We start from the raw sequence: 55706 nt of genomic DNA on the forward strand, positions 1-55706 counted from the left end.
TCCAGTGCTGGGTGCCCCGTTCGAAGCCGCCGTTCGCTGTGAGCGGCGCGGGCGACGGCCGAACATTTTGCGGGCCGTGGAGAAGGCCCCGCGCGTGGAGAAAGCCGTCCACCTGCCGCATTGTCTCGTAGTAGTAGCGGTTGTAGGTGTCCTGGTAGTTGTAGAAGCCGTGTTGCTGCCCGTCGTAGGAGATCAGGGTGGCGTCGTTGCCGAACGACCGCGCGGCGTTCGTGAAGCGGAGGGAGTCCTCGAATGCGACTGTCGTGTCCCCGGTGCCGTGCATGAGCAGCATGGGTGGCGCGTTCCGGCCCAGGTGGTGGAGTGGCGAGTGCGCCCTGGCCTGCTTGCCGGTGAGGAACAGCGCACGGACGGCGCCGCGGGTGGTGTCGGTGACGGGATTCCACAGCACCAGCGCCGCCGGGAGGTGGGGGTGTGCGCCGACCTGCCGATCGAGCAGAGCTGTAGCCAGCGCGAGTTGGCCGCCGGCTGAGCCGCCTGCGGCCACGATCCTGTCCGGGTGGATCCCCAGAGCGGAGGCGTGCTCGACCACGTAGCCCATCGCGTCCACGGCGTCCTGGGTGGCGTTCACGGGCCCACTGGTGCGGTACTCGACCGAGATCGTCACCATGCCCCGGGCGGCGAAGTACTCTGCCTGCTCCTGTAGTTGTTCCCATTTGCCGAGGAGCCACCCGCCTCCGTGGTAGAGGACGAGGGCGGGAAGGGCGCCGCCTTCCCGGCCCGCCGCGTCTCTCCCGTTCCCTCCGGCTGTCGGCCGCCAGACCTGCAAGTGGAGCCGCTTGGCCAGTACCCGCTTGTAGACCACGGCCTCCGGGCCACTGACGCCGGCGAACGCTCCTGTTCCGAAGGGGTGGCTCGTGGTCGCCGCAAGGGCTTGGGGCCCGGTCGCAGCAACCGCTCCCGCCGCGATCAGCCATGTGAGTACCGCACGTCGGGTGTGCCCCTGGGACACAGGTGTTGGGACGCTCACGTTTCTCTCCAGATCTGTGAGGACGGTTTCAGGTGTCAGCTGCGCGCCAAGTCCGCCTCGCGGGCGGCCACATCACGTACGTAGGGCCGGTACAGGAGGGTGAGGAGGAGGCCGTTGACGGCAACCAGGACGACGCCCACCCACAGCAGCGCGGCCCGCAGGCCCAGCGCCTCCCCGAGCCAGCCGACCAGTAGGGTCATCAGCGCCCACCCCGCCGCCTCGGCGGACAGCATCAGTGCGAAGGCCGCGCTGCGCAGATCCGGTGGTGTGACGGCCATCAGCACCGGCCGGTTGATTCCGGGATTGAAGCCTTGGAACACGCCCATCAGGCCGAAGAAGACAGCGAAGACGGCGAGCGAGGACCAGGCCGGCTGTGTGGCGAGGAAGGCGGAGGCGGCGTAGGCGAGAGTGGCTGCCTGGAGCACGGTGATCCGGCCGGTGCGCGGGAAGCGTCGCCGGACCCGGTCGGTCACGTAGCCGCCGAGAACATTTCCGAGGAAGTAGGCGAGGGCGGCCGGCGGAATCACCAGGGAAGCCTCGGCGTTGCTGAACCCGCCCACGTCCACCAGGAAGACGACGGTGAAGCTCATCATCACCAACTGGCCGTTCAGTATGCGCTGCACCAGCACCATGACGACGCTGCGGATGCGGAGCAGTTCGCCCGCCCGTCGCAAGGTCAAGGGCCGCGTGCGTGCCCTCAGCGCCGTGTCGTCGAGCTCGGAGAGCTGCGGTTCGGCCGCGCCGACGCCGGGGTCGTCGAAGAAGCGCAGGACGAGCACACCAAGGACGATGTTGGACGCACCGGCAGCGAAGAACCCGTACCGCCAGCCGTCCTCGACCTGCGAGAGCTGCCCGAGCAACGGTCCGGCGACCGCCGTGACCAGCGCTATCAACCCGTACATGTATCCGGCGGCGCGACCGCGCGCGGAGTCGTCGAAGAGGTCGGCGAGGATCCCGTTGATGAGCGGGCCGCCGCCGGCGAAGCCCCCGGCGGCGATGGTGAAGAGGATCAGCAGCTGCGAGAAGTTCTGTGCGAGGCCGACCGTGATCGTCCATATTCCCCACAGGCCGGAGCAGAGAGCCAGCACTCGCTTGCGGCTGTAGCGCTGGGCGAGCAGGACCCAGAGAGGCCCGGTGACCACACCCACCAGTTTGGATACGGCCATCAGGATGCTGAGCGCCGACAGCGGCAGGGCCAGCGCGCTGCGCAGGGCGGGGAACATCACCGATACAACGCTCTGCTCGGTGTTGTCCATGCTGTTGGCGGCGCTGAGCAGCGCGAGTTGCCGCCACCGGCGGCCCTGTCCCTGTGCGCCGCCCCTTCCGTCCATGGCCTGTTTCCCGCCTTCGGTGGGCCTGTCCCGAGCCGGGGCGTCCGGTGTGCCGGTGTCCGGTCCCGCTGGCCGGATCGCGTCGTGCGACATGTCGGCGCCTCCTCACGGATCGCATTACTCGTAGGTGGGGCAGCTTGACGCCGTAGCCGATGTACCGGCCGGGCCCCTCCATCCAGCGGCGGAGGTCGTAGCCCGAGAAGCGGCCGACCGCGAGCAGCCGAGAATGTCCTGACCGAGTTGCATGGCGGCTCACTATATTCGCAGGTATATACGAGGGGTGCCGCTTAGAGTGCGACCGGTGCTGGTCGGCTGTCAAGGTCAAGCGCAGCGGAACCCGGTGTTGCCACCCGATGTGTCGGCATCATTCGCGGTGCGGGGCGCCACTCGGCAGCGAGTGCAGTACGAGCGGTCGCCGGACCGACCAGCACGCTTACCGGGGGTGATCCCGGTACGCCCGGCAGTGGTGTGATGAGGAAAGGGGTCGGTGTACGGGGATGCTCGGTGCGCCGGGGCGCACGGCGGGCGGGCGGGACCCGCCATCGGTGCCGGACGAGTGCCGGGGTTCTGCTCGCGCGGAGCCGACGAGAGCGATGCTATGTGCGAGCGTACATAACCTCGGGGAAGTGGTACGACGAGATCATCCACACTCCGCTTTTCGTGCGGGACCCGTGCAGCCCGGACACGTGCGGCGAGCGGAAGCGCCGAACTGTCACGGTCCCACGAACCCGGGCGTCACTGACCGGCCGGGCACGTCTGCGCAAGCGGCGAGGGCCCCGTCCGCTCCACCAGAAGTGGTGGCGGGACGGGGCCCTCGCAGTCGTACGGAAGAACGGCCCGCGTCAGTGGCAGCCACTGCACTGGCACGGAGCACCGGACTGGCAACCACAGCCGCAGCCCGGACCGCAGCCGCAGGCGCCGAGAACGCGCAGATGGTGCACTTCGACGGGGGCTTGCTGCTGGGGGTCGGTGACGGGGGAATCGGCCATGATTTCCTCCTGCTCGGCATGCGAGGACGTACTGCCTCCGGCCATCCCATACCCACCCCGGTGGGGCGCATCAACGGCGCATACGCGCAAGCGCGCCGTTCACGCCCCCTCGACCTGCGCCGGAGCGGACTGAATCTCGTCGGCGTGCTCGCCCGTCACCAGATAGACCACGCGCTTGGCCACCGACACCGCGTGGTCGGCGAACCGCTCGTAGTAGCGGCCGAGGAGCGTCACGTCGACCGCCGTCTCGATGCCGTGCTTCCACCGGTCGTCCATCAGGTGCTGGAAGAGCGTCCGGTGCAGCAGGTCCATCTCGTCGTCGTCCGTCTCCAGCTGGAGCGCCAGGTCGACGTCCATCGTGATGATGACCTCCGCCGCCTTCGCCATCAGCCGCTGCGCGAGCTGCCCCATTTCCAGGATCGTGGCGTGCAGATCGTGCGGAACGGCCCGGTCCGGGTAACGGAGCCGGGTGAGCTTCGCGACGTGCTGGGCCAGGTCGCCCGAGCGCTCCAGGTCGGCGCTCATCCGCAGCGAGGTGACCACGATGCGCAGATCGGTGGCGACGGGCTGCTGCCTGGCCAGCAGGGCGATGGCCCGTGCTTCGAGGTCGTGCTGGAGGTCGTCGACCTTCTGATCGGCGGCGATCACGCTCTCGGCGAGCTTCAGATCGGCGTCCAGCATGGCGGTCGTGGCCCGGCCGATCGCCGAACCGACGAGCCGGGCCATCTCGACCAGGCCCTCGCCGATCGAGTCCAGTTCCTCGTGGTACGCGTCCCGCATGGGAGTCCCTCTCTTGTACGGCTGATCTTGTGCGGCAGGTCTTGTGCGCGCAGGTCTTGTGCGCGCAGGTCTGTGCGGCAGGTCTTGTGCGGCCGGTCGTGTACGGCTGATCTTGTGCTGCCGGTCCTGTCGCGGTCGGCCTTGTCGCAACCGGCACAGCGGCACGGCCCGGAGGTGCCCGACAGGTGTCCACCTCCACGCTTCCACGGTCGGTGCGCCACGCGTCCGTTTCCGTCATCCCAAGTGAACCGGCCCTATCCCCTCGGTGAACTCTGGGCGACGAACGTTCGAGCGGGCACCCGTATGGCTGGGGATGTGTCGGTGGAGCCGCATAACCTGGACACATGGACGTGAACGCGGCGGTCGCCGCAGCAAGCGCGATCGCCGGGCTGTGCACCGGCGTCATCGGCGTGCTGGCGTTCCGCTGGAGCGAGCGCGAGCTGGCACGCCCCACCCGGACCTCCCTGCACACCGGCGACGTGCTGCCGCCCGGCGTGGACACCGTCCTCTCCGTGCTCAGCTCCTCGGCCGTGGTGCTCGACGAGAGCGACTCGGTGGTCAAAGCCAGCTCGGCTGCGTACGCCCTGGGCCTGGTCAGGGGCGGGAAGCTGGCCGTCGAGCCCATGCTGCACATGGCCCGGGACACCCGGCGCGACGGGGAGATACGACAGGTCGAGCTCGACCTTCCCCGCCGGGGCACCGGCCGTGGCGAGGCACTCGCGGTCTCGGCCCGGGTGGCACCGCTCGGCTCCCGACTGGTGCTGCTGCTGGTCGAGGACCTCACGGAGGCCCGGCGTATCGAAGCCGTACGACGAGACTTCGTCGCCAACGTCAGCCATGAGCTGAAGACCCCGGTCGGAGCGCTCTCGCTGCTCTCCGAGGCGGTCACGGGAGCGTCGGACGACCCGGAGGCGGTCACCCGTTTCGCGGGCCGGATGCAGATAGAGGCGACCCGGCTCACCAATCTGGTCCAGGAGCTCATCGATCTCTCCCGGGTCCAGAACGACGACCCGCTCGAAGACGCCGAGCCGGTCCGGGTCGACGTCCTGGTCGCCGAGGCCATCGACCGCTGCCGCCACCAGGCGGGCACCAAGCAGATCACCATGGCGGCCGGCGGCACGGCCGACCTCCACGTCTGGGGCAACCGCTCCCAGCTCGCCGCCGCGCTGGGAAACCTTGTGGAGAACGCGGTGAACTACTCACCGGCCCGCACCCGGGTCGGTATCGCCGCCCGCCGCACCTCCGCCCCCGGCGGAGGGGGCACCTCCCAGGCTTTCGGCTCTGGGGGACTCATCGAGATCGCCGTCACCGACCAGGGGCTCGGTATCACCGAGAAGGACCGCGAGCGGATCTTCGAGCGCTTCTACCGTGTCGACCCGGCCCGCTCGCGCGCCACCGGTGGCACGGGGCTGGGCCTCGCCATCGTCAAACATGTGGCCGCCTCGCACGGCGGGGAGGTCACGGTGTGGAGCTCGGAGGGCCAGGGCTCCACCTTCACCCTGCGGCTGCCGGAAGCCGGTTCCGTACGCAATCGCCGCGGCCGCACGGATCCGGCGGCCGACCCCGCACAGCACCACACCGGCTACGCCGAGCCCGCAGATCCCACTGACGCTGTCGACGATGACGACGACCAGCCCTTCGCGAACTTCCTGTCCTCTGAACCAATTCCTGCCCCGGAGGTCCTTCCGTGACCCGAGTGCTTGTCGTCGAGGATGAGGAATCCTTCAGCGACGCCCTGTCCTACATGCTCCGCAAGGAAGGCTTCGAGGTCGCCATCGCGGCCACGGGCCCCGACGGCCTCGACGAATTCGAGCGCAACGGCGCCGACCTCGTACTGCTCGACCTGATGCTGCCGGGACTGCCCGGCACCGAGGTGTGCCGCCAGCTGCGCGGCCGCTCCAACGTCCCGGTGATCATGGTGACCGCCAAGGACAGCGAGATCGACAAGGTGGTCGGCCTGGAAATAGGAGCAGACGACTACGTCACCAAGCCCTTCTCCTCACGGGAGCTCGTCGCCCGTATCCGCGCGGTGCTGCGCCGCCGCGGTGAGCCCGAGGAGGTCTCCCCGGCGGCACTGGAGGCCGGACCGGTCCGGATGGACGTGGACCGCCATGTCGTGACGGTCTCCGGCGCCAAGGTCGACCTGCCGCTCAAGGAGTTCGACCTGCTGGAGATGCTGCTCAGGAACGCGGGCCGGGTGCTGACCCGGATGCAGCTGATCGACCGGGTCTGGGGCGCGGACTACGTCGGGGACACCAAGACCCTCGACGTCCACGTGAAGCGGCTGCGCGCCAAGATCGAGCCTGACCCGGGCGCCCCCCGGTATCTGGTGACGGTCCGGGGGCTGGGCTACAAGTTCGAGCCGTAAGCCGCGAGTACGACGCGCGCGAGTCGCGGTACGACCCGCGCGCGAGCCGCGTACGAAAAGGAGGTGCCCCCGCCGGAATCGGACTTCCGGCGGGGGCACCCCCGTATGCGCTCTGCTGCGCTCTACGCGCTGTCTGCGCTCGGTGCGCTCGGCGCGCCCGTGCGGTTCAGCTGCTCGGCGAGCCCGTGACGGAACCGGCCGGCGTCTTGTTGGCGCCCGGCGTGGTCTTGCCGCCCGGAGTCGCCTTGCCCGAAGCGCCCGGGGTGGCCTTGCCCGACGCGCCCGGCGTGGACTTGCCCGAGGCCGGTACCGAAGGAGAGGGCGTCACGGGCAGGCTGCTCGGGCCGAAGCCGTGGAAGTAGCTGGTGGCCGGGACGACGAGCGCGGCCAGCGCCACCCGACCGGTCTCGCTGAACTGGAAGACCAGGTTCTGCGTGGAGCCGTCGGCGGCTGCGGCGCGGCCGTCGGCGAGCACGGCGGCGGCGTTGTTCTTGCCGCCGATGGTGATCGAACCGTGCGCGGGCACCGAGATCGGACCCTTGCCCGTGGCCGGGGTGAGCTTCACGGCGGAGCTGGAGCCCGCGAGCTTGACGTCCTGGAGCGTCTGGTTCGTGTCGCCGTTGTTGAAGAGGGTCGCCGAGATGACGGCGGGGCCCTTGACTGTGGCCTTCGGCTGGGTGATCACCGTCGCGTTCTGGACCTTGATGACACCGACCGACGTAGCGGCGTTGTCCGGCTTGACCTCGATCGTCGCCGCGTTGTTGCCCGCGCCACAGGCGGACAGGGCGGCGATCGAGACCACGATGGCAGAAGCGGCGAGGACGCCGCGTCGAAGGCTGCTGCTCACGGCGGCGGCTTCTCCTAGGACGTACGGACAGGACGGACAGGGGGCGGGAGGGGGGTAAAGCCTCCCTAAGGGTGTGTCAGCGGCCTCAGGTTACCGAGCCGTGCTCACGGCCCCGCACCCGACCCGCCCCGCGGCCGGTACCGGTACCTGAGGGGTGCCCGGGGGCCGTCCGATCTCGTGGCGCCGTACGCATCGCTTCGTACGCCGTTCACATATCGCGAGTGATCAATTCTCTCTGCCGCTCTCCACCGCCACGTATTCCTTACGGAAAACCCTCTTCCGGCGCACAGTGATCAATTCCCGAATGCGGCCGTATGGGTGATCGACATCCGAACTGGGGTCGCGAAGTTCACCGTTTCGAATGCCGCAAATCGGGACGTTAGCCGCCTGTGGGAAGCCTTCGGAACCGTGTGGCGCCTGCGTTTCTCTCCGTACGCACAGCCGCTCCGACCTGCGAATACCGCCCCGGGGGGGCCGTCCGCAGCACGTTCGTGTTGCTGTTGTCAAGCCCTGAGATATGCCCTGACCTGCGAAAACGTCATTCAGAACAAGCGGTTCTCGTGTTAGACTGGATAGCCACGGAAGGGGTACCTGTCACATGACGTTCAAGGTTGGCGACACCGTGGTCTATCCCCATCACGGGGCCGCGCTGATCGAGGCTATCGAAACTCGCCAGATCAAAGGCGTGGACAAGACCTACTTGGTGCTCAAGGTCGCTCAGGGCGACTTGACTGTTCGTGTGCCGGCGGACAATGCGGAGTTCGTAGGCGTGCGTGACGTGGTTGGTCAGGAAGGGCTGGACCGGGTCTTCGAGGTGCTTCGTGCACCGTATGCCGAAGAGCCCACGAACTGGTCCCGTCGCTACAAGGCGAATCTTGAGAAACTCGCCTCCGGCGACGTCATCAAGGTGGCCGAAGTAGTCCGTGACCTGTGGCGTCGTGAGCGTGAGCGCGGACTTTCCGCTGGTGAGAAGCGCATGCTCGCCAAGGCCCGCCAGATCCTGGTGAGTGAGCTCGCTCTCGCGGAGAACACCAACGAAGACAAGGCCGAGGCTCTGCTCGACGAGGTTCTCGCGTCCTGAACCGCTTGACCCGTTTCATCTGCTCGACGCTTTGAATGCCGTGGTGCCCGCTGACCACATGGACTGTCCGTATGGATCAGTCGCCATGTGTCGCCGGGCGCTACGGCATGCTGTTTTCTCCCACAGCTCTTCCCGGTCTTTCGCGTTCTATCCCGGGCTCTATCCCCGTTTTTCCGCCACGGCCTCATGTGTCTCACATGATCCCTGCCGGCGGGGCCGAGTCTGCTGTGCGTCTGTTTTTCATGGAGCGATGCTGCGTGAGCGGTACCTTGACCGGTACGTGGTGTGCCGGGCCCGGGATGCCGACTCGACCAGTCGTCACGGAAGGGGCCGGTCAGGGCGTCGCGCCCGGCACTCCCCCAACCTACGGTCGGGGGCACCCCCAGGCCATACCCATGTCGGCTGAGGACACAAACCCTGAACGCGCAACCGATGTCAGACGAGCCCGGGACCCCGTCCCGTACCGGCTCCACCGCCGGATCCCCTGCCGCCGCTGCGGCCGGATCCAGCCACACCACCGCCGCGGTGATTCCCGCCGCCGGCCGCGGTGTCCGGCTCGGCCCCGGAGCCCCCAAGGCGCTCCGCACCCTCAACGGGACCCCCATGCTGGTCCACGCCGTACGGGCGATGGCCGGATCACGTGCCGTCTCGCTCGTGGTCGTCGTGGCCCCGCCGGACGGTGCCGCCGAGGTCGAGGCCCTGCTGGCCGAGCACTCCTGGCCGCCGGGCACCGAGCTCCTGGTCGTACCCGGCGGTGACACCCGTCAGGAGTCCGTCCGGCTCGGGATCGGCGTACTCCCCGAGAGCGTCACCGCGGTGCTGGTGCACGACGCGGCCCGCCCGCTCGTGCCCGTCGACACCGTGGACGCGGTGATCGCCGCAGTACGGAACGGTGCCCCCGCGGTCGTCCCCGCCCTGCCGCTGGCCGACACCGTCAAACAGGTCGAGCCGCAGAGCGGCGGAGGCCCCGAGCCGGTCGTCGCCACTCCGGAACGGGCTCTGCTGCGCGCCGTGCAGACCCCGCAGGGCTTCGACCGTGCGCTGCTCGCCCGCGCGCACGCCACGGTCACCCATGACGTCACCGACGACGCGAGCATGGTCGAGCAGCTCGGGGTGCGGGTCGTGGTGGTGCCGGGACACGAAGAGGCGTTCAAGGTGACCAGGCCGCTGGACCTGGTCCTGGCCGAGGCGGTTCTCGCCCGCAGGAGGATCAACGATGGCTTCTGAGCATGATGAGCATGAGCAGTCCGATGACGAGCGGTCCGAGTACGAGCAGTCCGCGCACCGGCAGTCCGGGCGTGCACAGCCTGTGGACGAGCAGCCCGTGCGGCCGTCCGTGCCGGTGATGCCGCAGGTCGGTATCGGGACCGACATCCACGCCTTCGAGGAGGGCCGCGAACTCTGGTGCGCCGGGCTCCGCTGGGAGGGCGAGGGCCCCGGGCTCGCCGGGCACTCCGATGCGGACGTCGTCGCCCATGCCGCCTGCAACGCGCTCTTCTCGGCCGCCGGGATCGGCGACCTCGGCGCCCACTTCGGCACCGGCCGCCCCGAGTGGTCCGGGGCCTCCGGGCTCACCCTGCTCACCGAGGCCGCCAGGATCGTCCGCGCCGAGGGGTTCGCCATCGGCAACGTGGCCGTCCAGGTGGTCGGCAGCCGGCCGAAGATCGGCAAGCGCAGGGACGAGGCGCAACGGGTCCTCTCGGGCGCTGTCGGCGCACCCGTCTCGGTCTCCGCGGCCACCAGCGACGGGCTCGGCTTCACCGGCCGGGGCGAAGGGCTGGCGGCCATCGCGACGGCCCTGGTGGTACGTACGTAACGACGGCCCTGGTGGTGCGTACGTAACGACCGTCCTGGTGGTGCGTACGTAACGACCGGCCCTGGTCCGTGGATCCGCGCGGCGCGGGCGGGAAGCCGGGACAGGGCCGCGCTGTTTGGGGTAGGGATGGGGGCGCAAGCTCTTCCGCACGCCCTCTTCCGCACCCTGTTCAGCGAACCGGAGGCCAAGCCCGTGTCTGCCGTACTCAGCGACAAGCTCAAGGAACTCCTCGACAGCCCCGTCTTCGTCAACATCGCCACCATCCAGCCCGACGGCAGCCCCCAGGTGAGCCCGGTCTGGGTGAAGCGGGACGGTGACGATGTCCTGATCTCGACCACGGTCGACCGCCGCAAGGAGAAGAATCTCCGCCGCGACCCCCGGGTCACGGTGCTGGTGCAGCCCGCCGACGCCCCCTACTCGTACGCCGAGATCCGGGGCACCGCGACGCTCACCACCGAAGGCGGCCAGGACCTGATCGACGAGCTGTCGCTGAAGTACCAGGGCAAGCCGTACGCCGAGTTCAACCCGGACTCCGCCAACGACGCCCCTCGGGTCGTCGTCAGGATCACCCCGCGCAAGGTCGTCGGCCGCATCTGACGCCCGGGTCCCGGGGGAGAAGGGCCTGATTCCCGGGGAAGTGCCCGCCCGAGCGCCCGTTCAGCGGCTGTTCACCGGCTGCCGGACGGGCGCTCCGGGGCACTGTTGCGTCACACTTCCCTGCCCCGTCGGCCAAAGGGTCGCGGGGCACTGGTATGGGGCCACTACCCTGGTGCAGTGACTATTCGTCTGTACGACACCAGCGCCCGGCAGATCCGCGACTTCGTCCCGCTCACCGCGGGCTGTGTCTCGATCTACCTCTGCGGCGCCACGGTGCAGGCGGCCCCGCACATCGGGCACATCAGGTCCGGGCTGAATTTCGACATCATGCGCCGCTGGTTCGCGTACCGCGGCTATGACGTCACGTTCATCCGGAACGTCACGGACATCGACGACAAGATCATCAAGAAGGCGGCGGAGCAGAACCGCCCCTGGTGGTCGATCGGCTACGAGAACGAGCGCGCGTTCAACACCGGGTACGACGTGCTCGGCTGCCTGCCGGTCACCTACGAGCCGCGTGCCACCGGTCACGTGACCGAGATGATCGAGATGATGCGCGTCCTCATCGAGCGCGGCCACGCCTACGAGGCCGACGGCAACGTCTACTTCGACGTGCGCTCGTACGACGGCTATCTCCAGCTCTCCAACCAGGACCTGGACGGGCTGCGCCAGCCCGCCGAGGACGGTGTGACCGGCAAGCGCGACCCGCGTGACTTCGCCATGTGGAAGGCCGTCAAGCCCGGCGAGCCCTCCTGGGAGACCCCGTGGGGTCCCGGCCGGCCCGGCTGGCACCTGGAGTGCTCCGCTATGGCGCACAAGTACCTGGGCCGCGCCTTCGACATCCACGGCGGCGGGATCGACCTGATCTTCCCGCACCACGAGAACGAGATCGCGCAGTCCAAGGCGTACGGCGACGACTTCGCCGCGTACTGGATGCACAACGCCTGGGTCACCATGAGCGGCGAGAAGATGTCCAAGTCGCTGGGCAACTCCGTGCTGGTCAGCGAGATGGTCAAGCAGTGGCGCCCCATCGTCCTGCGCTACTACCTGGGAACCCCGCACTACCGGTCGATGATCGAGTACAGCGAGGAGGCACTGCGGGAGGCCGAGTCGGCCTTCGCCCGTATCGAGGGATTCGTCCAGCGGGTCATCGAGAAGGCCGGCGGTCCGGTCGCCCCGGCCGCCGAGGTGCCGCTCGCCTTCGCCGAGGCGATGGACGACGACATGGGTGTGCCGCAGGCGCTCGCGATCGTGCACACCACGGTCCGCCAGGGCAACTCCGCGCTGGCCGCCGACGACAAGGAAGCCGCCGTCGCCAGACTGGCCGAGGTACGGGCGATGCTCGGTGTCCTCGGTCTCGACCCGCTCGACGAGCAGTGGGCGGGCGAGGGGGACCGCGGCGAGGACCTGCACGGGGCGGTGGACACGCTCGTCCGGCTCGTGCTCGAACAGCGGGAGGCCGCCAGGTCCCGCAAGGACTGGGCCACCGCGGACTCGATCCGCGACCAGCTCCAGCAGTCCGGCCTGGTCATCGAGGACGGGCAGAACGGTCCCCGGTGGACTCTCGGCCCGCGGTGATGCCCGCCGTGACGCCCGCGGTGAGCGCCGCGCCGCCGTTCGCGGCACACTTTCCTATACGTAGTACGTACTGAGCAGCAGAGAAACAGGTAGGTCATGGCCGGGAACAGCCAGCGCAGGAACCGCCGCACGTCCAACAAGAAGGGCGCGCAGGTCGGCAGCGGGGGCCAGCGACGCCGCGGCCTGGAGGGGAAGGGGCCGACGCCGCCCGCGTCCGAACGCAAGGGGCACAAGAAGAACCGCATCGCCGGCGCCCAGGCGCGGCAGGCCGCGGCCCGCCGCCCGGCGCCGCGCCGGGGCGGGGTCAAGGGCACGTCCGAGATGGTCGTCGGCCGCAACCCGGTCTTCGAGGCGCTGCGCGACGGCGTCCCGGCGGTGACCCTGTACGTACAGCAGTACATCGACAACGACGAGCGGGTGCGTGAGGCGCTCCAGCTCGCCGGGCAGCGCGGCAACATCAACCTGATGGAGGCCCCGCGCCCGGAGCTGGACCGGATGACGAACGGCCTGAACCACCAGGGCCTCGTCCTCCAGGTCCCGCCGTACGAGTACGCGCACCCCGAGGACCTCACATCCGCCGCGTACGACGCCAACGAGGACCCGCTGATCGTCGCCCTCGACGGGGTGACCGACCCGCGGAACCTGGGCGCGATCGTCCGTTCGGTCTCGGCGTTCGGCGGCCACGGCGTGGTCGTCCCGGAGCGCCGGGCGGCCGGGATGACGGCGGGCGCCTGGAAGTCGTCCGCGGGCACGGCCGCGCGTACGCCGGTCTCCCGGGTCACCAACCTGACGCGGGCGCTGGAGGGCTACCAGAAGGCCGGCATCACGGTCGTCGGCCTCGCGGCGGACGGCGAGCACGAGGTGCAGGACCTGGAGGCGCTGGGCGGCCCGGTCGTCATCGTCATCGGCAGCGAGGGCAAGGGCCTCGGCCGGCTCGTCGGCGAGACCTGCGACTACCGGGTGCGGATCCCGATGCCGGGCGGCGCGGAGTCGCTGAACGCGGGTGTGGCAGCGGGCATCGTCCTGTACGAGGCGGCGCGCCGCCGGGCCTGATCCGGGACCGGAAGCGGGACCGGAACCGCAAGCGGAACCGCAAGCGGGGAAGAGCCAGAACGCGGCCCGGTGCGCATCGTCCGTCACGACGGACGGTGCGCACCGGGCCGTTGTGGCTGCCGCCGCTGTTGTCGCCGCTGTTGTCCCGGGTGGGCTGCCCGGGTGGGCTGCTGTCGGGAGGGGGCTGCTGTTGCGGCTGGTGGGGGCTCCGTACCTGAGTGCAGGGGCGGTCCGCCGGGCGCTCGGCCGGGTGGCGCTTCGCCTTACGGGTAACGCCTGTTGACGGGTCGCGGACAGATCCGGAGTGTCAAGGCAGTGTCCTAAACCTGTGTCACTCGGTTAGATGAGCGTGGACACCAGAACACCCGGGTTCGACGACCTGCCCGCGCTGAGCATGGTCAAGGTGCCGTGCGATCCCGCACAGGTCGTCGTCAACCACGCCAGCTTCCGGGTGCAGCTCGCACCGAACTCGATTCTGCGGCCCGCCGGTTCGGGCCTGAAGGACACGGCAAGGATCCCCGCGGCTTCCGGCGCGGGCGGGCGGCGCCGGGCGCCTGTCGTGTGGAGTGGGAAGTCCGCCCCCGACGACACCGGGGCCATCAGACTTCTCCAGGCCGTGCGGAACTCCGGCGTCCAGGAGGTCGGTTACGCGTCCGGCCACGACGCGGGAGCCACCCAGGTCATCCCCCGTATCGACGTCGACGGCGCGGACGGCCCCCCGCGCCGCGGCCCCGGGGGAGAGGGCCCCGGCACGCAGTTGCTGCCCCGGATGCGCGGGGCCGTCGGCGCGTACGACGAGCAGGAGCGCTACTCCGGCGGCCCGTACGCGGATACCGGTGACGATGCCGACGACGCGTTCGACGACGGCCTCGGCTACGGCCCCGACGGCAGCGGAAACCGCACGGACACCGAGCGGTCCGGCTCGGACGGCGTCCGCCACGCCTACTACCCCGACCGCCGGATGAACCTCGGCGTGGTGCTGCTCCCGCTCCGCGTGTTCCTCGGGTTCATCTCGATGTACGCCGGCATGGGCAAGCTCTGCGACCCCGTCTACTTCGACGGCGGCGAACGCGGCTCCATGGTCAAGTGGCTGCACTCGCTGCATCCTTGGGCCCTGGCGAGCCCGCTCCGTGACTTCGCGCTGTCGCATCCGGTGGGCGCCGGGCTGACCATCGCGTTCCTGCAGGTCGTGGTCGGGGTGCTGACCGTACTCGGACTCTGGCAGCGGGTCGCGGGGGTCCTCGGCGCGCTGCTCTCCGCGGCGCTCGTCGTCACGGTCAGCTGGCGGACCGTCCCGGTGTACGACGCGCCGGACATCATCTACCTCGCCGCCTGGTCGCCGCTGATCATCGCGGGCGCGCCGGTCTACTCGATCGACAGCCGCCTCGCGGGCGAGGCCTGGCGCACGCTCGGTCCGCGCTCCGAACTCGCCGAGCTGCGGCGACGGGTGCTGCGGCGCGGCGCCGTCGTCGCCTCGGTGGTCGTGGGGCTGACGCTGATCATCGGCGCGGTGCTGGGCGGCGCCGTGCGCTCCGCCGAGGTCGTGACCGTACCGGGTCCGAACACCGATCCCACCAACCGGCTGCCGGGACAGCCGCTGCCGCAGGAGCCCGGCGCATCGGGCAGCCCGTCGCAGCAGCGCACGTCGCGGGCGCCCGCACCGTCCGCGAGCGGCGCCGCACATCCCTCGGCGAAGTCGTCGACGCCGGGCACGGTCCGGGAGAGCGCGACCGTCGGCTCCACGGGCCGGCACCAGCCCAGCGCGACTCAGGGCACCGGCCAGCAGCAGCCGCAGCAACAGCAGCAGCAGGCTCCGCCGCCCCCGGCAGCGACCAGCGCGGGCCCCACGGCGTCGGGCGGGACGAGCACCGGCGGGGGCAGCGCCAGTGGCGGCTCCGGTACGTCGGGCGGTGGCTCGGGAGGCAGTTCGTCCGGCGGGGGAAGCAACAAGAACCCGATCGGCGGCCTTCTCGGCTGACGGAGGCGTAAGTAAGGGGCGATCGCAAAGGCGGTCGCCCCTTACCTGTGGCTGTCTCCGTGTCTGTTCGGGCGGGCGCGGTACGGGGGATTGCCGGGCCCGGCAGCTCAGTTGGGGCTGTTGTGGCTGCCGAGCTCTTTCGCTGCCTCGGTGAGGTCCTTGGCGGTGTCGATGGCCCGCCAGTACGCACCGTGCGGAAGCGGGTAGCCGGCCAGCCTGCGCTCGCGGGCGAGCCGGGGGAACGTCGACCGCTCGTGGTCGCCGCGGTCCGGGAGAAGGGACGTGAAGCCCGCGGAGAAGACGTAGATGCCCGCGTTGATGAGGTACGGCGACGGGGGCGACTCGATGAAGTCCAGCACATGCCCGAACTGGTCCGTCTCGACCGCGCCCCACGGGATCCGGGGCCGGGCGAGAGCGAGCGTGGCGACGGCATCGCGCTCGGTGTGGAAGGCGGCCATCTCGCGCAGGGAGAAGCGCGTCCAGATGTCACCGTTCGTCGCGTACCAGGGCTGGTCGGGGTGGGGCAGATGTGCGGCGGCGTATTTGAGACCACCGCCGCGGCCGAGCGGTTCGGACTCGACGACGGTCGTGACCCGCAGGGGCAACTCGGTGGAATCCAGCCACTCCTGGAGCACTTCGGCGAGATGGCCGCAGGAGATGACGGCGTCGGTGACACCTTCGGATGCCAGCCAGGCCAGCTGATGGCCGATGATCGGCGTGCCGGTGCCCGGGATCTCGACCATCGGCTTGGGCCGGTCGTCGGTGTACGGGCGCAGCCGGGAGCCCTGGCCGCCCGCCAGAACCACGGCCTGCGTGGGCAGCGCGTGTGCGTGAGGATCAGCGGTCGTCGTCATGAGGCGCACCCTACGACCTGGTGCGCCTCATCACGTCGGTGCTCAGCCGACGTCGGTACCGGGCGGACGTCCGTACTTGACCGATTCGTACGGACCGATTCGTACGGACCGAGCCGTACCCGGGTGTGGGTGGAGTCAGTGCTGGTGCGCGACTCCGTACGCGAAGGAGGTGTCGCAGACCGGGCGGGAGAACGACTGGGCGCGCGTCGGCCCGTACCGCTCGACGGCGGCACGGCCCAGCGAGCGGGCGATCGACATGCAGTGGCTCGCCAGGGACGGCCGGCTCTCGACCTCGCGCTGGAGGTGTGTGAGCGCCTTACCCGGATCCTTCTCCTGGAGCTCGGTGAGGAGCTTGTCGCGCAGAATGTCCTGCGGGGTACGGGTCTTGGCGCGCACCGACACCTCCTTGGTGGAGGCGGTCAGCATCTGCGAGCCGTTGGAGGTGCCTGCCCACGGGACGCGGGTGACCGCGAGCGTCCCGGAGAGAACCAGGACGACGGGCAGGACGAGTGCGAGAGTTCGGCCGATTCGGCGGGCTGTGTGGGTCACGCTGTGGAGCGTAGCGGGCGGTGATGATTTGGCGACATTTAGTCACTCGTGCGGGGGATGGTTCGAGTTTGCTTTTCGAATCAGGTGTTGACGGACCGCTGTGAAATGCCCGCTCTGCCGGGGTGTTTACCGGGAACGCGCTGCGGCCCCGCACCTCCGGGTGAGGGAGGGCGGGGCCGCAGCGCGTGGGTGATCCGTCAGTCGCCGAGGAGAGTCTCAGTCGCTGAGGCGCTCGCCGGTCGAGGTCGAGAAGACGTGGATCTCGCCGGTGCGCGGGACGACGTGGAGCTTGGTGCCCTTGTCCGGGACCTTGCGGCCGTTGACACGGACCACGAGGTCCTTGTCCACGCCGTTGACCTCGGCGGAGCCGTAGACGTAACCGTCGGCGCCGAGTTCCTCGACGACGTTGACGGCGACGGCCAGACCGGCCGGGGCGTCGGCGCTGTCCTTGGCGAGCGACTTCGGGACCTCGTCGTGCTCGACGACCTCGAAGTGCTCGGGACGGACGCCGACCGTGACCGTGGTGTCGCCCTTGTCGGCCGCGGCGGCGAGCGCCTCACGGGAGACCGGGACGACGCTGTTGCCGAACTTCACACCGCCGTCGGTGATCGGGACCTCGACCAGGTTCATGGCCGGGGAGCCGATGAAGCCGGCGACGAAGAGGTTGTTGGGGCGGTCGTACATGTTGCGCGGGGAGTCGATCTGCTGGAGCAGACCGTCCTTGAGCACCACGACGCGGTCGCCCATGGTCATGGCCTCGACCTGGTCGTGGGTGACGTAGACGGTGGTGATGCCGAGGCGGCGCTGGAGCGACGCGATCTGCGTACGGGTCGAGACGCGGAGCTTGGCGTCGAGGTTCGACAGCGGCTCGTCCATGAGGAAGACCTGCGGCTCACGGACGATGGCGCGGCCCATCGCGACACGCTGGCGCTGACCACCGGAGAGCGCCTTCGGCTTGCGGTCCAGGTAGTCCGTGAGGTCGAGGATCTTCGCGGCCTCTTCGACCTTGGCGCGGATCTCGGTCTTGTTGATCCCGGCGATCTTGAGCGCGAAGCCCATGTTGTCCGCGACGGTCATGTGCGGGTACAGCGCGTAGTTCTGGAACACCATCGCGATGTCGCGGTCCTTCGGCGGAAGGTGCGTGACGTCACGCTCACCGATGCGGATCGCGCCGCCGTTGACGTCCTCAAGACCCGCGAGCATCCGCAGGGAGGTCGACTTGCCGCAGCCGGAAGGACCGACGAGGACGAGGAACTCGCCGTCCTCGACATCGATCTCCAGCGCGTCCACGGCGGGCTTGGTGGATCCGGGGTATATCCGGGTGGCCTTGTCGAACGTGACTGTTGCCATGGGTGTGCGCTCCTTCACCGGCAGGAACGTGCCGGACGATCCGAGTAAAGGTGAGTGGTGTAGTCCACACGGGTGAACTGCAACGAGACGCTACCTGGCGGTTTGCGGTCTGTCAGTAGTTCGGGGCCGGGCAAATTCCCGACGAGGTCACGCCCGCACTGCGGTTAGAATGCTCCGACACGCCTCCTTAGCTCAGCTGGCCAGAGCAACGCACTTGTAATGCGTAGGTCATCGGTTCGAATCCGATAGGGGGCTCTGTGGGACCCCAGGTCGCGTAGCCCGTGACTTGGGGTTTTTTATGTTCGGGGCGCGACGGTCCGCACGACGGGGGCGCCGTGGAAGCGCTCGCGTGAGGGAACGCGCGGAGCGTCGCCTTGATGAGCACCCGCCGAACCGGCCGATGACCTGTGCCGCCCGGCGGCGCAGTCCCTGATCCCGCACATGGCCGCAGGCCCGACCGGAGACTCCGGTCGGGCCTGCGGCATACCCTCACCACCTCAGCTGGTCAGGCGCAGCAGCCACCGGACGGGGTCGGCTCGTCGGCGTCCACGGCAGTGTCAGGCGCGGAAGCGCAGATCTGCACCAGAGTGGGCGTCGGAGCGCAGCAGCCGCCTCCGTTCGCCTGGTCGGCGGCCGGTTCGTCGAACAGTCCGGCGCCGCCGCGGACTCCCGTTCCGGGGAGGGCGAGTTCGACGCGGTCGGCGGATTCGGTGTCGCCCGCGATGGCGGCGGTGACGGAGCGGGCCTGCTCGTAGCCGGTCATCGCGAGAAAGGTGGGGGCGCGGCCGTAGGACTTCATCCCGACGAGGTAGATCCCCGTCTCGGGGTGGGACAGTTCGCGGTGGCCGTGCGGGTGGACGCTGCCGCAGGAATGCTGGTTCGGGTCGATCAGCGGGGCGAGCTCAGCGGGGGCCTGGAGACGCTCGTCCAGGGCGAGGCGGAGCCCGGACAGGCCAGGCGCCGCCCGGCTCGTTCTGGGCATCGAGGATGATGAAGTCGAGTTTCTTGCGGCGCAGGTGGTAGCCGGCGGCGAGTTCTGCCTGCCCGCCGCCGATCACCACCACGTCCACCGTGCGTGTCACGGGGCCGCCGTCACCGCGTCGGCAGCGAACTTCTTGCGCCAGGCGAGTGCGACGTAGACCAGGCCGATCAGCACGGGCACCTCGATGAGCGGGCCGACCACGCCGGAGAGGGCCTGGCCGGAGGCGACGCCGAAGGTGGCGATGGCGACCGCGATGGCCAGCTCGAAGTTGTTGCCCGCCGCGGTGAACGCCAGCGTCGCGGTGCGGTCGTAGGCCAGTCCCAGGCCCTTCCCGAGGAGGAAGGTGCCGAAGAACATGATCCCGAAGTAGACGAGCAGCGGAGCTGCGATCCGTACGACGTCCAGCGGCTGCGAGATGATCGTCTTTCCCTGGAGGGCGAAGAGGATCACGATGGTGAAGAGCAGCCCGTACAGCGCCCAGGGGCCGATCTTCGGCAGGAACTCTGTCTCGTAGCGCTCGCGGCCCATCTTCTTCTCACCGAGTGTGCGGGTGAGGAACCCGGCGAGGAGCGGGACGCCGAGGAAGATGACGACGTTCAGGGCGATCTTCCAGGGGGAGATGTCGAGGCTCTGGCCGTCGCCCAGGCCCAGCCACTTGGGGAGCAGGTCGAGGTAGAGCCAGCCGAGCAGGCCGAAGGCGATGACCTGGAAGACGGAGTTGAGGGCGACGAGGACGGCGGCCGCTTCACGGTCGCCGCAGGCCAGGTCGTTCCAGATGATGACCATGGCGATGCAGCGGGCCAGGCCGACGATGATCAGGCCGGTGCGGTACTCCGGCAGGTCCGGCAGGAAGATCCAGGCCAGCGCGAACATCACGGCCGGGCCCACGATCCAGTTGATGACCAGCGAGGACACCATGAGCTTCTTGTCGCCGGTGACCGAATCCAGCTTGTTGTAGCGGACCTTCGCCAGGACCGGGTACATCATGATCAGCAGGCCGACGGCGATAGGCAGCGAGACTCCGCCGATCTCGACCTTGGCCAGTGCGTCGTTCAGGCCGGGGATCAGGCGCCCCAGGCCCAGCCCGAGCGCCATGGCGATGAGGATCCACACGGCCAGGAAACGGTCGAGCGTGGAGAGCTTGGCGACGATCGAGCCGTCGCCGTCCCCCTGGGGCGGTGCGGTGGTGGTCGGTTCAGCGGAGGTCACGGACAGGCCCTCTTGTTCGCGACGGCAGTACGAGCAGAGGCAGCCAGGTCGGCGAACTGCTCGGACAGGCCGGCCAGGACCTCGGGGCGGAGCTTGTAGTAGACGAACCGCCCGCAGGGTTCGGTCTCCACCAAGCCGGCCTCGCGCAGCACCTTCATGTGGTTGGACAGGTTGGTCTGCTTCGCACCTGTCTCCTCGACCAGGTGTGTCATGCAGAGCGTCTCCCGCGCCAGCAGGGCCACGATCCGAAGGCGGAGCGGATCGCCCAGCACCCGGATCACATCAGGATCGACTGAAGTCAGCATGCGCTGATACTCTCACATCAGTGCCTGCTGATGCCAGCATGCGCTGATGTCAGTGGTGGCTGGTGCCATCGTGAGACGAGAGAGCCCCCATGCCTGAGACTCCTGGCAAGCCGTCCGTCCTGTTCGTCTGCGTCCACAACGCGGGTCGCTCCCAAATGGCAGCCGCCTGGCTGACCCATCTCGCGGGAGACCGCGTCGAGGTTCGCTCGGCCGGGTCCCATCCCGGCGATGCGGTGAACCCTGCTGCCGTCGAGGCGATGGCCGAGGTCGGTATCGACATCTCTGCCGAGACCCCGAAAATCCTCACCGTCGATGCGGTCAAGGAGTCGGACGTCTGTATCACGATGGGATGCGGTGACACCTGCCCCGTCTTCCCCGGCAAGCGCTACGTCGACTGGCAGCTCGAAGACCCGGCCGGACAGGGCGTCGCAGCCGTGCGCCCCATCCGCGACGAGATCAAGACGCTGGTCGAGGGATTGATCAACGAGATTTCCCCGGACGGATCGCCGCCGGTGAGCAGGTGCGGTGGCTGAGCCGCCGGAAAGCCACCGACATCGCTCTGCCCGGGAACGACTTCTGGCTGTTTGACTCCCGCGTCGTACTCGTCAACCATCTCGACGGTGAGGGCGGGAACGTGGAGCTGGAGTTGGAGCTCAGCGAAGCACCGGACTTGGCGAAGCTCTGGGAAGCGGCCTTCGAGGCCGTGTGGCAGCGTGCCACGCCGCAGGCCGCACGCCACACGCCGAGTTCCGGCTCTGGCACGGCGATCAGCACCGTCTCAGCGACATGACCTCGCCATCTTCGAGCGTCCAGGAAGCACGCAAGGCCCTTGGCCAACGCCTGCGCGACATCCGGAGCGAAGCCGGACTCACCAAGCGGGCGTTGGCCGCGCTCCTGGGCTGCGGGCGCTGCTGCGCAAGGGATACGGGCTCCTCGACTACAAGAACCGGCCGACCCCGGAGACCCCGTCCTTCGGTGTCTTCGCCAACCTCAAGGACGCGGCCTCACGCAGAGGCTTCTGGGGATCTACACCCGCCGGAACACACGGGATACCCCGTGAGCGTCGGAGACGACCAGATCGTCAAGGAACTCTCGCGCTACATCCACGGCTATCCCGCCGAGATCCGCGACCTCTGGACCGAACCCGGCAGCGAGGGCCCCTTCCTGGTCGACGTCACCAGAGCCGAGCCCGAATACGGCCCTCGCATCAAGGTCGGCTTTCGCTACCTCTTCCGTGCCTACTCGGGGGCCGTGTTCCCCACCGTGATCGAAACCGGGGCAGCCGCATGGGTACCCCTCGCCGCAATCGGCATTCTGTCCGTCCGCAACCGCCTGCAGGGCCACTTGATCGGTGCCGTAAAACGCTTTGGCCTCCTCCATGGTGAAGAGGGTCGCCTCGGTCTCATCCACGGCTGGTGGATCCACAAGGGTGGCGTCGTTTTCCACGATCATCCGGCACCGGTGTGCAATCTTCAGAGCCCGCGACAGAATGCGGTGCACCTTCAGCCGTGCATCTCCTGCGGAACGCCTTCCGCCTTGCGGCCTGCCAGGATGGGGACGAGATCGCCAAAGCCCTCAAACCCATCTACACGGCGCCGACCGAAGACACCGCCCTGGAACGGTTCGCCGCGTTCGCCGAATTCTGGGGCAAGAAATACCCGGCGATCATCAGGCCGTGGGAGAACGCTTGGGAGGAGTTCACACCGGTCCTTCGGTTCGGTACCTCCTTCGGTTCGGTACCTCCTTCGGTTCGGTACCTCCTTCGGTTCCACACCGAGATTCGCCGGATCGTCTGCACCACCAGTGAATGCGGCGGGGATGTCGTGCGCGGGCCACGCGGCTGTCGACGGGCTCAGCCGATCGTGGCAGGTTGCTTTGTCCACGATCCGTGGTTCTGGCTCAGGTTGTGTGGTCCGGGCCCTGCGAGTCACGGCTGAACTGCCGGAGGCATCTCGGGAAGTTGCCGCAAACGGGCAGTGTCAGGAGTGACTGCCCTGACAGCTCGGGCTGTGAAAGAGGACTTGCCCGGCTGGAGTTGCTGTTCCCGTCGATCACGAACATCGCGGTGATGTCGGTGGACGTGAACATCGCGATTGCGTGTTGATGTGCGGGTGCTTTGCCGCAGGTGCCTCGCGTCCGGGGTGCGGGACGTGGTCCGATCGGGTTCATGGCTCCTGCTGCGGTTCCCGCTGATGTGCCGAGCGCGGGGCAATCCGTAGTACTTGAGTTACGGATCCGTCGTGTCACTTCCCGGAACGCCGAGTGCGGACGCCGCACGTTCGTCGAGCAGATACCCGGCTCGACCCGAAGCCACTGCCGGCGGACCGGGCGACTGCGCTCGCCCCTGGCCGCGACCGGGCTCGCCCTCGCGGGCTGGGCCGCCGCCCGCCTGGCACCGTCGGCGCGCCGGTCGGCCGCCGCGCAGTCGTGCGGCTGATTTCTGACAGGGGAACGCTTGATGCATCATTTCCATATTCGGTTTCCGTTACCGGGGAACTCACTTCCGAAGAAACAATTCTGCCATTAAGAAGAAACAATTCTGCGTCAAGAAGAGACGATTCTGCATCGTCTAGGATCGTCGCGAAGGTCTGAAGCTTGGTGTTATCTGATTTCTATAACTCCTCGCGAAATGCCTGAAGAAGCCTGGACTCGCTCCAATCTTTTAAATTCCGCGACCCCTTCGATGTGTAATATGCGGGCGACATACGACGGCTTCCGGGAAACCCTGAAAGGCTCGGAAGTCGCCGCCGCTCAAACAGAAATCGGTTTCTGATGAAGCTCAGATCTACTGAGGCTCCACGACGGCGCACTGTTTCGGCCTGGCTCACGGGAACATTCACGGCGGTTGTTGCCGCCGGGATGGTGGCTGTGGCGCCGGCCCAGGCGTTCGCCACCGCCACTCCCGTGCCGCTGGGTACGGCGGACAGCTTCGCCGTGCTGGCGGGTCAATCGATCACCAACACCGGCCCTTCCGTGATCACTGGGGATATCGGGGTCAGCCCTGGAACGGCCATCAGTGGATTCCCGCCGGGAATCGTGAACGGGGCCCAGCACTCGGCGGACGCCGTCGCGCTCCAGGCCAAGTCCGACCTGGTCGCGGCGTTCAACAACGCAGCGGGTCAGGCAACGGACGCCGCGCTTCCGCCGGACGCCGGAGGGCTGACGCTGGTACCCGGCGTCTACACCGCCTCCTCGACCCTGGGCCTCACCGGGACGCTCACCCTCGACGCTCAGGGCGACCCCAACGCGGTCTGGGTCTTCCAGGTCGGCTCGGGGCTGACGACGGCGTCCGCCAGCCGCGTCGCACTCATCAACGGCGCGTCACCGTGCAACGTGTTCTGGGAGATCGGCAGTTCGGCCACGCTCGGCACCAACTCGACCTTCGTGGGCAACATCCTGGCCCTGACCTCGATCGGAGCCACCACCGGCGCCAGCATCGACGGCCGGGCGCTCGCACGTAACGGCTCGGTCACCCTGGACACCAACCGCATCACGCGGCCCGCCTGCTCCACCGGAACCACGGGCGGGACGACGACCGGGACGACGACTGGGACGACGACCGGTACCACGACGGGCGGCACTACCACTGGCACCACGGCCGGAGTGCTGGGCGGCGTACTGGGCGGAGTTCTGACCGGCGGTACGACGGGCGGCACTTCCACGGGTGGAGTGCTGGGCGGCGTGCTGGGCGGAGCCCTGACCGGCGGCACCATCGGCGGAACGGGCGGTGGCACCACCGGGAGCACCACCGGGAACATCGCAGGCAACACCTCAGGGAACGTCGCCGGTAACACCACGGGTGGCGGAAACGCCGGCAACACCACGGGTGGCGGAAACGGCGGCAACACCACGGGCGGCGGACACGGCGGCAAGCCCGGCCACGACCACGGCGGCAAGCCCGGCCATGACCATGGCGGCAAGCCCGGCCACGACCACGGCGGCTACGGCGACGACCACGGCGGCAAGCCCGGCCACGACCACGGCGGCTACGGCGACGACAACGGCGGCTACGGCAACAAGCCCGAGCAGCACGGCGGCTACGGCGACAAGCCCGAGCAGCACGGCGCCTACGAAGGCTAGTTGGCAGCGGCGGCTCGCGCGCTGCCAACTTAACGGCGCGTGGTGGGGCATCTCCTCCTGGCCCCGCCACGCGCTTCCACGAGACGCACGACAAGAAGAACAGGGCGAGCAGTGCTGGGCGGAATCGAATCAGAGCAAGGGCACATGCGAGGGCAGACCACCGGCCCGGGGCTGGTCATAGACCACACGCACGGAGAAGAGGAAGAGCAAGGCGAAATCCACAGGCCGCCCAGAGCCCAACGGGTGGTGCGGGGAACGTTGAACACCGCTGTGGTCCTCTGTCTCGTCACGGCCCTGATGCATGTCGTCATGGTGTTTCTGCACGTGGCGCCCTCGAACGTCGTCTCACAGCGCTACAGCCGACAGGTGAACGCCTGGATCTACCCCCTCTTCGAACAGAACTGGCGGCTGTTCGCCCCGGACCCGGACTCCGTCAACCGGACGATCTCCGCGCGGACCGCACACACGGCCCGGGACGGGTCGGTCCAGGTCAGTCCCTGGGTCGATCTGACCGCCATGGACGAGTCTGCCGTCAAGCACAACGTCTTTCCGAGCCACACCTCGCAGAACCTGCTGCGCCGTTCCTGGACGTCCTACGTCGAACTGCACGGTGGAGACGACAGCTCGCACTCGCCCCGGGCCGAGATGATGCGGCAGTACCTGCGCAACATCGCCGCCGACCGGATGACCGACCGGGACGGCAAAGCGTTCGAGTTCATCCAGCTCCGGGTGGTCACCCGGCCCATTGCCGCTTCAGGTACCGCGGGCAGTGACCGCCGTGCCACGTCCGCGAATGCCGAAACACGGCGTCTGCCCTGGTGGAAGGTGGCCTCCGATGTCTCCGACGGGAAATGACATGATCCGGCCCTCGGCAGCCCAGGACGGGACGACCGGCCGGCGGCTGCTCGGACGGCTGACCGATCCCGCACACGGTGCGTGGGCGCTCCTGACCGGACGCCCTCTCTCGCTCTACGCGGTGTCGGTGCTTCGAGTCGGATACGGCCTGCTCTATCTCGTCTTCCTGCTGCGCGAGTTCCCGCACCGCGACGAGATCTGGGGTCCCGATTCACCGTGGACGCCCACGCTCGCGCGGCAGCTCTTCGCCCAGACCGGGTGGGCCAGTGTGCTCACCCTGTCGGACAGCCGCGCCTACTTCGAGATCTGTTACGCGGCGGCACTCGTTGTCTGCGCCTTGTTCATGCTGGGCTGGCGGACCCGTGCCGTGTCCGTGCTCTTCGCTGCCGTCGTCACATCGTTCCACGCGAGGGCGATCTTCATGACGGACGGAGGCGACAACCTCGTCCTCCTGATGGCGCTCTACCTCGTCTTCACCGCATGCGGACGCCGCTGGTCCCTGGACGCCAGACGGGCCCGGCGCAGGCCCACCAGGAGGGAGCCCGGCCGATGGCGGTCCGACGTCGCACTACAACTACGCGAGGCACGGAAGACCTTGGTCACGGCCGTGCACAACTGTGGTCTCCTCGTGATCGCGGTCCAGGTCTGCTTCCTCTACGGCGCGGCCGGTCTGTACAAGGCACAGGGCGGAACCTGGGGTGCCGGAACCGCGCTGCACTATGTGCTGAACCTCGGGCTCTTCCAGCCATGGCCTGGGCTCTCCCACTGGGTAGACGGTCAGCAGGTCACCATCGCGGTGGCCGGCTATCTGACCGTGCTTCTCCAAGTCGCCTTCCCCTTCGTCCTCTTCGGCAAGTTGAAGTACCCGGTTCTGACCATGCTGCTTTGCATGCACATCGGTATCGCAGTACTCATGGGGCTGCCGCTGTTCTCCGGCGCGATGATCATCGCAGACGCTGCATTCCTGCCGGATCGCTTCTACGTCGCGGTGCCAGACCTGTGCCGACGGGTCTTGCGGCGGCAGAGTGCGCCGCGCACCGCGCCAGGCACGGAGGCAGGGGAAGGTGTGGTGCCCAAGCAGGCCGGCCCTGGATCCCTCGTACGCGGCCGCCCCTGAAAGCCCCTGCGTGGTCGCAGCAATCGGCTCATCCGCGACGAGGAGAAAATGCAGATGCAAGCTGTACTTGTCTATGACGGGGACTGCGGTTTCTGTGCCAACTCGGTGAAGTTCGCCGAGCGGCGTCTCCGCCCCCGTTGCGCGACCACACCGTGGCAGTTTGCAGATCTGGGGGCGCTTGGTATCACGCAGCAGCGTGCTGAATACGAAGTCTTGTGGGTGACACCGGCAGGGGCGGTGCACGGCGGATGCCAGGCAGTTGCCAAGCTGCTTCTGCATGCACACAGTGGATGGCCGTTGTTGGGAGCGTTGCTGACCCTGCCCCCTGTGCGATGGGCGGCCTGGGGGGTCTACCGGCTCGTGGCGAATAATCGTCAGCGGATGCCGGGCGGAACGTCGGCGTGTGCGCTGCCGGCCCGGCATAGGACGTATACGTAGTCGGATTCGCCTTGCCCGACTACCAGTAGGCGATGGTCAGGATGGCGGGACTCGCTTGCGGAGCAGGGAAACCGGAGCGGCCGAACACGTGACGCTTGGGGTGCACGCGTTGCCCGCGTGCGGCCGAGGTCTCTGTGCCGACCGTGCGTGAGTCCGGCGAAGGCGTGGTCCGGGTCCACGGTCACGGAAGTGGCTGCTGTGTGCGGTGGTTGGAGTACCAGAAGGTGCGCCGGTAGGCAGTGGGCGTGGTGTCGAGTGCGCGGCGGAAGTGCAGACGCAGGTTGGCGGCTGTGCCCAGCCCGCAGTCGCTCGCCACCCGGTCCACCGGGTGGTCCGTGGTTTCCAGCAGTTCCCGTGCCCGGCCGAGCCGGGCGTTGAGCAGCCACCGCAGCGGGGTCGTGCCGGTCTCTTCGGCGAACCGGCGGATGAGGGTGCGCTGCGACAGGCCGGCGTGGCGGGCGAGCGCCGGCAGTGTGAGTGGCTCTTCGAGTCGTTGCAGGGCCCATCCCCGGGTGGCGGAGAGGGAGGCTTCACCGGCCACCGCGACCGGAGCGGGTACGTACTGAGCCTGTCCGCCGTCCCGGTGCGGGGCGGCGACAAGGGCGCGGGCGATCTCGTTGGCGATCCCCGCTCCCAGGTCACGGCGCACGATGTGCAGGCAGAGGTCGATGCCGCAGCACACCCCGGCCGAGGTGAGGACGTCACCCTCGTCGACATACAGCACGTCGCGGTCGACCGTGACGGCGGGGAAGTCCCGTTCGAGTTCCTCGATGTGCTTCCAGTGGGTCGTGGCGTGCAGACCGTCCAGGAGGCCCGCCGCGGCCGGCGCGAAGGCTCCCGTACAGATCGACACCACGCGCCGACCACGGTCGCGGGCCTCGGCCAGCGCGGCGAGCACGGCGTCCGGAGGCCGGATGACCGGCTCGAATCCCGGCACGATCACGGTGTCGGCGGCGCGCACCTGCTCCAGGTCCCCACCGGCGACCAGCGCGAACCCTGCGCTGGTGGTCACCTTCGCGCCGAGCGCGCACAGGGTCATCTCGTAGGGCGTTTCCGGCCGGGCGTTGAAGATCTGCGTCGGGATCGCCAGGTCGAGCGGGGTGACCCCGTCCAGCGCCAGGACCGCGACTCGATGCACTGCCATGGCAAAATCCTATCGAAGTCAGGGATTTTTGCCACTCGCGGGGTCGGTGGGGGCGCGGCCACGATGAAGTCATGACCGAACCTCCCCACGAGGCGGCCACCGGCCTGATCACACTGCCCGGCACACCTCTTGCCGACGCCGTCGTGAAACTCATCCGGCCGGTGCACACGCCCTCCGTGTTCAACCACAGCGCCCGCACCTATCTGTTCGCCAGACTGGTGGCCGCCCGCCTCGGCCTGGCCGCCGGCCGGGACTACGACGACGACCTGCTGTTCGCCGCCTGCGCGATGCACGACCTCGGCGTTGCGTCCGATGGCCCGCACCGTGAGCGTTTCGAGGTCGAAGGCGCCGACCGGGCTGCCGAATTCCTCATGCAGCAGGGGACGTCCACCGCCGACGCCGACCAGGTCTGGCAGGCCATCGCCCTGCACACCTCTCCTGGCATCGCGGAACGCCGCGGCACGCTCTGCGTACTCGTCCGGGAGGGCGTCGCGCTCGACTTCGGCGGCCCGCTGGGGGCCCGGCATGTCGACGCTGTCACCGACGAGCAGGCCGACGCCGTCCACACCGCCTATCCACGGCTGGAAATGGTCCGCTCACTGACCGACGCGATCGTCGCGCAGGCAGCGAAGGACCCGAAGAACGCACCCAGGTACTCCATTCCCGGCGAACTCCTGCGTGAACGCGACTTCTTCGGCCGGACCCGGCTGGAACATGCCTGCCGTTCCTCCCGGTGGGGCAACTGAGCCCGCCGGCTCCACGACCGAGCCGGAAACGAAGCCCAGTCAACGAAAAAGGGAACTCATCGCCATGACCACCTACACCGTCGAGGTCCCCGAGGACTCCGAAGTCTTCGGAGAGACCACCGGCGCCTTCGCCCGCTTCGGCTATTCCGCCGCGGTCCGCGCGGATGGCCTGCTGTTCATCGCCGGAACCATCGGCCGCCGCGCCGACGGAACCATCCCGGACGCCATTGAGGAGCAGACCGAGATCGCCATCCGGCGCATCGAGGAGATCCTCCGGCTGGAGAACCTCGACCTGACCGCCCTCGTCGATGTGACCAGCTACCACGTCGACATCCACCAGCACCTGCCCGGCTTCAGTGAGGCCAAGCAGCGCCTCATCAAGGCGCCCTTCCCGACCTGGTCGCTGATCGGTGTCAGCGGCCTCGCCAGCCCGGGACTTCTCGTCGAGATCCGTGCGACCGCCGTCTATCCCGGCGCGTCCCGGTAGATCACAGCTCCCTGGGCCGTCCCCGGCCCAGGGAGCCGAACCCTTTCTGGCCGCGAGCCACTTGACGGCCCGTCCGTCCTCCACTTGACGACTCCCTTCCAGGAAACTACTTTCCTCTTAGGAAAGTAGTTCCGGTTGAAAAACACCAAGGAGGACGTCATGACCCGACACCCCACACCGGCCGAGGCATCCCGTGCCCTGCAGGACGTCCAACGGCGACGGGAGGAGGCCCTCGGTTCGGCGCGGGACTCGCGCTGGGTGGCTGTCCTCTTCGGCCTCGCCGTCTTCGCTCTGCTCGCGGCGCCCGACTTCTTCGGGCAGCGCGTCGAGTCCGTGGTGAACATCGCCTTCGCCGCCATCGCCGTCGCCTATGCGGTGCTGCTGCGGAGCAGGCGCGGCTCCGCCGTGCTGGGGCGGCCGACCAGGGTGCGGCACGACGCGGTCTCGCCCCGGTTCGCGCTGTGGAGCAGGGTGGCCATCCTGGCGGTGGTGGTCCTCGGGGCGGTCGCAGCCTTCGTGCCGCACCAGGACCTGTCCGTCCCGTACGCCCGGACGGTCATCGGCGCCGTGCTGGGCGCGGTCCTGATCCTCTTCGGGAGCCGTCTCCAGCGCGGTCTGGCCTCTCTTGCCGCGGGCGGGGAACGTGGACGGGCCGGGGCGCTCGATGGCTCGTCCTGACTTCGACCCGGTGCTGCTGGAGCCCACCCGCCTGTCGATCGTGTCGTTGCTCGCCGGTACGGAGTGGGCGGAGTTCGGCTGGGTGCGCGAGGCGGCGGGGCTGTCGGCGTCCGCACTGTCCAAGCAGGTGGGGACGTTGTCCTCGCACGGTTACGTGGAGGTGCGGAAGGGCTACGTGGGCAAGCGCCCCCGTACTTGGCTGAACCTCAGTGCTGCGGGCCGCGAAGCCCTGGAGCGTCAGGTCGCGGCGCTGCAGCGAATCGTCGACGGGCATGCGCCACCACCGTCCGGCGGTGTGGTTTAGCTCTGCTCAACCTGGGCTTACACATCGGGCGTTGTTCGAGGGGGCGCCGGATGTCAGCGTGGAGGCGTTGGCGGTTGGTCGACGTCTGCATGCCGGGCGTCCGTGCATCCGCGTATCCCCCTTTCCCGAGGAGCCCCGCTATGCCCCTGTGTGAACAGGTGCGCTTCATCAGCGATACGGCCGAGCTCGCCGGTCATCTCTTTCTGCCCGACCCCGACCCCGACGGCGCCGGCGCGGTCCGTCCGGTGGCGGGCGTCGTGGTGGCCGGGACGTGGACCAGCGTCAAGGAGCAGATGGCCGACCGGTACGCCGAGGAATTGGCGCGGCGCGGCTATGCGGCGCTGGCCTTCGACTTCACCGGTTACGGCGAGTCCGAAGGCGAGCCCCGTGACTACGAGTCGGCGGAGCTGAAACTCCGCGATCTCCGGGCGGCTGCGGACTTCCTCAGCGCCCAACCGGCGGTGGCCGACGGGCAACTGGGCGCGTTGGGGGTGTGCGCCGGGGCGATGTACGCGAGCGCCTTCGCCGCCGATGACGCACGGGTGGGGTCGCTGGCGCTGGTGGCGCCGTGGCTGCACGACCGGCGTATCTGCGAGCAGAACTACGGCGGGGCCGAGGGCATCGAGGCGAAGAGGACGGCGGCGGCCGCGGCGCGGCGGCGGTACGAGGAGAGCGGGGAGGTCGTCTATGTGCCGGTGGTCAGTGGAAGTGACCCGGACGCGGCCATGCCCTTCGACATCGACTTCTACCTCAACCCGGAGCGCGGCGGGATCGCGCAGTGGCCCAACCGGTATGCCGTCATGGCCTGGTCCGAGTGGCTGGACTTCGACGCCGTCGCGCTCGCTCCGAAGGTTTCCGCGCCCGTGCTGCTCGTGCACAGCGAGGACGCCGCCATCCCGGACGGGGCCCGCCTCTTCTACGACGGCCTCACGGGAGACCGGAAGTTCCTGTGGACCGGGGGAGTCCAGTTCGACTTCTACGACCGGGCGCCGCAGGTCGGCCTCGCCGCGGATGCGGTGGCGGAGCACTTCGCCCGCACGCTGTGAACACCCGTACTGGCGACAGGAGATCACCCGTCATGTCCGAGTCCGTCGAGTCCGTTGAGTCAGTCGAGTCAGTCGGGTCCGTTGAGTGCGTCGGGTCCGTTGAGTCCAAGTACGCGGTCGCCGAGATCTGCACGCGGATGGCCGTGCACGCGGATCGCCGTGAATGGGAGCTGCTGCGCGGGCTGTTCGCCGAGAAGGTGCTGCTCGACTACACGAGCCTGAGCGGCGGTGCGCCGGCCCAGCTCACCCCGCAGGAGATCGCCGACGCCTGGTCGGCGACGCTCGGCGGCTACGACGCCACCCAGCATCTGATCGCCAACCAGCTCGTCGAGATCGACGGGGACCGCGCTGTCTGCACGGCCTCCTTCCAGGCCACGCACCGGCTGGCCACCGCCCATGGGGCTCCGCTGTGGACGCTCGGCGGCGACTACCGGTGGGAGCTGGCCCGGAGCGGTGGCCGCTGGCTGATCCACACCGTGGTGATGACCGCGGCCTGGGGCGACGGCAACCAGGACCTTCCCGCACAGGCGGCTGCCCGACGATGACCACCTCCGCTCCCGCCTCACTCGCCGCGGCATCGCCGTCCGCCGCCCGGGGTGGACCTCGGGTGGTGCTCGGCGCCGCCTTGCTGGGCTTCTTCCTCATCTCGCTGGACGCGTTGATCGTCACCGTCGCGCTGCCCGGCATCGGGCGCAGCCTCGGCGTGGGAATGTCCGGTCTGCAGTGGGTGGTCGACGGCTACACGCTGATATTCGCCGCGCTGATGCTCTCCGCGGGCGCGCTCTCCGACCGTATCGGGGCCCGGCGGGCGTACGGCGGCGGTCTTGTGCTCTTCGCGCTGGCCTCTGCCGCATGCGGACTGGCGCCCGGGATCGGCGTGTTGGTGGTCGCCCGGCTGGTGCAGGGGGGTGCGGCGGCGGTGATGATGCCGGCGTCGCTCGCGCTGGTCCGCCAGGGCTTCCCGGACCAGGCGAAGCGGGCGCGGGCGATCGCCGTCTGGACCGTGGGCGGCGCGGTCGCGGTGGCGGCCGGGCCGGTGGTCGGCGGGGCGCTCACCGCTTCCGTGGGGTGGCGGTGGATCTTCTTCGTGAACCTGCCGGCGGGCCTGCTGGCCCTCGCTCTGCTCGCCCGGGTGCCGGCCTCCCCGCGGCTGCCCGCGCGCTTGGACGCGGTCGGGCAGGTGACAGCGGTGGTCGCGATGGGCGCGTTGACGTACGGCGTGATCGAGGGCGGCGACAAGGGCTTCGGCCGGCCGTTCGTGGTGGTGTCACTGCTGGTGGCTGTGGCCGCTGCGGCCGCCTTCCTCGCCGCGCAGGCCAGGGGCGCGCATCCGATGCTTCCGCTGCCGCTGTTCCGCTCGCGGGTGGTGGCGGTGTCCCTGGTGGTCGGCTTCATGCTCAACGCCGCCTACTACGGCGGGGTGTTCATCTTCAGTCTGTACCTCCAGCAGGAGCGCGGGCAGTCCGCGCTGCACGCGGGCGTGATGTTCATTCCGATGACGGCACTGGTCGCCGTGGTGAACCTGGCCTCGGCGAAGCTGGCCGCACGGTTCGGGCCGCGGATGCCGATGGTGTCGGGACAGCTGGTCGGGGCGGCCGGGCTGGTGGCGCTGACCACGGTCGGCGCGCATACGAATGTGTGGGTGGTGGCGGCGCTGATGGTGCCGGTCGGCCTCGGCGGGGCGCTCACCGTTCCGGCGCTGACCGCGCTGCTGCTCGACGCGGTACCCGCGGAGCGGGCGGGCACCGCGGGCGCCGTACTCAACACCGGCCGTCAGGTGGGCGGGGCGATCGCGGTGGCGGTCTTCGGGGCGCTGCTCGCGGGGGCGGGCACGTTCCTGGCCGGCATGCGGTGGAGCATGCTGCTCGCGGCGGCCGGGCTCGTACTGACGACGGGCGCGACGCTGATGCTGCCGCGCGGCGGCGGGCGGCGGGCCGCGGGGGCGTAACTGCCGGTTCAGGCCGGGCCGGTCGGGCCCGCTGGTTCAGGCCTGGCCGGCCGGACGCGGGGTGAGTTCGAGGACGGTGTCGATGAAGGCCCGGATTCCGGCGGACTGACCCGCGTCCCGCCACATCAGCGCGTAGTCGACCACCGACTTGTCGTCGAACGGGATATAGGTGACGTCGGGGCGGCCGTGGTAGTCCCCCGCTCTGACGGTGGCCACCGTGGCGCCCTTGCCCGCCCCGACCAGCGAAAGCACCTCCTGCCACCCCGCGGCGGCCGGGCCGTACGAGATGGGGTGGCCCTGGGGGGTGCGCCGGGGATAGAAGGCGTCGCGCCAGGCTTCGGAGACGCCGGCGGCCGTGACCAGCGGCAGGAGGGCGAGGTCTTCCCGCGACACCGTTTCCTGTGCGGCCAGGAAGTGGGTGGCGGGCACTACGAGGGCACGGCGCTCGGAGATCAGCACGGGGCCGACGATGATGCCGGGCTCCACCACAGGAGGTTCGGCGATCACCAGGTCGACCTCTTCGTCCCGCAGCGCCTCGATGGCGGCGTTGAACGTCACCTCCAGCAGCTCGACGGCGCAGCGGGGATGGCGGGACTGGAACCTCTCCGCCGCCCGCACGATGAGGTCGCCGCTCCATGGTGCGGTGAACCCGACGCGCAGCACACCACTGATATCCGCACAGGCCGCCGACGCCCTGCCGATGGCTCGCTGAATCTGCCGGTACGCGGGGAGCAGCTCGTCGCGCAGCTGTCGTCCGACCGGGGTGAGGGCCACGCGACGGCTGTTACGTTCGAACAGGGCGCCGCCGATACGGCGTTCCAGCGCCTTGACCGTTTGGCTGACCCGGCCGGGAGAGACGCGTAACCGTTCAGCGGTGCGCGCGAAGTGGAGCTCTTCCGCCAACGCCAGAAACGTCTCGATCTCGTACCGCTCCACCAGGCCCCCACCCCACTGGCGCCGCGATGTACGTACCGCAGCAGCCCCTCCGCCGTCGTTGCAGGCCGTGGCCCCGTCGAACATTAGGCCGCGGCGCGGGGGCGGTCCAGGCCGGGTGCGGGTCCGGTGCGCGGGCGCTCGGGGGATGAACGCCAGGCCGTCACCCGCGCCTTCGGCCTGCTCGAAAACGGCTGGCACGCGGTATCGCGGCCAGCCGTCGAGCGTGTCGTCGGCCGCCTTACTCCGGTGGCACGTTGAGGTGGAGCGATGCCGACGCGAGGCGCGGGGTGGTGCGGGCCTGGAGGATTCTGATCCGGATGCGGTCGGTGCTCACCGGCTCGGGCAGCGTCAGGATGCGCGCGTAGCCGATGGTGGTGCCGGTCGCGGTCTGCTGCCAGGCGGTGCCGGTCCAGATGTCGACCGCGAACCCCTCCACCTGCTGGCCCCTGGTGATGTCCTCGCCGAGCCGGATGCGGTCGAAGGCGCGGGTCCCGGACAGCCGTACGGTGACCTCGCCCGTGGTGGCCCCGTGGGACGGTGACCAGGCGGTGGTGAGACGGCCGTCGGTCAGGGTGCGCAGGACGGGGTCGCGGTGGCCGCGCCCCGCCGTCAGCAGGTTGCGGCCGTACGTCGCGGTCACGGAGTCCCCGAACGAGGTGAGGGAGCCGACGTCCGGCGCGGCGATGCGGCCGTCCCGGCCGGGCGGGACGTTCAGCAGGAGTACGGCGTTGCGGCCCACCGACTCCTCGTAGATCGTGACCAGTTGCTGGGGTGTCTTGGGCTTCTGGTCGGGATGGAAGAACCAGCCGGGGCGCAGCGAGACGTCCGCCTCGGCGGGGAACCACTGGAGGTACTCGACCCCGGATGCGGTGATCTTGTCGCGCGAGCCGATGTCGGCGGCACTGGCGCCGTCCGGGAGCAGTCCTTCGCCGTGTGCGGTGGCGGGGTCGGCGGTGGCGGGGGTGACGCTCCACTCGGTGGTGCGGCCCACCCCGTTCTCGTTGCCGATCCAGCGGGTGCCCTGCGGGCCCGCGAAGGTGACGGTGTCGGGGGAGAGCGCGTGGATCAGCCGGAACCAGGCGGTGAAGTCGTACTTCTCGGTGATCCCGGCGTCGGTCCAGGGGTTGGCGCCGTCGAGCCACAGCTCGTCGATGGGGCCGTACTGCGTGAACAGTTCGTAGAGCTGGTTGAGGTAGTACGCGTTGTAGTCGTCGGCCCGCACGGTGAAGGACGGGATCCGGTGCGCGGCGAGCGCGTCGGCCCGGTCGTCGTCGGGGACCAGGGTCGGGATCGTACGCCGCACGACCGGGCTTCCGCTGCCGTAGCGGCCCTGGCCGCCGGGGGCGCGGTCGCCGTCGTCGACCGTGGCCTGCTCCTCGATGCTGAGCGACTGCCCCGATGCCTGTTTCGCGCGGATCTCCTCGACGTACTGGGCGTGCCAGGCGTGCGGCTGTTCGGAGCCGTCGGCGGGCGAGAGGTAGACGCCCACCTTGAGGCCGGCCCGGCGGGCGGCCTTGAGGTAGGTGCCGAGGATGTCGCCCTGGGGGTTGCGGCAGCCGGCGTTACGGGCCCGCCAGTAGGCCGCCGGGTCGTCGGAGCGGTGGGCCTCGGCCTGTGCGCGGGCCTTGGCGGTGGCGTTCCGCTCGGCGTCGGAGCAGCCGTCGGTGCGGATCCACCAGGGGCTCGCGATCACCGAGTGGTTGGAGTAGCGGGTCGGGAAGAGGACGAAGCCGTCGTGGTGCTTGGCCGTGAACATCACCTGGCGGGCGCCGGCCGCCTTGTACGCGCGCATCCACTGGTCGGCGTCCATCCCGGACGGGTCGAACGTCGCCTCGTCCTCGGCGCCGGAGCCCCACTCGCGGTTGGTGAAGGTGTTCATGCCGAAGTGGGTGAACGCGGTCACCTCCCGCTGCTGCCAGGCGACTTGGGAGGGCCGGGGGATGACATGGGCCGCCTTGCGCACGATGGTGTCCGGGGTGTCGGACGGGTCGATGGCGATCAGCGATGCGGGAGTAATCCGATCTTTTCCGGGCGGCGCGGTGGCGGCGCTGCCCTTTCCGGGGGAGGCGACTGCGGGTGCGGCGGGCAGGAGTGGCAACGCTGCGACGCCTACCCCTATGGCCAGTACGGATCGTCGCCCGACAGGCGTTCCCATGAGTGCTCCTTCGGTCCGTGGACGCAGAGTGGAACGAATGGTCTACGAAGGTCTACGAATGGTCTAGACATCCAATGTCTAGCCGTCGGGCAGCAGTCTGCTGCGCGTCCGGGGGCGTTGACAAGGGTCCGTACGTGAAGAGGCAGACGTGAGGGGCGGGGCTGGAGACGGGGGCGGGTCCCTACCCCGGCCGTTCCGTCTGTTGCGACCGGATGTGACGGGAGCGCGCCAGGCCCTCCCAGCGGCGTGCTGCCGGTGCGCTCAGGCCGAACTGGTCGAGTACCCGGCTCACCACGTGGTTCACGAGGTCGTCGATGGAGGCGGGCCGGTTGTAGAAGGCCGGCATCGGCGGCACGATGCTCGCGCCCATCCGGGCCAGCGCCAGCATGTTCTCCAGGTGGATCTCGTTCAGCGGTGTCTCGCGCGGTACCAGGACCAGCCGGTTGCGCTCCTTCAGTACGACGTCGGCCGCCCGGCTGATGAGGTTGTCGGCGTATCCGCTGCGGATACCGGCCAGCGTTTTCATGCTGCACGGGATGATCACCATCCCCGCGGTGCGGAACGAGCCCGATGACAGGACGCTCCCTTGCTCGCCCGGCCGGTGGTGGAAGTCGGCGAGGGCGGCGACCTCGCGCGCCGTGCAGGGGGTCTCCAGCTCGATGGTCGTCCGGGCCCAGGTGCTCATGATCAAGTGAGTCTCGACATCGGGCAGTTCGCGGAGCATTTCGAGCAGCCGCACCCCGAACGGCGCGCCGGTCGCACCCGACATCGCTACGACGAGTCGCATCAGACCTCTCCTCCGTACGCGCTCCGGAGCGTGGCGAGCGCGGTGGCGGTGCGCTCCCACTGCTCGATGCGGGCGATGCGGGCGTCGGCGCGGAAGCCGAGCGGGGACAGCGGGATATCGAGCGAGGCCGCGGTGTGGGACTCCACCGCGAAGGCGCATCCCAGCACGCTGCCCGTCCCGCCGTTCGTCCCGCCGTCCGACTCGCTGCCCGCCCCGCCGTCGTACGCGTCGCCCGGCTCGCCGCTGATGAGCCGGGACCCCACCAGGCGGAGTGTGAGGTGGCTGCACACCGTGCCGTGCACGGCTATCAGCCCAGCCCGCCCGTCGCGCTCCAGGTCGGCCCGGGTGCGCGTGCCGCTCACGACGGCCAGCAGCAGCCCGGTTGCGGGCGCCGGTTCCAGTTCCGTACGGGACAGCAGCGCGCTGTGCGGATAGCCGTGGCCGTCAACGGTGAGGAAGGGGAAGGCCTGTTCGGCACCGGCATGAGCGACAGCGGCACGGATGTCTGCATCGGGGGAGCCCCGGAGCAGCGCTGCGACCTCTTCCGGCAGGCCGCGGGCCGCGTTCACAGGCCCAGAGCGGTGGCCCACCGCTCGCGGGTCCGGGCCCGGTAGGCGTCGGAGAAGCGGTTCGCGGCGGGGAATTCGTCCTTCCAGGCGAACGGCTTGCACGCGTCGATCAGTACGATGCCCATCGACAGATCGCCCTCGGCCCGCTGTTTCGGCGACAGCATGGGGTCGATCGCGGTGGTCGGCGTCCGCACCAGATGCAGCGAGTTGGCCGGGTCGACGCGGGTGAACACCGCCCACAGGACGTGGTTGATGTCGGTGATGTCGATGTCCTCGTCGACCACGACGAAGTAGCGCTCCATCCCACCGGTGCGCTTGCGTCCGGCGGCGGCGAGCAGTGCGTGCATCGCGTCCCCGGCACCGGTCTGCTTGATGGACACCACGATCATCAGCTGCCGTGCGTACGCCCACACGCCCTGGATGTTCTGCACCCCCGAGTTCTCCAGGTGGTCCCAGGTCACGGACGCGGAGTAGAGCGGCACCGCCTGGTCGCCCGCGGGGACGGTCGGGATCATCGGCGGGGCGCCCAGGATGATCGGGTCGTCGCGGTGCAGGATGCGCTTCACCCGGACCACGGTCTCCTGGCCGGAGTGGGTGTAGTAGCCGGTCCACTCACCGAACGGGCCCTCCAGCACGGACTCCTCCGAGAGCGGCGGCATCTCGCCCTCGATCACGATCTCGGCGTGGGCGGGTACGGGGATGTCGCTGTCCGGCGGGTAGAGGACCTCGACTCCCTCGCCGCGCAGGCCCCCGGCCAGGTCGTACTCGGAGACGCCGGCCGGGGCGGCCATCGCCGCCGCGGTGGACAGGATCGGGTCCTGTCCGACGACCACGGCGATCGGGCAGGCGAGGCCGCGGTCCCAGTACTTCGTGGCGATCTCCCGTGCGTGGCGGTTGCCCAGCATCCATACCGAGAGCCGGTCCTTGTCCTGGACGCAGCAGCGGTACGTACCCGCGTTGACCCAGCCGGTGTCGGGGTCCCGGGCCAGGACCATGCAGGCGGTGCCGATGTAGCGGCCGCCGTCCTCGTCGTGCCAGCGAGGTGTGGGGAAGACCGTCAGGTCGACATCGTCACCCTCCAGCACGTTCTCCAGTACGGGCCCGGTGGCCACCTCGACGGGCGGGACCGGCTCGATCCGCTTGCTGATGTTCTGCCAGGCACGGACGATGTCGAGCTTCGCGCTGTCCGGGGGCAGCCCCAGCGCCACGGCGGTCCTGGCGGCCGTGCCCATGAAGTTGGTGAGGACCCGGCGTCCGGCCGGGTATCCGGGGATGTTGTCGAACAGCAACGCAGGGCCCTCCGCCTCGGCGAGCAGTTCGGTGATGCAGCCGATTTCCAGGTCCCAGTGCGCGCCGTCGACGACGCGGACCTCGTCCTCGCCGAGGGTGTCCGTCAGGTGATCGATGTACTGCCGCAGATCGCGTATCGCTGTCATGCCGAGGAGGATCTCCGCGGCAGGGACCGGCGCTCAAGCAGCCCTTTCCGATCTGACGGTTCTCCGCGCGAGTACGCTTCTGAAGCGTGGAAACCCTCGACCGGCAGCTCATCAATGCACTGAAGAACGACGGTCGGGCACCATTCCGACGGATCGCCTCGCAGCTCGGGGTCTCGGACCAGGTGGTCGCCCGCCGCTACCAGCGGCTGTGCGGGAGCGCGGGCCTGCGGGTGCGGGGCCGGGTGAACGGCAGGCGGCTGGGGCAGGCGGAGTGGCTGATCCGGTTGCAGTGTGTGCCGAGTGCGTCGCGCGGCGTCGCTCAGGCGCTGGCCCAACGGGACGATACGCACTGGGTGCGGCTGGCGTCGGGCGGCACCGAGGTCATCTGTCACGTCCAGGCCCGCAGTACGAGTGAGCGCGACGCGCTGCTGCTCGACCGGCTCCCCGCCACGCGTCGGGTCACGGCGATCAGTGCGCACCAGGTGCTGCGCCGGTTCCGGGGCGGTCCGGTCACCTGGCAGGTGCCGATGGCCGCCGTACCCGGCCCGGAGCGGGCCGACGCCGACGGGCCTGCGGTGCGACAGGGCGGCCGGGCGGCGGCGCGACAGGGCGCGGAACCGGTGGAGCTCGACTCCGGCGACCTCGCACTGCTCGGCGCGCTGGCCCGGGACGGCCGGGCCTCGCACGCGCTGCTGGCCGCCGAACTGGACCGGCACGAGTCGACCGTCCGCCGCCGGATCGGGCAGCTGCGGGCGGACGGAGTGCTCTACTTCGATGTGGACTTCGACGAGGCGGCCGTCGGCTATGCCGACAACGCCGTCCTCTGGATCTCGGTCGCGCCGTCCGAACTCGACGCGGTGGGAAGGGCGTTGGCCCGGCTGCCGGACGTGCCGTTCGCGGCGGCCACTACCGGGCAGTGCAACCTGGTCGCGACGATGCTGAGCGCCGACCACGACGGGCTGTACGAGGGCATCGCGCACCGCGTCGGGTCGCTGCCCGGTATCCACGACATCCAGACGGCCCCGGTGATCCGGACGGTCAAGCGGGTTGGGGAGATCGGCCGGGCTCTCCAATGAGAGGGGGGCCTCCGGGCGGCGGCTCCCCTCTCGGACTCCCACCGGTCTTCCCGCCGGTTTCCGGGCTATCCGCCCTGCTGGAGTTCCGGTTGCAGCTCCGGTTCCGGTTCCACAGCCCGCTGGAAGCGGCGCGGTACGAGGCTGAGGAAGCGCTCCGTGTGGTGCTCCTCGTGCAGGTCCACCCGGCGGGCTTCGAGCAACTGGCGCAGGCTCAGCAGCCCTTCGAGCCGGTCCGGGTCGTCCCGGTCGACTATCACGACCCGGGTGACGTGGTGCGTGGCCATGCGGTTGGCGATGGTCCGCAGGGTCTCGTCGGGGTACGCGGTCACGGCGGTCCTGGCGAGTTCGCCGAGCGGGGTCCGGTCGTCGTGGGAGCTGAACAGGAAGTCGGAGCGGGTGACGACGCCCGCCAGATGCCCCGCCGGGTTCATCACGGGGTAGAGCCGCTGGGCGAGGAATCCGTCGACGTCATGGCTGCCGTGCGGGGCGGACAACTCCCGCTTGATGTCGGCCACGGTCTGATCGGTGCGGAACGTGGCGGTGATGGGGGATTCGAGCTGCCGTACGAGATGGACCTCCAGCGGGTCCACCGAGTACTCCCGGGTGAGATGCAGCCCCCGGCGGGCGAGCTTCTCGGTGAGGACGGACCGCTTGAGGACGATCACCGAGAGCAGATAGGCGGAGGACGCGGTGATCACCATGGGGAGCATCGCGTTCATCTCATGGGTCAGTTCCAGGCAGAAGACGATGCCGGTCAGCGGGGAGCGCATGACTCCGCCGAGGACTCCGGCCAGCGAGACCAGGGCCCAGAAGCCGGGGCTCACGGTCGGGAAGATCAGCCCCTCGGCCGCGCCCAGCGCACCGCCGATCATGAACATCGGGGCGAGGACACCGCCCGAGGTGCCCGAGCCGAGCGACAGCCCCCAGATCAGGGTCTTCACCACCAGGATGCCGATGATCAGGCCCACGGTGGCCCGGCCGGTGAGGAGCTGGTCGATGACGTCGTATCCGACGCCCAGCGCGCGGGGCTCGATCAGCCCGCCGGCGCCGATGATCAGGCCGCCGATGGCGGGCCACCACATCCAGTGCAGCGGCAGCTTGGCGAACATGTCCTCGGAGAAGTACACGAGGGCGGTCGCGCCGAGTGCGAGCAGCCCGGCGCCGAGTCCGGAGACCAGGCACAGGCCGTACGCGGAGAGGGGCAGCGTGGCCGGGACGTGGGAACCGCCGAAGAGCGGGGCGCTGCCCAGGATCGGTTCGCGGACCAGGGTCGCGGTGACCGCGGCGACCGCGACGGGGATGTAGGAGCGCGGGCGCCACTCGAAGAGCAGCAGCTCGACGGCGAGCAGGATGGCGGCCAGCGGCGAGTTGAAGGTGGCCGCCATACCGGCGGCGGAACCGGCGACCAGCAGCGTCTTGCGCTCGTCGGTGGTGACGTGCAGGAACTGGGCGAGGATCGAACCGACCGCACCGCCGGTCATGATGATCGGCCCCTCGGCGCCGAACGGCCCGCCGGTGCCGATGCCGATGGCCGACGAGACGGGCTTGAGCACGGCCAGCCGGGGCTGCACCTTGCTGCCGCCGACCAGGATCGACTCGATGGCCTCCGGCATCCCGTGGCCACGGATCTTCTCCGATCCGTACCGGGCCATCACGCCGATGACCAGCCCGCCCACGATGGGCATGAAGAGGATCAGCCACCAGTGCGAGGTGGAGCCCGGTGTGGTGGTGCCGAAGGCGAACTGCCCGTGGAAGCAGAGGTTGGTGAACAGGTTGATCAGCTTGAGCAGCCCCACCGCGACCAGGGCGGCGGCCACGCCGACCGGTACGGCGAGTACGGCGATCAGCGCGACCCGGGGCGGGACATGGAAGTCCCCCAGGCTCTTGACCTTCTGCGGGGGTATGAGCCGGGCCGGTTCCGGTTTCGCGGCGGGGGTGGGCGGGGACGCGGACGCGGTCATGGGATTCCTCCGTTGGTGGCGCAGGCAGGGGCAGTGCCGTCACGGGCACACGGAAGAAGGGCCGTCGGCGTTCCGCGGGTGAAGCGGTGCCGGCGCCCCTGCGTACGAGTGGCTTACGCGATGGCGGTGTAGGGCGTCATTGCCCTGGGAGCTGCCGATGCCCTGTGCGGAGGGCGGCAGTGGCAGTAACGGGGCGGGGCGGTCCGTGGCGTGGGAGGCGCCAGGTGCGGATGCCCGGATACTGGAGCGGTACGGATGAGCGAGCGGGGCTGTGATGTGTGACTGGGGAGCGACAACTGCTGAGCGGTAACTATTGATCGGTAACTGTGGAGCGGGACCCAGACTACCATTGCAGACTGCAATGATTGCTGCGGCTTCATGAACAAACTGTTGAACAAGCTGGTGGCAGCCTGCTGAACGGCCTGATGAGCAGCCGGGCGGCCCCCGGCGGACAGGACCGCCCGGGTGGAGAGCCCGGCGGTCGGAAACGGTGGACGGACCGCATGACGGGCGAGCAGACGGCTGCGGGCAGCCCCGCCGGGGACGTGACCGGCCCCACGGACGGCCCCCCTGACGAGACCGATGAGGTCACCGCTGCGGTGATGGCCGCCGCACGGCTGCTGGTCGGGCTCTCGGCGCGCGCGCTCGCCGAGGTCGGCAGCACGCTGACCCTTCCGCAGCTGCGGACGCTGGTGGTGCTGGACTCCAGCGGGCCCGTGAAGCTGGCGGCTCTGGCGGCCGTCCTGGACGTCAACGCGTCGACGGCGATGCGGATGGTGGACCGGCTGGAAGCGGGCGGTCTGGTCGACCGCAAGGTCAATCCCGACAACCGGCGGGAGGTCGTCCTGCGTACCACCGACGAGGGCGCGGGGCTGGTCGGGACGGTCCTTGAGCACCGGCACCGGGAAGTGGCCGCGCTGGTGGGCCGGCTCCCGGTGGACGTACGGGCCGGGCTTGTCGTGGGGCTCAGGGCGCTCACGGTCGCCGCCGAGAACCCGGCGCCCGCCCGGGACGTGCTCACGGACGGCACCGGGTTCTGAGCCGGTGCCGCCCGCGACGGCCGGTGCGGATACGGGTGCTGGTACGGGTCAGGACGTGTAGCCCGAACCGATTCCCTGCACCACGTACGCGCACTCCGTGTACGTGTAACCCGGCCGGATCCTGGCCGTGTTGCTGCCCGAGGTGGTGTTCGAGGTGTTCAGGGACTTGTGCAGGAAGTACGACGTGCCGGGCGGCAGCGAGATCGTCCGCTTCGGGTAGCTCTTGCCGCCCTTGCAGGCGCTGGTCTGCGCCGTCACGTCACTGGAGTACGCCGAACAGCCCTTGCACGCCTTGAGCTTGAAGCTTCCGGTGACCGGGCCGGTGTAGAGGATCTCGACCTCGTCCGGGCTGTCGTTGCTGATCGTGACCGGGATGCTGCCGCCGGACGCCATCGACGGCAGGTGTCTGCCCGCCGCGGCCTCGCTCTGCGCGATCTCCGCGGCTATGGCGATCTTCTGGGCGCGGGCGTGGTTCTTGTCGCTCCGGTAGGCGCTCACGAAGTCGGAGAGCGTCTTCTGCGCCCCGGAGAAGTCGCCCTTCTTGTACTCGTCGACACCGCAGGCGTACGTACCCGACTGGACCTTCTTCCCTGCGGTCGCCGCGTCCTCGCGCAGTGCGTCGGTCAGGGCGCTGTCGACGCCCGCCTCCTTGCCCGGCAGTCCCACGGCCTGTCCCTGGAGGATCTTCAGGCGCTCGTTCGCCGCGCACGGCTGGGAGCCCTTCAGATCGCCCGCGGCCTTGTCGATCTCGGAGCTGACGGCCGGTTCCACCTTCGCGGCCTGCTTCGACGAGGGGAACGTCGTGAGCAGTTCACCCAGGTTCCCGCTCGGTGACACGACGTCCTTCCCGGTGCCGAGGCCGGTCACCCCGCACTCGTACAGCGAGGTCGCGAGCTTGTCGTCGGGCCACCCGGCCAGCGCGCCCAGCTGCTTCCTGCCGTACGTCCCGGGCACCGTCCGCAGATAGGTGAGCGGTTCGACGGCGTCGCAGTACTTCTTCTCGCCGAACGGCGTGGCGACCGTCTCGTAGTACGTGTTGAGGGAGGTCGGGACGCGGCGGGCTGCCCGGGAGCCCGGGTGGTGCGCGTCGAGGTCGTGGTACGTGGTCAGGGCCTTGCTGTAGGACGCACGCGCGAGGGTGAACTGCTGGCCCTTCGCCTGCGTGACCAGCTGGTCCGCATCGGCGAGCCGGTCGAGGAGCATCTGCTGGGTGGCCTCGTCGCGCGCCCCGTCGTACAGCACGACACCGCCGACGGGCGCGGCCAGCAGCACCAGGCCGAGCACGATCGCGACCGGCGACCGCGGCGGCCAGATGACGCTGTGCCGCAGACCCCGGTAAGCGCCGTGGGCTGCGGCCAGCACCAGGACGGCGAGATACGCGACGACCGCGCCGGCGGGCACACCGTCCGGGTCCGCGGGCAGGGCGATCGCCAGCAGCACGCCCGTCGCCACCCAGCACACCGCCAGGGCGAGCCAGCGCCTGAGCAGCAGATAGCCGAAGCCCAGGCCGCTGAGGTTGAGCAGCGCCACGGCCGCGGCCCGCAGCGGATCGGCCGGTGCGGGCGGGGTGGGCGGCGTGGGCGGGACGGTGGGCATCGGGGGCGGGGGCGGCGCGCCGTATCCGCCGAACCCTCCGGGGCCGCCGGGCGCGGAAGGTGCGCCGAACCCTCCGAGGCCGCCCGGCGCACCGGCCCCGGAGGCCGGGTCCGCCGCGCCGAAGCCGCCGGACGCCCCCAGCACCTCGGGCGGTCCGAATTCGCCCGAGGACTCGGATCCGCCGCCTCCCCCGCCGGACCCGCCGCCTCTGGCCGCCTCGTCCTGCTGATCTCCGGACATGCCGCATACCCCCCGGTCGCCGGTCTCCGGGCCGATGCGCCCGGAGACCGTCACTGTCGAAACGCCAAATGCCAAATGCCAAATACCGAGCACCGAACGTCAGAACGCCAAGTGCCGGAGCCCCACCGCGAAAACTTTGCGCTCGCTGTGTATCTACCACGGACGGGCCGACTGTGAACTCCCGATTACCGTCAGTGCGACCGGACTTGGGGGAGTGCTGGTGGAATCAGCGGCCCGCGATCCGGTCCGCGATCGTCGCGATCCGGTCGGTGGCCGTGCTGCGGGCGGTGAGTTCGCGGGCGTCCGCCGCCCGGTACGCCCGGTACATCCCGTGCACGCCCAGCCAACGCAGCGGCTCCGGCTCCCAGTTGCGGACCTTGTGGTTCACCCAGGGGAGCGTGGTGAGGTCGGTCGGGCCCGACTGGCCGGAGTCCTGCTGGATCAGGTCGCGCAGCGTACGGGCGGCCAGATTGGCGGTGGCCACGCCTGAGCCGACGTAACCGCCCGCCCAGCCGAGGCCCGTCGAACGGTCCAGGGTGACGGTGGCGCACCAGTCGCGCGGGACGCCGAGCACCCCGGACCAGGCGTGGTCGATCCGTACGCCCGCCGTGGCCGGGAAGAAGCGGACCAGGATCTCGCGCAGCGCGTCGATGGTGGCGGGCTCGGTGCGCCCGGCGCGGTCGGCGCGGGCGGCGCGCGAGCCGTAGCGGTACGGGACGCCGCGTCCGCCGAGCGCGATCCGGCCGTCGGCGGTGCGCTGCGCGTACATGTACGCGTGTGCCATGTCGCCGAGCGTCTCGCCGCCCTCCCAGCCGATGGTGTCCCAGACGGCATCCGGCAGCGGTTCGGTGGCGATCATCGAGGAGTTCATCGGGAGCCAGCTGCGGCGGGCGCCCTTGAGGCCGGCCGTGTACCCCTCGGTGCAGCGCAGGATGTAGGGCGCGCGGACCGTTCCGTACGGCGTGACCGCGTGCTTGGGCCTGATCTCGGTGACTGGTGTCGACTCGTGGAGGGTGACGCCGAGCGCTTCCACCGTCTCGGCCAGGCCCTGGACCAGCTTCGCCGGGTGGAGCCGCGCGCCGTGCGGGGTCCAGGTGGAGCCGACGGCCCCGGTGACCCGGATCCGCTCGGCGGTCTCGCGGGCGCCGTGCAGGGTGCGGTCCGTCTCGCCGAAGGCGATCTCCACCGAGTGGAAGTCCTTGAGTCGCTGCAACTGGGCCGGGGTGTGGGCGACTTCGAGGACACCGCCCTGCTGGATGTCGGCTTCGATCGACTCCTCGGCGGCCGTCTTGACGACTTCCGCGACGGTGTCGTTCATGGCCTGCTGGAGGCGGACTGCCGCGTCGTGCCCGTGCAGCTTCGCGTACCGGTCGCGGCCCGCGATGCCGTTGTAGAGCCAGCCGCCGTTGCGGCCGGACGCGCCGTAGCCGCAGAACCTGGCTTCCAGCACGGTGATGTTGAGGAACGGGACGGCCTTCTTGAGGTAGTACGCCGTCCACAGCCCGGTGTACCCGCCGCCGACGATCACCACGTCGGTGCTCGCGTCGCCCGGCAGGGGCTCGCGGGCCAGGGGGGTGCCCCGGTCCGCGTACCAGAACGATATGCCGCCGTTGACGGTGCCGTTGCCTGTGCCACTGCCGGTGGAGCTCATGGGGACCTCTGCCTTCTGGACCGGTCCGCCGGATCGGACCGCTTGATCAGGGCCGTTCGGTGTTCCTCCGGCGGTTGCCGGGAGCGTAGCGCCGCAGGGGGGCCAGCAGACCCATCGGGTTCCACGGCGGTCCGCCGAGGCCCCGGGTCAGCGGATAGCAGGCGAGGCCGATGAGGACCGAGGCGAAGTGGCCCAGGTCGGTGAAGGTGCGGTCGGTGAACAGCGGCAGACCGAAGACCGCGAGGACACCGGCCAGATACACGTACCGCCAGGGAGGGGCGATCCGGTAGGTCAGTACGGCGACGACCCCGGCGAGCGCGTAACTCACGCCCACGTCCAGGGTGTTGACGGCCGATTCGGGGGCCCGGTGGTGGTGGATCGCCCAGAGCAGGGCGCCCTCGCTGATGAAGGAGGCGAGGACGTGCGCGAGGACGGCGACGGACAGCCAGCGGAGCGTGCCGAGCCAGCGCTCGGCCTGTGCGTGGAAGATCGTGTAGAGAAAGGCGTACGAGATCCAGCCGCCGCCGTCGATGTACATCGCGCTCTGGATCAGCACCCGGACGGGGTGCGTGGACAGTTCGTGGATATTGGTGGAGCGTCTGCCGAGGTAGTGCCGCTCGAACCCGGGCGACATCTGGTGCAGCGCGATGGTGGTGCAGAAGAGGATGGCCAGCCAGACGTAGGTGCCCGGAGCGCTGCGGATGTACGAGGCGACGGCATGGCGGGCGCGGTTCATGCGCCCGATTCTGCTGGTTGGCTCCCGGGGGCACGGGGGTCACCGCGCCGTGCGGGGGCGGGGAGTGGGCGCGAGAGCGGGGAGCCGGAGTGCGGGCGGAACCGGAGTGCGGACGGAAGGGGAACGCGGCGTGAGTGAGCCGGTGGACGGCGGGGCGCGTCCTGCGGCGGACCGGGCCGGGGAGTTCCTGGCGCGCTGGGGACTGCGTCAGGAGGGGCCGCCGATGCGCGGCCGGGTCGCGGTTGTCCTGCCCGTGGTCCGTACGGCCGACGGGGCGCGGGCCGCGCTGAAGGTGCAGGAGGTGGACGCGGAGACCGCGGGGGAGCCGGTCGCGCTGCGGGTCTGGGACGGCCGGGGCGCTGTCCGGCTGCTCGACCACGACCCGGCGACCGGGACCATGCTCCTGGAGCGGCTGGACGAGGCCAGGCCGCTGGCTTCGGTACCGGACGTCCTGGCGGCGACCGAGGTCATCGCGGAGCTGCTGGCCCGGCTGACGTCCGTGCCCGCGCCGGACGGGACGCGGTGGCTCGGGGACATCGCGGCCCGGATGCTCGACCGCGTACCGGGTGCGGTCGAGTCCCTGGCGGACGAGGCGGACCGGCGGCTGCTGAAGAGCTGCGCGGCGGCCGTACGGGAGGTGGCGGGTGAGCCGGGGGACCGGCTGCTCCACTGGGACCTGCACTTCGAGAACGTCCTGGCGGCCGGCCGCGAACCCTGGCTCGCCATCGATCCGAAGCCGCTCGCGGGCGATCCGGGGTTCGAGCTGATGCCCGCGCTGTGGAACCGCTTCGGGGAGGGCAGACTGCTGCGCCGGTTCGACCTGATGACCGATGTGCTGGGGATGGCGGGGGACCGGGAGCGGGCACGGGCCTGGACGCTGGGGCGCGTCCTGCAGAACAGCCTCTGGACCGTGGCGGAAGGCGGCCGGCGGCTGAGCCCCGAGATGGCGGAGATCGCCCGGACGCTGCTGGCACCGGGGCGGTAGGCGGTTCTCCCGGGGCTCCGGGGCCGGCTCCCAGGGCTGTCCGGTACTCGATGGGCTGCACCGACGGGCCGTCCCGGCCCTGACCCCGGCAGCCGTCCAGCGACGAAGCGTACGGTGCGCCGCCCGGCTTTGTCCGCCGTGTCGAAAGCCCCGGCGCATCGCCGCTCATAGCCTCAGGGTCCTTCCGACCAGAGGTGACAACGATGAACTGGCTCATCCACGACTACCGCGAGGACGACCTCGCATCCGTCGTCCATCTGATCGACAGCACCGCCGAGCTCGGCCAGGAGTCGGTGTTCTCCCTGGCCGAGTGCATCGGGGCGCTGACCTCCCGGCAGCCGGCCGTGGTCGCCATCAGCGGCGGCGTGCCGATCGGGGCCGCGCTGGCGACGGTGTCCGGGACCAGGGCCTGGGTGATGCGGATCGCCATCGTCCCCGGGCTGCGCGGCCAGGGCCTGGCCAGCGCGCTGCTGAAGGAGCTGGAGCGGCGGCTGGTCGGGGCCGGGGTGCGGACCATCGCCTATGTGCTGCCGGAGGAGGAGCTGCTCGGCGAGGGCCTGCACAACGCCGGCTACGACCGCCGTCCCGCCGTGGCCTACTTCGAGAAGTCCCCGGCGCGCGGAACCACCCGGGGCCGTCTGGAGGAACTCGGCGGCCGGCTGCTGGACAACGATCTGTGGGCCGCGGTGGCCGGGATGGAGCAGGAGAAGCACCTGATCGAGGCCCGGGTGGTCCGTCCGCTGGCGGAGCCCGAGCGGGCGGCCAGACACGGGGTGCTGCCGCCCAGGGCGATCACCCTGTTCGGCCCGCCCGGGACCGGCAAGACCACGTTCGCCCGTGCGATCGCCTCCCGGCTGGGCTGGCCGTTCGTCGAGCTGCTGCCCTCGCGGCTGGCCGACGAGGGCAACCTCGCCGCCGCGCTGCGGGCCGCGTTCGCCGGTATCGCCGAGCTGGAACGGGTCCTGGTCTTCATCGACGAGGTCGAGGAGATCGCCGCCGAGCGCGGCAGCGCGGAGCGGCCGGGGATGCACGGGGTGACCAATGAGCTGCTGAAGCTGATACCCGGCTTCCGGGAGGGCGAGGAACGGCTGCTGGTCTGCGCGACCAACTCGATCCGCTCACTGGACCCGGCGTTCCTGCGGCCCGGACGCTTCGACTACCTGCTGCCGATCGGGACGCCCGACGCGGTGGCGCGCGAGGCCATCTGGTCCCGGTTCACCGTGACCAGGACCGATGTGGATGTACGGCGGCTGGTCGAGGCCAGTGAACTGTTCACCCCCGCCGACATGGAACATGTCGCACGGACGGCGGCCCAGGCCGCCTTCGAACGGGACCGTTCCGGCGGGGAGAACGGATCGGTGGGCGCCACCACCGAGGACTACCTCGCCGCCCTGGCCCTGGCCAAGCCGACGGTGACGCAGGGAATGCTGGAGGACTTCAGGGCCGACATCACCAGGCACGCCCGGATCTGACGCCGCAGCCTAATGGCGTCCTCCGGCCCCGGAGGACGCCATTAGGCTGCGCGCATGATTCGCAACGCCATAGCTGCCGACGTTCCCGTCATCCACACGATGGTCCGTGAGCTCGCGGAGTACGAGAAGGCCCTGGACGAGGCCCGCGCCACGGAGGCGCAGTTGCACGAGGCGCTGTTCGGCGAGCGCCCGGCGGCGTTCGCGTTCATCGCGGAGACACCGGAGGGGGAGGCCGCCGGGTTCGCCCTGTGGTTCCTCAACTTCTCCACGTGGCGCGGGGTTCACGGGATCTACCTGGAGGATCTCTACGTACGCCCGGAACTGCGCGGCGGCGGTTACGGCAAGGCCCTGCTGACCGAACTGGCGCGGACCTGCGTGGAGCGCGGGTACGAGCGCCTTGAGTGGTCGGTGCTGAACTGGAACGAGCCGTCGATCAAGTTCTACGAGTCCCTGGGCGCCCGGCCGCAGGACGAGTGGACGGTCTACCGGCTCACCGACGAGGCGCTGGCGACGCTGGGTACGGCGGAGTAGCGGGCGGGACCTGGACCGGTACGGCTCCATGGCGTGCCGTACCGGCCGGACGGGGCAGGCGGTCTCACTCTCCCGGCTCCGGTGACGCGGCGGCCCCGGGCCCGGTGCGGTGCCTATGCTCGGCGACGTGACAATTCAGCGGATGGACAACGTCGGCATCGTCGTCGACGACCTGGATGCGGCGGTCGCGTTCTTCACCGAGCTCGGCCTGGAGCGTGAAGGTGCGGGGCAGGTCGAGGGCCGGTGGGCGGAGCGCACCGTCGGGCTCGACGGTCTCCGGAGCGAGATCGTGATGATGCGGACCCCGGACGGTCACAGCAAGCTGGAGCTGGCCAAGTACCACGCCCCCGCGGTGCTGCGTCCCGAGCCGGAGAACCCGCCGCCCAACACACTGGGCCTGCACCGTGTCATGTTCGCCGTCGACGACATCGACGACACCATCGCCCGGCTGCGTGCCCACGGCGCCGAACTCCTCGGCGACGTCGCGCAGTACGAGAGCATCTTCCGGCTCTGCTACCTCCGCGGTCCCGCGGGCATCATCGTCGCCCTGGCCGAACAGATCGGCTGACGCGGGCCCGCCGCGTGCCGCGCGGACGGGCGCTTCATCAGCTGCGACGCCCGGTCGGTCCACCGCCCCGCCGTCACCCCGGCGTCCCCTCCGCGCTCGCGTCCGCCTCCGCGTCCGCTGCCTCGCGCTGCCGGGGGGAGCGCGCCGTCACCATGAGGTACGCGACCACTGAACCCACCACCATGAAGCCGGCCGCCCACCCCGTCGCGATGTTGAAGCCGTGCACCACCGCGGTCTTCGAGAGCTGCGCCTGCTGGGACTTGCTGATGCCGGGCCGCATATGGCTGGCGAGGTAGCTCGCGGTGGTGGTCGTCGCGATGGTGTTGAGCAGGGACGTACCGATCGATCCGCCCACCTGCTGGGCCGTGTTGACGGTTGCCGACGTAACGCCCGAGTCCTGTGGGGCCACGCCCGATGTGGCCGTCGCCATCACCGGCATGAAGACGAGGCCCATGCCGAGACCGAGCAGCATGGTGCCCGGCAGGATGTGCTCGACGTAGTTGGAGTGCGGACCGATGTAGGTCAGGGCGAAGAGGCCGCCCGCGCCGATCAGCATCCCGGGCGATATCAGCAGGCGCGGCGGTATGTAGTGGAGCAGCCGGGCCGAGATCTGCGTCGAGGCGATGATGAGCATCGCGGACATGGGGAGGTAGGCGGCGCCCGCTCGCAGGGGGCTGTAGCCGAGGACGTTCTGCAGGTAGTACGTCAGGAACAGGAAGAGGCCGAACATGGCCAGCGTCGCCGTCCCCATGGCGATCATCGAGCCGCCGCGGCTGCGTTCGCTGACGATGTGCAGCGGCAGCATGGGGTGGGGGGCGCGCTTCTGCCACCAGGCGAAGACGGCGAGCAGCGCGCCGCCGACGATGAGCAGGGTGATGACCAGGACCGAGGACCAGCCCTTCGACTCGGCCTCGCTCACGGCATAGACGATCGCCACGAGGCCCCCGCAGCCGAGGATCGCGCCGGGGATGTCGAGGTGGCTCTCCTTCTGTCCCTGGCGGTCGCTGAGCAGCGTGAGGGCACCGAAGACCGTGATGGCCGCGATGGGCACGTTGACGTACAGGCACCAGCGCCAGTCGAGGAACTCGGTGAGGATGCCGCCGAGGAGCAGCCCGATGGCCGCGCCCGCGCCCGCGATGGCCCCGTAGATGCCGAACGCCTTGGCGCGCTCCCTGCCCAGCGAGAAGGTCGTGGTGAGCAGGGAGAGCGCGGACGGCGCGAGAAGGGCGGCGAACGCGCCCTGGAGCGCGCGGGCGGCGAAGAGCATGGAGCCGTTCACCGCCCCGCCGCCGAGTGCGGATGCGGCGGCGAAGCCGATGAGGCCGATGATGAACGTCCGTTTACGGCCGACGAGGTCGGCGACGCGGCCACCGAGCAGCAGCAGCCCGCCGAACGCCAGCGTGTACGCCGTGATGACCCACTGGCGGTTGCCGTTGGTGAGGTGCAGGTCGTGCTGGGCGGACGGCAGGGCGATGTTCACGATGGTGGCATCGAGCACCACCATGAGCTGCGCCAGCGCGATGACGGCCAGCCCCCACCAGCGATGGGGGTCGGGCTGGTCGGGACTGGTGGGCTCCGGGGTGGATATCGCCGGCTCGCTCATCTGCCCAGAGGATCACAGAATGGGGCTGTTCGCTCTTTAGTGGGGGTTGTTCGTGTTTGGTGCGGATTGCGTACGCGAGGGGACCCGGCCGTTCAGCCCCCAGTGGTTCGCGCCGCTCCCGCCGCTCCCGCTCCTCCCGCGGCTTACGGGATCAGCACCACTTTTCCCGTCGTGCCGCGCGTCTCCAGCGCGTGGTGGGCCGCTGCTGCCCCGCTCAGCGGGAAGCGCTGGACGGCGGGGCGCAGCCGTCCGGCGGCGGCCTCGGCCAGGGAGAGGGTCTCCAGGGTTCGGATGTCGCCGCCCGCCCTCTCGATCATCACGGGGCCCAGGACGCCCTGGGACGTGATTCCGCGCGCCGCCAGCTCCTCGTCGGTGAAGGTCAGGGGTTCACCGTCGTGCGGCCCCTTCCCCGACCAGCCGAAGACGAGGTGCCGGCCGCCCCTGGCGAGCAGGTCCACGGCGGCGCGGCCGGTGGCCCCGCCCACCGAGTCGAAGACGACGGTGGCGCCCCGGTCGCCTAGGTGGGCGCGGACCTCGTCGGCCCAGCCGGGCCGGGTGTAGTCGACGGCCAGGTCGGCGCCGTTCTGCCGGACGCGGGCGACCTTGGCCGGTCCGCCCGCCAGGCCGACGACGGTGGCGCCGAGGTTCTTCGCGTACTGCACCAGGAGCGTCCCGATGCCGCCCGCCGCGGCCGGGACCATTGCGACGCTGCCGGCGGTGAGATCCGCGAACTGGAGGATGCCCAGCGTGGTGCGCCCGGTGCCGATCATGGCGACGGCCTCGGCCTCGTCCAGGTTCTCCGGGATCTCGTGCAGCCTGGCCGCTTCGGTCACGGCGAGGGCGGCGTAACCGCCCGGGTTCATGCCGAGGTGCGCGACGACGCGCCGGCCCAGCCACTGCGCCCCGGTCCCCGGGCCGAGCCGGTCCACCGTGCCGGCGACCTCGCGGCCGGGGACGGTCGGCAGCTCGGCGGAGGCCGGATACGGGCCCGGCATCCCCTGGCGCAGCGCGGTGTCCAGGAGGTGGACACCGGCCGCCGCGACGGCGATACGGACCTGGCCGGGGCCCGGTTCCGGATCGGGGGCGGTGTCGTACGTGAGGTTCTCGGCGGGCCCGTACTCGTACAGTCGAATGGCTCTCATGGGGCTACGGTGCGACCTCAAGTCCGCTTGAGGTCAAGGCCAGGGCGGCGGCCTCGATCGCGCTGTTGAAGGAGACCTCGGCGAGCATCCCCGGCGCGGCGGTCTGGTCGCCCGCGAGGAACACCCCGTCGCCGCGCCGGATGGCGGGCCGGTCGCGCCAGGTGGTACCGGGCGGGTCGACCGCGCCCGTGCGCCCCTCGGCGACGGACGAGCTGCGCCAGGTGAGACGGTCGCGCCAGCCCGGGAAGCCCAGGTCGAGCAGGCGCTCGGCGTGGGCGATCCCGTCCGCCTTCGACTCGTCCGGCCCGATGGGCAGTTGTGCCTGGATCAGCTGCTCGCCCGCCGGGGCCAGGGTGGGGTCCTGGGCGGTGAAGCGTTCGATCCAGCCGGGGGCGTCGAGGTCGGAGATCACCCAGGCGTCGCCGCGCCGGGTCCTGAGCGCGATGTCGACCAGCGTCGAACGGCCGCTGGGCCAGCGCAGACTGGACTCGCCGAGCAGGTGGCGGGCCGCGTCCAGGGAGGTCGCGACGATCACCGGCCCCTCCGCTGTGGGGAGTTCGCTGACGCGGTCGCCGGTCTCGATCCGTACGCCCAGGTCCCGGGCGCGGGTGGCCATCCGGTCGATGAGATTGCCCCAGCCGCCCCGTACGAAGTGCGCCTCGGGCGGCAGCGAGGCGGCACGGCGCAGCCGGGCGTGGACGAACGCCGCGGAGAGCGAGCCCGGGTCGTGGTGGTAGAGGGCGACCCCCGTGTAGTGGGCGGCGGCGCGGGCGCCCGCCTCACCGACCTGGGAGGTGGCCCAGGAGAGGAAGTCCTGCCCGACGGGGGCCTGTCCGGCGGGCCGCCGTGCCAGCTTGAGCAGTGCGAGCGGCGGTGTCCTGCGGAGCTGCCCGCCGAGGTGCAGCCTCAGCCGGGTGGCCTCCAGGGCCGGTACGGCCACGACCGGGCCGAGCAGCCCCTGCTGCTTGAGCCAGGCCCAGTGCGGGCCGCCGCTGTAGATGGCGTGCGGTCCCTCGTTGGCGCGGTACGGGCCTTCGGCCGTGCGGGCGCGGCCGCCCAGGGTCCGGTGCGCCTCGCGCAGGGTGACCCGGGCGCCCGAATCGGCGGCGGTGATGGCGGCGGTGAGCCCGGCGAAACCTCCGCCGACAACGGTGATGCGGCGCATGATCCGACCCCTTTTCCTGTCCTGTCCTGCTGTCCTGTCCTGCTGTCCTGTCCTGTGTCTGATCCGGAGGGCGACCGCTCTTTTTCGGACGCTCTCTGTCATCAGGACGGATGGACCGGACGCAGATGTGACATCCGGGAAGGTTCGATGTCAGTGGTGTGGGTCACCATGAAGACATGGCAGCACGGAACGGCACGAAGAGAACCCCACACGTACGACGACCGGAAGTGCGGCTTCCGCCACTCAGCCCCTACACCGGGATGGGCCTTGAGCCCGATGGCGACTATGACGGACTGGAGTTCACCGGCGAGGACTTCACAGGACAGTCGGGCCGCGGGGCCCGCTTCATGGACTGCTCGCTGCGCGAGTGTGTGCTGGAGACGACGGAGCTGGTGCGGGCGCGTTTCATCGACTCCGTACTGACCGCGGCGCGAGGCGTGGGTACGAACCTCGCGGAGGCGTCCCTGCGCGATGTCGAGGTGGTGGACGCACGGCTCGGCGGCGTTCAGATGCACGGAGCCGTGCTGGAAAGGGTGGTGGTGCGCGGCGGGAAGATCGA

52 protein-coding genes, 1 tRNA gene and 4 pseudogenes (2 of these 57 only partly in view) are annotated in these 55706 nt (G+C 70.0%); 32 read left to right on the forward strand and 25 right to left on the reverse strand.

All coding sequences use genetic code 11. The features are described 5' to 3' along the window. The 3 genes from OG385_RS17295 to phoU form a co-directional block, all read right to left on the reverse strand. Positions 1 to 988: the 5' end (the start) of an alpha/beta hydrolase fold domain-containing protein gene (locus tag OG385_RS17295; protein ID WP_266855542.1), read on the reverse strand. The gene continues 1001 nt to the left of window position 1, outside the view; only the first 988 of its 1989 coding nucleotides appear in the window; it begins with the start codon at positions 986 to 988; its stop codon lies off the left edge, out of view. A 35-nt stretch (positions 989 to 1023) separates the two neighbouring features. Then, a complete protein-coding gene (locus tag OG385_RS17300) occupies positions 1024 to 2412 on the reverse strand; it encodes an MFS transporter (protein WP_266855543.1) in 1389 nt (462 codons plus the stop codon). Between the two features lie 995 nt (positions 2413 to 3407). Next, positions 3408 to 4088, reverse strand: coding sequence for a phosphate signaling complex protein PhoU (gene phoU, locus OG385_RS17305; protein ID WP_164259765.1), 681 nt, complete (start codon positions 4086 to 4088; stop codon positions 3408 to 3410). Between the two features lie 344 nt (positions 4089 to 4432). On the opposite strand from phoU, the gene OG385_RS17310 reads away from it, so the two are divergent. Beyond that, positions 4433 to 5779, forward strand: coding sequence for a cell wall metabolism sensor histidine kinase WalK (locus tag OG385_RS17310; RefSeq protein WP_266855544.1), 1347 nt, complete (start codon positions 4433 to 4435; stop codon positions 5777 to 5779). Further along, positions 5776 to 6456 (forward strand): response regulator transcription factor, encoded by a 681-nt coding sequence (locus OG385_RS17315; RefSeq protein ID WP_102918029.1) that lies wholly within the window; start codon positions 5776 to 5778, stop codon positions 6454 to 6456. The genes OG385_RS17310 and OG385_RS17315 overlap by 4 nt, the downstream gene beginning before the upstream one ends. 166 nt (positions 6457 to 6622) lie before the next feature. Here OG385_RS17315 and OG385_RS17320 read toward each other — a convergent pair whose 3' ends face one another. Beyond that, complete coding sequence (locus tag OG385_RS17320) at positions 6623 to 7303, reverse strand: DUF461 domain-containing protein (RefSeq protein WP_266855545.1); 681 nt, start codon at positions 7301 to 7303, stop codon at positions 6623 to 6625. A gap of 598 nt (positions 7304 to 7901) precedes the next feature. Between OG385_RS17320 and OG385_RS17325 the strand changes: the two genes are divergently transcribed. The 7 genes from OG385_RS17325 (at position 7902) to OG385_RS17355 (ending at position 15406) form a co-directional block, all read left to right on the forward strand. Next, positions 7902 to 8384: a CarD family transcriptional regulator gene (locus OG385_RS17325; protein ID WP_006380568.1), complete on the forward strand. Its 483-nt coding sequence runs from the start codon at positions 7902 to 7904 to the stop codon at positions 8382 to 8384. A gap of 432 nt (positions 8385 to 8816) precedes the next feature. Continuing rightward, positions 8817 to 9611 (forward strand): 2-C-methyl-D-erythritol 4-phosphate cytidylyltransferase, encoded by a 795-nt coding sequence (gene ispD, locus OG385_RS17330; protein ID WP_266855546.1) that lies wholly within the window; start codon positions 8817 to 8819, stop codon positions 9609 to 9611. Between the two features lie 118 nt (positions 9612 to 9729). Beyond that, positions 9730 to 10200: a 2-C-methyl-D-erythritol 2,4-cyclodiphosphate synthase gene (gene ispF, locus OG385_RS17335; protein WP_266860937.1), complete on the forward strand. Its 471-nt coding sequence runs from the start codon at positions 9730 to 9732 to the stop codon at positions 10198 to 10200. A 192-nt stretch (positions 10201 to 10392) separates the two neighbouring features. After that, positions 10393 to 10797 (forward strand): PPOX class F420-dependent oxidoreductase, encoded by a 405-nt coding sequence (locus tag OG385_RS17340; RefSeq protein ID WP_266860939.1) that lies wholly within the window; start codon positions 10393 to 10395, stop codon positions 10795 to 10797. 177 nt (positions 10798 to 10974) lie between these two features. Beyond that, on the forward strand, positions 10975 to 12375 hold the full coding sequence (gene cysS / locus OG385_RS17345; protein ID WP_266855547.1) for a cysteine--tRNA ligase: 1401 nt from the start codon (positions 10975 to 10977) through the stop codon (positions 12373 to 12375). Positions 12376 to 12471: 96 nt separating this feature from the next. Continuing rightward, positions 12472 to 13428 carry a 23S rRNA (guanosine(2251)-2'-O)-methyltransferase RlmB gene (rlmB, locus tag OG385_RS17350; RefSeq protein WP_266855548.1) on the forward strand — a complete coding sequence of 319 codons (957 nt, stop codon included), beginning with the start codon at positions 12472 to 12474 and terminating at the stop codon, positions 13426 to 13428. Between the two features lie 343 nt (positions 13429 to 13771). Continuing rightward, entirely contained in the window at positions 13772 to 15406 is a 1635-nt protein-coding gene (locus tag OG385_RS17355) for a DoxX family membrane protein (protein WP_266855549.1), read from the forward strand. 107 nt (positions 15407 to 15513) lie between these two features. Here OG385_RS17355 and OG385_RS17360 read toward each other — a convergent pair whose 3' ends face one another. The 3 genes from OG385_RS17360 to OG385_RS17370 all read right to left on the reverse strand — a co-directional run bounded on the left by OG385_RS17360 (position 15514) and on the right by OG385_RS17370 (position 18159). Continuing rightward, positions 15514 to 16260, reverse strand: a complete 747-nt coding sequence (locus OG385_RS17360; protein WP_266855550.1) for a nucleotidyltransferase family protein — start codon at positions 16258 to 16260, stop codon at positions 15514 to 15516. Positions 16261 to 16395: 135 nt separating this feature from the next. Further along, on the reverse strand, positions 16396 to 16809 hold the full coding sequence (locus OG385_RS17365) for a hypothetical protein (protein ID WP_266855551.1): 414 nt from the start codon (positions 16807 to 16809) through the stop codon (positions 16396 to 16398). A 216-nt stretch (positions 16810 to 17025) separates the two neighbouring features. Next, positions 17026 to 18159 carry an ABC transporter ATP-binding protein gene (locus OG385_RS17370; protein WP_266855552.1) on the reverse strand — a complete coding sequence of 378 codons (1134 nt, stop codon included), beginning with the start codon at positions 18157 to 18159 and terminating at the stop codon, positions 17026 to 17028. Positions 18160 to 18340: 181 nt separating this feature from the next. Here OG385_RS17370 and OG385_RS17375 point away from each other — a divergent pair. After that, positions 18341 to 18414: transfer RNA gene (locus tag OG385_RS17375), tRNA-Thr, on the forward strand. A gap of 250 nt (positions 18415 to 18664) precedes the next feature. Here the strand turns inward: OG385_RS17375 and OG385_RS17380 are convergent. From OG385_RS17380 to OG385_RS17395, 4 genes and pseudogenes are all read right to left on the reverse strand, one after another. Beyond that, positions 18665 to 19102: pseudogene (locus tag OG385_RS17380) on the reverse strand (flavoprotein); the annotation flags it as partial. A 10-nt stretch (positions 19103 to 19112) separates the two neighbouring features. Continuing rightward, a pseudogene (locus OG385_RS17385) lies at positions 19113 to 19241 on the reverse strand (NAD(P)-binding protein); the annotation flags it as partial. After that, positions 19238 to 20350: an ACR3 family arsenite efflux transporter gene (gene arsB / locus OG385_RS17390; protein ID WP_323183786.1), complete on the reverse strand. Its 1113-nt coding sequence runs from the start codon at positions 20348 to 20350 to the stop codon at positions 19238 to 19240. The pseudogene OG385_RS17385 and the gene arsB, both read right to left, overlap by 4 nt. Continuing rightward, on the reverse strand, positions 20347 to 20655 hold the full coding sequence (locus OG385_RS17395) for a helix-turn-helix transcriptional regulator (RefSeq protein ID WP_266855553.1): 309 nt from the start codon (positions 20653 to 20655) through the stop codon (positions 20347 to 20349). Before OG385_RS17395 ends, arsB begins: the two co-directional genes overlap by 4 nt. A gap of 89 nt (positions 20656 to 20744) precedes the next feature. Between OG385_RS17395 and OG385_RS17400 the strand changes: the two genes are divergently transcribed. The 3 genes and pseudogenes from OG385_RS17400 to OG385_RS17410 all read left to right on the forward strand — a co-directional run. Then, the gene (locus tag OG385_RS17400; protein ID WP_266855554.1) at positions 20745 to 21188 is read left to right on the forward strand and encodes an arsenate reductase ArsC; all 444 of its coding nucleotides are present in this window, start codon (positions 20745 to 20747) and stop codon (positions 21186 to 21188) included. Continuing rightward, complete coding sequence (locus tag OG385_RS17405) at positions 21176 to 21445, forward strand: DUF6879 family protein (RefSeq protein WP_353963167.1); 270 nt, start codon at positions 21176 to 21178, stop codon at positions 21443 to 21445. The genes OG385_RS17400 and OG385_RS17405 overlap by 13 nt, the downstream gene beginning before the upstream one ends. Next, positions 21442 to 21555, forward strand: a pseudogene (locus OG385_RS17410) (transcriptional regulator); the annotation flags it as partial. The gene OG385_RS17405 and the pseudogene OG385_RS17410, both read left to right, overlap by 4 nt. Positions 21556 to 22014: 459 nt before the next feature. On the opposite strand, the pseudogene OG385_RS17415 reads toward OG385_RS17410, so the two are convergent. Further along, a pseudogene (locus tag OG385_RS17415) lies at positions 22015 to 22161 on the reverse strand (integrase); the annotation flags it as partial. A 2-nt stretch (positions 22162 to 22163) separates the two neighbouring features. Between OG385_RS17415 and OG385_RS17420 the strand changes: the two are divergent. From OG385_RS17420 to OG385_RS17440, 5 genes are all read left to right on the forward strand, one after another. Further along, on the forward strand, positions 22164 to 22592 hold the full coding sequence (locus OG385_RS17420) for a transposase (RefSeq protein ID WP_266855555.1): 429 nt from the start codon (positions 22164 to 22166) through the stop codon (positions 22590 to 22592). Positions 22593 to 23427: 835 nt separating this feature from the next. Next, positions 23428 to 24735 carry an ice-binding family protein gene (locus OG385_RS17425; RefSeq protein WP_266855556.1) on the forward strand — a complete coding sequence of 436 codons (1308 nt, stop codon included), beginning with the start codon at positions 23428 to 23430 and terminating at the stop codon, positions 24733 to 24735. A 297-nt stretch (positions 24736 to 25032) separates the two neighbouring features. Beyond that, on the forward strand, positions 25033 to 25590 hold the full coding sequence (locus OG385_RS17430) for a DUF5819 family protein (protein ID WP_266860943.1): 558 nt from the start codon (positions 25033 to 25035) through the stop codon (positions 25588 to 25590). Next, on the forward strand, positions 25571 to 26707 hold the full coding sequence (locus tag OG385_RS17435) for an HTTM domain-containing protein (protein ID WP_266855557.1): 1137 nt from the start codon (positions 25571 to 25573) through the stop codon (positions 26705 to 26707). The genes OG385_RS17430 and OG385_RS17435 overlap by 20 nt, the downstream gene beginning before the upstream one ends. Positions 26708 to 26755: 48 nt before the next feature. Beyond that, positions 26756 to 27145: a thiol-disulfide oxidoreductase DCC family protein gene (locus OG385_RS17440; protein WP_266855558.1), complete on the forward strand. Its 390-nt coding sequence runs from the start codon at positions 26756 to 26758 to the stop codon at positions 27143 to 27145. Between the two features lie 181 nt (positions 27146 to 27326). Here OG385_RS17440 and OG385_RS17445 read toward each other — a convergent pair whose 3' ends face one another. Then, the gene (locus tag OG385_RS17445) at positions 27327 to 28289 is read right to left on the reverse strand and encodes a GlxA family transcriptional regulator (RefSeq protein ID WP_266855559.1); all 963 of its coding nucleotides are present in this window, start codon (positions 28287 to 28289) and stop codon (positions 27327 to 27329) included. A gap of 71 nt (positions 28290 to 28360) precedes the next feature. Here OG385_RS17445 and OG385_RS17450 point away from each other — a divergent pair, with 71 nt between their 5' ends. From OG385_RS17450 to OG385_RS17480, 7 genes are all read left to right on the forward strand, one after another. Continuing rightward, positions 28361 to 29035: an HD domain-containing protein gene (locus OG385_RS17450; protein ID WP_266855560.1), complete on the forward strand. Its 675-nt coding sequence runs from the start codon at positions 28361 to 28363 to the stop codon at positions 29033 to 29035. A 64-nt stretch (positions 29036 to 29099) separates the two neighbouring features. Further along, entirely contained in the window at positions 29100 to 29522 is a 423-nt protein-coding gene (locus OG385_RS17455; RefSeq protein WP_266855561.1) for a Rid family hydrolase, read from the forward strand. 159 nt (positions 29523 to 29681) lie between these two features. Further along, entirely contained in the window at positions 29682 to 30200 is a 519-nt protein-coding gene (locus OG385_RS17460; protein WP_266855562.1) for a hypothetical protein, read from the forward strand. Further along, a complete protein-coding gene (locus OG385_RS17465) occupies positions 30187 to 30504 on the forward strand; it encodes a transcriptional regulator (RefSeq protein WP_266855563.1) in 318 nt (105 codons plus the stop codon). The genes OG385_RS17460 and OG385_RS17465 overlap by 14 nt, the downstream gene beginning before the upstream one ends. Positions 30505 to 30644: 140 nt before the next feature. After that, on the forward strand, positions 30645 to 31550 hold the full coding sequence (locus tag OG385_RS17470) for an alpha/beta hydrolase (protein ID WP_266855564.1): 906 nt from the start codon (positions 30645 to 30647) through the stop codon (positions 31548 to 31550). A gap of 32 nt (positions 31551 to 31582) precedes the next feature. Then, positions 31583 to 32095, forward strand: coding sequence for a nuclear transport factor 2 family protein (locus OG385_RS17475; protein WP_266855565.1), 513 nt, complete (start codon positions 31583 to 31585; stop codon positions 32093 to 32095). A gap of 62 nt (positions 32096 to 32157) precedes the next feature. After that, positions 32158 to 33498 carry an MFS transporter gene (locus OG385_RS17480; RefSeq protein WP_266860945.1) on the forward strand — a complete coding sequence of 447 codons (1341 nt, stop codon included), beginning with the start codon at positions 32158 to 32160 and terminating at the stop codon, positions 33496 to 33498. A gap of 36 nt (positions 33499 to 33534) precedes the next feature. On the opposite strand, the gene OG385_RS17485 is transcribed toward OG385_RS17480, so the two are convergent. From OG385_RS17485 to OG385_RS17505, 5 genes are all read right to left on the reverse strand, one after another. Next, positions 33535 to 34434 (reverse strand): LysR family transcriptional regulator, encoded by a 900-nt coding sequence (locus OG385_RS17485; RefSeq protein WP_266855566.1) that lies wholly within the window; start codon positions 34432 to 34434, stop codon positions 33535 to 33537. A 238-nt stretch (positions 34435 to 34672) separates the two neighbouring features. Then, on the reverse strand, positions 34673 to 36589 hold the full coding sequence (locus OG385_RS17490) for an alpha-L-fucosidase (protein ID WP_266855567.1): 1917 nt from the start codon (positions 36587 to 36589) through the stop codon (positions 34673 to 34675). 181 nt (positions 36590 to 36770) lie between these two features. Then, positions 36771 to 37376: a non-oxidative hydroxyarylic acid decarboxylases subunit B gene (locus OG385_RS17495; protein ID WP_266855568.1), complete on the reverse strand. Its 606-nt coding sequence runs from the start codon at positions 37374 to 37376 to the stop codon at positions 36771 to 36773. After that, positions 37376 to 37945, reverse strand: coding sequence for a hypothetical protein (locus OG385_RS17500; RefSeq protein ID WP_266855569.1), 570 nt, complete (start codon positions 37943 to 37945; stop codon positions 37376 to 37378). The genes OG385_RS17495 and OG385_RS17500 overlap by 1 nt, the downstream gene beginning before the upstream one ends. Further along, positions 37942 to 39381 carry a UbiD family decarboxylase gene (locus OG385_RS17505; RefSeq protein ID WP_266855570.1) on the reverse strand — a complete coding sequence of 480 codons (1440 nt, stop codon included), beginning with the start codon at positions 39379 to 39381 and terminating at the stop codon, positions 37942 to 37944. The genes OG385_RS17500 and OG385_RS17505 overlap by 4 nt, the downstream gene beginning before the upstream one ends. 86 nt (positions 39382 to 39467) lie before the next feature. Between OG385_RS17505 and OG385_RS17510 the strand changes: the two genes are divergently transcribed. After that, on the forward strand, positions 39468 to 40457 hold the full coding sequence (locus tag OG385_RS17510; protein WP_266855571.1) for an Lrp/AsnC family transcriptional regulator: 990 nt from the start codon (positions 39468 to 39470) through the stop codon (positions 40455 to 40457). A 65-nt stretch (positions 40458 to 40522) separates the two neighbouring features. Here the strand turns inward: OG385_RS17510 and OG385_RS17515 are convergent, their stop codons facing one another. Then, a complete protein-coding gene (locus tag OG385_RS17515; RefSeq protein WP_266855572.1) occupies positions 40523 to 42418 on the reverse strand; it encodes a chloride channel protein in 1896 nt (631 codons plus the stop codon). A gap of 602 nt (positions 42419 to 43020) precedes the next feature. Here OG385_RS17515 and OG385_RS17520 point away from each other — a divergent pair. Continuing rightward, on the forward strand, positions 43021 to 43458 hold the full coding sequence (locus tag OG385_RS17520; protein ID WP_266860947.1) for a MarR family winged helix-turn-helix transcriptional regulator: 438 nt from the start codon (positions 43021 to 43023) through the stop codon (positions 43456 to 43458). Between the two features lie 48 nt (positions 43459 to 43506). On the opposite strand, the gene OG385_RS17525 is transcribed toward OG385_RS17520, so the two are convergent. From OG385_RS17525 to OG385_RS17535, 3 genes are all read right to left on the reverse strand, one after another. Continuing rightward, positions 43507 to 45294, reverse strand: coding sequence for a hypothetical protein (locus OG385_RS17525; RefSeq protein WP_266855573.1), 1788 nt, complete (start codon positions 45292 to 45294; stop codon positions 43507 to 43509). Between the two features lie 226 nt (positions 45295 to 45520). Next, complete coding sequence (locus OG385_RS17530) at positions 45521 to 46945, reverse strand: FAD-binding oxidoreductase (protein ID WP_266855574.1); 1425 nt, start codon at positions 46943 to 46945, stop codon at positions 45521 to 45523. A gap of 46 nt (positions 46946 to 46991) precedes the next feature. Then, on the reverse strand, positions 46992 to 47681 hold the full coding sequence (locus OG385_RS17535) for a rhomboid-like protein (protein ID WP_266855575.1): 690 nt from the start codon (positions 47679 to 47681) through the stop codon (positions 46992 to 46994). Between the two features lie 130 nt (positions 47682 to 47811). Here OG385_RS17535 and OG385_RS17540 point away from each other — a divergent pair, with 130 nt between their 5' ends. From OG385_RS17540 to OG385_RS17555, 4 genes are all read left to right on the forward strand, one after another. Then, the gene (locus OG385_RS17540; protein WP_266855576.1) at positions 47812 to 48666 is read left to right on the forward strand and encodes an aminoglycoside phosphotransferase family protein; all 855 of its coding nucleotides are present in this window, start codon (positions 47812 to 47814) and stop codon (positions 48664 to 48666) included. 203 nt (positions 48667 to 48869) lie between these two features. Beyond that, complete coding sequence (locus OG385_RS17545; protein WP_266855577.1) at positions 48870 to 50138, forward strand: ATP-binding protein; 1269 nt, start codon at positions 48870 to 48872, stop codon at positions 50136 to 50138. A gap of 54 nt (positions 50139 to 50192) precedes the next feature. Further along, positions 50193 to 50669, forward strand: a complete 477-nt coding sequence (locus OG385_RS17550; RefSeq protein ID WP_266855578.1) for a GNAT family N-acetyltransferase — start codon at positions 50193 to 50195, stop codon at positions 50667 to 50669. 127 nt (positions 50670 to 50796) lie between these two features. Then, positions 50797 to 51237: a VOC family protein gene (locus OG385_RS17555; protein WP_266855579.1), complete on the forward strand. Its 441-nt coding sequence runs from the start codon at positions 50797 to 50799 to the stop codon at positions 51235 to 51237. A gap of 73 nt (positions 51238 to 51310) precedes the next feature. Here OG385_RS17555 and OG385_RS17560 read toward each other — a convergent pair whose 3' ends face one another. The 3 genes from OG385_RS17560 to OG385_RS17570 all read right to left on the reverse strand — a co-directional run bounded on the left by OG385_RS17560 (position 51311) and on the right by OG385_RS17570 (position 55147). Continuing rightward, positions 51311 to 52840 carry an MFS transporter gene (locus OG385_RS17560; RefSeq protein WP_266855580.1) on the reverse strand — a complete coding sequence of 510 codons (1530 nt, stop codon included), beginning with the start codon at positions 52838 to 52840 and terminating at the stop codon, positions 51311 to 51313. Between the two features lie 143 nt (positions 52841 to 52983). Continuing rightward, positions 52984 to 53982 carry a zinc-binding dehydrogenase gene (locus OG385_RS17565; protein WP_266855581.1) on the reverse strand — a complete coding sequence of 333 codons (999 nt, stop codon included), beginning with the start codon at positions 53980 to 53982 and terminating at the stop codon, positions 52984 to 52986. A gap of 4 nt (positions 53983 to 53986) precedes the next feature. After that, on the reverse strand, positions 53987 to 55147 hold the full coding sequence (locus OG385_RS17570; RefSeq protein WP_266855582.1) for an NAD(P)/FAD-dependent oxidoreductase: 1161 nt from the start codon (positions 55145 to 55147) through the stop codon (positions 53987 to 53989). 176 nt (positions 55148 to 55323) lie between these two features. Between OG385_RS17570 and OG385_RS17575 the strand changes: the two genes are divergently transcribed. Further along, positions 55324 to 55706: the 5' portion of a pentapeptide repeat-containing protein gene (locus OG385_RS17575; RefSeq protein ID WP_266855583.1), read on the forward strand. It continues 301 nt past the right edge of the window; only the first 383 of its 684 coding nucleotides appear in the window; it begins with the start codon at positions 55324 to 55326; its stop codon lies off the right edge, out of view.

It is taken from the genome of Streptomyces sp. NBC_01306 (assembly GCF_026340465.1).
Taxonomy (GTDB): domain Bacteria; phylum Actinomycetota; class Actinomycetes; order Streptomycetales; family Streptomycetaceae; genus Streptomyces.

What these genes read in the sequence shown, in the direction of transcription:
- OG385_RS17300 (WP_266855543.1), bottom strand. Translation starts at nt 2,412, where the DNA reads ATGTCGCACGACGCGATCCGGCCAGCGGGACCGGACACCGGCACACCG.
- phoU (WP_164259765.1), bottom strand. Translation starts at nt 4,088, where the DNA reads ATGCGGGACGCGTACCACGAGGAACTGGACTCGATCGGCGAGGGCCTG.
- OG385_RS17310 (WP_266855544.1), top strand. Translation starts at nt 4,433, where the DNA reads ATGGACGTGAACGCGGCGGTCGCCGCAGCAAGCGCGATCGCCGGGCTG.
- OG385_RS17325 (WP_006380568.1), top strand. Translation starts at nt 7,902, where the DNA reads ATGACGTTCAAGGTTGGCGACACCGTGGTCTATCCCCATCACGGGGCC.
- ispD (WP_266855546.1), top strand. Translation starts at nt 8,817, where the DNA reads ATGTCAGACGAGCCCGGGACCCCGTCCCGTACCGGCTCCACCGCCGGA.
- ispF (WP_266860937.1), top strand. Translation starts at nt 9,730, where the DNA reads ATGCCGCAGGTCGGTATCGGGACCGACATCCACGCCTTCGAGGAGGGC.
- rlmB (WP_266855548.1), top strand. Translation starts at nt 12,472, where the DNA reads ATGGCCGGGAACAGCCAGCGCAGGAACCGCCGCACGTCCAACAAGAAG.
- OG385_RS17355 (WP_266855549.1), top strand. Translation starts at nt 13,772, where the DNA reads ATGAGCGTGGACACCAGAACACCCGGGTTCGACGACCTGCCCGCGCTG.
- OG385_RS17360 (WP_266855550.1), bottom strand. Translation starts at nt 16,260, where the DNA reads ATGACGACGACCGCTGATCCTCACGCACACGCGCTGCCCACGCAGGCC.
- OG385_RS17370 (WP_266855552.1), bottom strand. Translation starts at nt 18,159, where the DNA reads ATGGCAACAGTCACGTTCGACAAGGCCACCCGGATATACCCCGGATCC.
- OG385_RS17395 (WP_266855553.1), bottom strand. Translation starts at nt 20,655, where the DNA reads ATGCTGACTTCAGTCGATCCTGATGTGATCCGGGTGCTGGGCGATCCG.
- OG385_RS17400 (WP_266855554.1), top strand. Translation starts at nt 20,745, where the DNA reads ATGCCTGAGACTCCTGGCAAGCCGTCCGTCCTGTTCGTCTGCGTCCAC.
- OG385_RS17425 (WP_266855556.1), top strand. Translation starts at nt 23,428, where the DNA reads ATGAAGCTCAGATCTACTGAGGCTCCACGACGGCGCACTGTTTCGGCC.
- OG385_RS17430 (WP_266860943.1), top strand. Translation starts at nt 25,033, where the DNA reads ATGCATGTCGTCATGGTGTTTCTGCACGTGGCGCCCTCGAACGTCGTC.
- OG385_RS17435 (WP_266855557.1), top strand. Translation starts at nt 25,571, where the DNA reads ATGTCTCCGACGGGAAATGACATGATCCGGCCCTCGGCAGCCCAGGAC.
- OG385_RS17440 (WP_266855558.1), top strand. Translation starts at nt 26,756, where the DNA reads ATGCAGATGCAAGCTGTACTTGTCTATGACGGGGACTGCGGTTTCTGT.
- OG385_RS17445 (WP_266855559.1), bottom strand. Translation starts at nt 28,289, where the DNA reads ATGGCAGTGCATCGAGTCGCGGTCCTGGCGCTGGACGGGGTCACCCCG.
- OG385_RS17450 (WP_266855560.1), top strand. Translation starts at nt 28,361, where the DNA reads ATGACCGAACCTCCCCACGAGGCGGCCACCGGCCTGATCACACTGCCC.
- OG385_RS17455 (WP_266855561.1), top strand. Translation starts at nt 29,100, where the DNA reads ATGACCACCTACACCGTCGAGGTCCCCGAGGACTCCGAAGTCTTCGGA.
- OG385_RS17460 (WP_266855562.1), top strand. Translation starts at nt 29,682, where the DNA reads ATGACCCGACACCCCACACCGGCCGAGGCATCCCGTGCCCTGCAGGAC.
- OG385_RS17465 (WP_266855563.1), top strand. Translation starts at nt 30,187, where the DNA reads ATGGCTCGTCCTGACTTCGACCCGGTGCTGCTGGAGCCCACCCGCCTG.
- OG385_RS17470 (WP_266855564.1), top strand. Translation starts at nt 30,645, where the DNA reads ATGCCCCTGTGTGAACAGGTGCGCTTCATCAGCGATACGGCCGAGCTC.
- OG385_RS17475 (WP_266855565.1), top strand. Translation starts at nt 31,583, where the DNA reads ATGTCCGAGTCCGTCGAGTCCGTTGAGTCAGTCGAGTCAGTCGGGTCC.
- OG385_RS17490 (WP_266855567.1), bottom strand. Translation starts at nt 36,589, where the DNA reads ATGGGAACGCCTGTCGGGCGACGATCCGTACTGGCCATAGGGGTAGGC.
- OG385_RS17495 (WP_266855568.1), bottom strand. Translation starts at nt 37,376, where the DNA reads ATGCGACTCGTCGTAGCGATGTCGGGTGCGACCGGCGCGCCGTTCGGG.
- OG385_RS17505 (WP_266855570.1), bottom strand. Translation starts at nt 39,381, where the DNA reads ATGACAGCGATACGCGATCTGCGGCAGTACATCGATCACCTGACGGAC.
- OG385_RS17515 (WP_266855572.1), bottom strand. Translation starts at nt 42,418, where the DNA reads ATGACCGCGTCCGCGTCCCCGCCCACCCCCGCCGCGAAACCGGAACCG.
- OG385_RS17520 (WP_266860947.1), top strand. Translation starts at nt 43,021, where the DNA reads ATGGCCGCCGCACGGCTGCTGGTCGGGCTCTCGGCGCGCGCGCTCGCC.
- OG385_RS17525 (WP_266855573.1), bottom strand. Translation starts at nt 45,294, where the DNA reads ATGTCCGGAGATCAGCAGGACGAGGCGGCCAGAGGCGGCGGGTCCGGC.
- OG385_RS17530 (WP_266855574.1), bottom strand. Translation starts at nt 46,945, where the DNA reads ATGAGCTCCACCGGCAGTGGCACAGGCAACGGCACCGTCAACGGCGGC.
- OG385_RS17535 (WP_266855575.1), bottom strand. Translation starts at nt 47,681, where the DNA reads ATGAACCGCGCCCGCCATGCCGTCGCCTCGTACATCCGCAGCGCTCCG.
- OG385_RS17545 (WP_266855577.1), top strand. Translation starts at nt 48,870, where the DNA reads ATGAACTGGCTCATCCACGACTACCGCGAGGACGACCTCGCATCCGTC.
- OG385_RS17550 (WP_266855578.1), top strand. Translation starts at nt 50,193, where the DNA reads ATGATTCGCAACGCCATAGCTGCCGACGTTCCCGTCATCCACACGATG.
- OG385_RS17560 (WP_266855580.1), bottom strand. Translation starts at nt 52,840, where the DNA reads ATGAGCGAGCCGGCGATATCCACCCCGGAGCCCACCAGTCCCGACCAG.
- OG385_RS17565 (WP_266855581.1), bottom strand. Translation starts at nt 53,982, where the DNA reads ATGAGAGCCATTCGACTGTACGAGTACGGGCCCGCCGAGAACCTCACG.
- OG385_RS17570 (WP_266855582.1), bottom strand. Translation starts at nt 55,147, where the DNA reads ATGCGCCGCATCACCGTTGTCGGCGGAGGTTTCGCCGGGCTCACCGCC.